Below are 57671 nucleotides of genomic sequence, written 5' to 3' on the forward strand. Positions count from 1 at the left end.
GGTCGAGGCCACCGAATCGGGGTTGCGCCGGGCGGGAGCCCGCTTCAAGGGGGGGGGGGGCCGCGAGCAGCGAGCCGGCAGCCCCGATCACCCGCCACAAGCCACCGCCAAACACAGCAAAAACCCCAAACACCAAAACCCCGCCGTCGCCCCCGCTAAGGGGGGGGCCGCTATCGGTTTACTCTGTGACGCGGGGATAGGCCGCTTGCGGTCGCCGCCTTCGCGGGGGCGAAGGTAAGGCGAACGGCACCTTACCACCCCAAAGCACGTCGGCTCGTGGACTGGTCACCTAAACAGTCAGAAAATTCTCAGCTACCAAAACCGACCGACAGGAAATCCGGCATTGGGCCGTTCCAGCCATCATCGGGACCGTCCTGATCGTCGCGGCGCGGCGCGGGCGTCGGTTTCGGCGTAGCAGCTGCTTTGCGATCAGCGCGCGGTTTGGGTGTCTTTGCGGAGGCTGCTTTGGGCTCGTCGACCGGTTTCGCTACAGCCTTGTCCGCCTTCGCCGCGCCCCGGCCGCGTCCGCCACGTTCCGAACGCGCGCGACGGGGCTTTTCTTCGGCTTCGCTGGGCGCTGCGGGGGCAGGTTCAGCCGCCGCCGCTTCGACGCCATGAACCGGAATCTTGTATCCGGTCAGCTTCTGAATGCTGTCGATCGCTTCGTCATCCGACGGTGTCACCAGCGTGAAGGCGCGCCCCTGTGCGCCCGCGCGACCGGTGCGCCCGATGCGGTGGACATAGTCGTCGGGGTGCCAAGGTGCGTCGAAGTTGAACACATGGCTGACACCTTTGACGTCGAGCCCGCGCGCCGCGACGTCCGATGCGACCAGGATATTGATCGTGCCGTTCTTGAACCGGTCGAGTTCTGCGGTGCGGCTCGACTGGTCCATGTCGCCCTGGATCTCCCCCGCGCTATAGCCCGAACGCTGGAGCACCTTCGCGAGTTCGCGCACCGTCGTCTTACGGTTGCAAAAGATGATGGCGGTGTGAACCTTCTCGGATTCGATCAGGCTGCGCAGCGTGTCGCGCTTGCCGCGTTCGGACGTCTTGACCAGAAACTGCTCGATATTCTCGTTGCGGCTCGCGGGGCGTGCGACTTCGACCGTCTTCGGGTTCGACAGGAACTTGTCGGCCAGCCGCTTGATCGGCGCCGGCATGGTTGCGGAAAACAGCAAGGTCTGACGGTTCGCGGGCAGCTTGGTGCAGATATTCTCGATATCGGGAATGAACCCCATATCGAGCATGCGGTCGGCTTCGTCGATTACCAGCAAATTGCACCCGGTGAGCAAAATCTTGCCACGCTCGAACAGATCCATCAGGCGGCCCGGCGTAGCGATCAGAACGTCTACGCCCTTTTCGAGCGCCTTGACCTGATCACCCATCTGGACCCCGCCGATCAGCAGGGCCATCGACAACTTGTGATACTTGCCATATTTTTCGAAATTCTCAGCCACCTGCGCCGCGAGCTCGCGCGTCGGCGCGAGGATCAGCGAGCGCGGCATCCGCGCACGGGCGCGGCCGTGGGCAAGGATATCGATCATCGGCAGCACGAACGACGCGGTCTTTCCGGTGCCGGTCTGGGCAATGCCAATGATGTCGCGCATCATCAGAACCGAGGGGATGACTCCCGCCTGGATCGGGGTCGCTTCGTCATAGCCCGACTCGTCGATGGCGCGTAAAAGTTCGTCGGAAAGGCCGATCTCGGCAAATTTCATAAGATTATCATGTCCGGAAAAAGAGGTGACGCTCAGCCTTCCACGCAGGCGGCGCTCCGCGGGCCTTGGGCAAATAGCGATGAAAAGTCAAGAAATGGCGACGAAAAGCGCGATTAGTCGCCTAATCCTCGTCGGGCACCGGAACCATCAGCCGAAACTTATCGATCTCGCACTTGGCGCCGGTCCGCGCGTGGATCTGGTCGCGATCCTCGCAAAGCTTCCCGTCCTTGCTGCCCTGCATGTAAAAGCCCGCGTAAAAGTCGAGCGCGCGGCACCCGCGATTAAGCTGCGCGCGCAGCCGCTGCTTCTGCCGCGTGATGATGTCGATGCTGTCGCGCTGGGCCGCCTGCATCCCCATGATATTGCGCATCGCCACGCATTTGGGCGCCTTTTTCTCTTTCCACACGATCGGGATTTCGGTCGCCCGCCGCGACGGCATCGGTCCCGCGGCAAAATTATTGAGCTGCGAACGCTGCGCTGGAACGCGGATGATCAGCTGCTGCTCGATCACCACTTGCCAGAAGGACGTAATCTGCTCGGGCGTCGGCGCGGTCAGCGCAACCAGCGGTTCAGGTGCCGCGACAGTCGGCAGGGCGTCGGCGGCAGGCGCCGCCGCGGCAAACCACAGGACAAAGGCGTTCAGCACAGCCGCGCGATCGCTCCTGTGGTATCCTGAAAATAAATGCTGCCCACCCGTCGCTCCCGCGTCCATAGTCGCTGGACGAAAACCTGATATTCATCCAACGCTCGCTTTAACAGCCATGATTGAACATCAAATGAACTATAATTGTTTTCCTGCCCACAGGCGGTCGAACGCATTCGCGGGTGACCCGGCATGACGCGAGCGCCATCGCCTGCGCTGCTCGGCGCACTTGCGCAGCTTCTGGGGCCAAAGGGATACACCACCGACGCTGACATCATGGCGCCCTGGCTGACCGACTGGCGCGGTAAATATACCGGACGCGCCGCGGCGATGCTGTCGCCAGGCTCAACCGAACAGGTCGCTGCCATCGTGCGCCTGTGCGCGGAGGCAGAGGTGGCGCTGGTGCCGCAGGGCGGCAACAGCGGCATGGTCGGCGGCGCCACCCCCGACGTCGGCGGCAACCAGCTGTTACTAAGTCTGCGCCGAATGAACCGGGTACGCAGCATCGACACTGCAGCGCGGAGTGCGGTAGCGGAGGCTGGGGTGATCCTCGAAACCTTCCATCACGAAGCGCTCACCCACGGCCTGCGTTTCCCCCTGACCCTCGGCGGCAAGGGTTCGGCGACGATCGGCGGCCTTGTGTCGACCAACGCGGGCGGCACCCAGGTTCTGCGTCACGGCACGATGCGCGCGCTGGTCGCGGGGATCGAGGCGGTACTGCCCGATGGCAGCACCTTCGACGGCCTCGCGCCGCTCAAGAAGGACAACCGGGGTTACGACCTGCGGCACCTTCTCTGCGGCGCCGAGGGAACGCTGGGCATCGTCACTGCCGCGACCCTCCATCTCGTCCCCGCCGCAGCCGCGCGGCGTACCGCGTGGATCGCGATCGATACGCCCCACCGCGCGCTCCTTCTGCTCCGCCAGCTCGACGCCAGCATCGGGCGCGAACTCGAAGGGTTCGAGATTATTCCGCACGGCTGCCTCGATGCCGTGCTGCGCCACATCCCGCAGACCCGCGCGCCGATCGCCGCCGAGCATCCCTGGTATGTGCTCGCCGAACTGGCAGGCGTGAACGATCAGGAGCTTGGGGATGCCTTGGAGCGCGAACTCGCCGCGGCGCTCGACGCCGGGCTGATCCGCGACGTCGTGCTCGCCAAGAACGACCGCGAGAGCGACGATTTCTGGCGCCTGCGCGATTCCATCTCTGAAGCCGAGCGTGCCGAGGGACCGGCACTGCAGCATGACGTCAGCGTCCCCGTCGACCTGATGCCGACCTTCATCGCCGACAATCCGGCACGGCTGACTGCGGCGTTCCCTGGCGCCCGCGCTCTATCGTTCGGGCATCTGGGCGACGGAAATGACCATCACCACGCCCCGCCGCCCGGCGGCGCCGACGGTCCGGCGTGGCTCGCAAAGCATGGCACTGCGGTCAGTCGGCTGGTCTATGCGCACGTCATCGAACTTGGCGGCTCGATCTCGGCCGAACATGGCATCGGGCAGATGAAGCGCGATGTCCTCGCCGAACTCGACAGCCCGGCGCGGCTGGCAGCGCTGCGCGGGATCAAGGCCGGTCTCGACCCGGCAGGCCTCTTCAATCCGGGCAAGCTGATCGCCTGACCCTCTCCCGCCTCTTACCATCGCCCCCTTGCGCCGCGCGGCGCAGGTCAATAAGGCGCGCTGTTATCTTATGCGTCCCGGCTGGTCGGGACACCCTACCGGAGTTTTATCATGGCCACTGTGCCCGCCCCTGCCAACCTGCCGCTTTTCTACAAGGATCTGTTGCCGCTTTCGAGCGTGGATCACGCCGATTTCCACGCCCGTTCGCTGGACAACGCCGATTTCCTCGTCAACCAGCATGCGGTTCCGCTGACGTCGGACGAATTTGTGTCGGCTTGCCGCCATTATCCGATCGTCTTTTCGGCGGGTGATAATCCGGTGCCGCTGGCGCTGATGGGCCTGAACGAAGGCGTCAACACGTTCGTCGATGATCAAGGGAAGCTGGTCAATCCCGTTTATGTTCCGGCCTATATCCGTCGCTATCCGTTCCTGCTCGCGCGCCTGCAGCCGGATTCGGATGAGCTGTCGCTGTGCTTCGACCCGACCTCGGGCGCCGTCGGAAAGTTCGACGAAGGCGACGCGATGTTCGAAAATGGCCAGCCGACCGCACCCGTTCAGGCGATCCTCGAATTCTGCAAAATGTTCGAAGAAGCCGGGCAGCGCACGGGTGCCTTCATGGATGAGCTGAAAAAGGCGGACCTGCTGATGGAAGGCGAAGTCAGCATTCAGCAGGAAGGCAATGACAAGCCCTACGTGTATCGCGGCTTCCAGATGGTGGACGAAAACAAGCTGCGTGAGCTGCGCGGCGATGTCCTGCGCAAAATGATGCAAAACGGCATCCTGGCGTTGATCTTCGCCCATCTTTTCTCGCTTCAGCTGATGCGCGAGGTTTTCGCCGAGCAGGTAAAAGCCGGCAAGGTGCCCGAGTATCAGGAAATTCCGACAGTCTGAGAGGCATGACCGCGATGGCCACCTTGGCAGAAACCACCGGCACCGCCGGACCGCGTTACACCAGGGTGGCCATCTGGCTTCACTGGCTGATCGGCCTGGCGGTCATCGCCAATATCGGCCTGGCCATGTTGACCGAGGGTTTGCCGCGCGAAACGCAGCGCGCTGCGATGGATGCGCACAAGGCGTTGGGCATCACCGTGCTGGCGTTGACCGTCATTCGCATCGCGTGGCGGCTTGGCCACCGTCCCCCACCCCTGCCTGCCACGATTGGGACGTGGCAGCGGTTGCTGGGCAAGGTCACTCATTTCCTCTTCTATGCGCTACTGATCCTGCTGCCGCTATCAGGCTGGGTGTGGATGTCCGCGGCAGGGCGACCAATCGATTTCTTTGGCCTTTTCGCCGTCCCGGTGATTGTCGCGCCGAACGAAGGTCTGGCCGACGTAATGCACGACCGCCACGAGGTGTTGGGGTTGACCATGCTGGCACTCGCCGCAGTTCATATTCTCGCCGCGCTGAAACATCAGTTTATTGACCGGACCGGACTGCTCGGGCGGCTGAATCCCTTTTGACGCACGCCTCTGCCGCGACGTCAAAAATCGACGGCGACGCCCTTGAGTTCCCAGTCACCATAGCGCACCGGGTTGCGGCCGCCGGGTTGATCCTCGGCCTTTTCTTCGCGGATCGGCGCCGGGAGTGGTACCGGGTCGTTGGTCCAGTCGGCAGGCGCCCTGACATGCGCCGGGCGCTTTGCTGCGCGCGGCGTGCCGCCAATGGTTTCTGTTTCGCTTCGTTCAGTCATAACGCAGATCATATAGGACATTGCATGCATCCTGCCAGCCTCGCCGAGCATAATCATGGTTGATCGCCCGCGCCGCCCCAAACAGCGCGGGCAGCATGAACCTGACCCCACAGGCACCGCACCGCGCCGCGCTGCATTGCGCCTGGTCGACGCGGTCCTGCGCCGGGGCGACCCGCTCGACATCGCGATGCACGCCGCGGCGCAGGGACTGACCGGTGCCGACCGCGCCTTTGCCGTAGCGATCGCGTCCGAAACCTTGCGCTGGATGGTCGACATCGACGCGCTGATCGACAGCGCGACGGCGCAGATCCTGCCCGACGACGTCAAATCACGCACCGTGCTGCGGATTGCGCTCGCACAGCTGCTCGTCCTTAAAAGTCCTGCCCATGCCGTCGTGGCGACCGCGCTGCCGCTGGTTGCGGGCGGACCGCGGCGGCTGGTTCACGCGATCCTCTCGCGCGCGCAGCAGGACGAATGGCAACTCCCCGAACGCGCCACCCTACCGCTGCCCACCGCCGAGCGATGGGCCGAGCAATGGAGTCTGGCGATGGTCGAAGTCGCTGAGGCGGGCTGGAGCACGCCGCCGCCGATCGACCTCAGCTTCGCCGCCGAACCGGGTGCGGACGAGTGGCCCGACGCCATCTCACTTGCGCCCCGCCATCGCCGCCTGCCGCGCGGACAGGCGGTCGAGGCGATGCCGGGTTATAGCGAAGGCGGTTGGTGGATTCAGGATCTGGCGGCGAGCCTTCCCGCGCGGCTGCTGGGTTCGGGCGGAGGGCGCACCGTGCTCGATCTGTGCGCCGCGCCTGGTGGCAAGACGATGCAGCTGGCAGCCGCCGGTTGGCGTGTCGTGGCGGTCGATTCCAGCGCCAAGCGCCTCGAACGGCTCAGCGCCAACATGGCGCGCACGGGGCTGGCCGCCGACATCGTGCAGGCCGACATCCGGTCATGGGCGCCCGCCGCACTTGCCGATGCGGTGCTGCTCGACGCCCCCTGTTCGGCCACCGGTATCTTCCGCCGCCATCCCGACGTCCTCCACCGGATCGAGCAACGCCAGATCGAGGAGATGGCGGTGCTGCAAACCGAACTTCTCGCCCGCGCCGCGCGCTGGGTCAAACCCGGCGGAACGTTGATTTATGCCACCTGCTCGCTGGAGCGGGCCGAGGGTGAGGATCAGGTCGCAACCTTCCTCGATCATCATCCATCCTGGCGCATCGACCCTGTGTGCGCAGACGAACTGCCCGACGCCATCGCGCCCAACGCGAACGGTTTTGTTCGCACGCTGCCCGGCGTTCTAAGCGACGCAGGCGGCCTCGACGGCTTCTTCGTCGCGCGGCTGCGGGCGCCAGCGCAATAGATCCCGCCAGCGCCCGCACTCGCACCCGTCAAAACACCGCCTTCGGCGCCTCTTCCTTCATCATCGCCGCGCGCACCATCGGGATCGGCGGCCCGCCATAGGACAGGAACTCGTCGTGGAACGCCTTCCACTTCGTGCGATCGCCTTTCGTCCAGTCCTCGCGCAGCTTGCGGATCATCAGCTTGCCCATCGTGTAATTGAGGTAGAGCGGATCGTAGGTTCCGCGCGCCGCCTGTTGCCGTGCATTGCCTTCGTCCTGAAAACATTGTTCCTTGAACAGCTTTTCTGAATCGGCGACGGTCATCCCCTTGGTGTGCAGCCCGATCGCCGACAGATAGCGGCAGTTGCGCAGTAGCGCGTTCGACAGCTGCCCGACATGCGTCTCGGGATCGCCCTCACCCAGCCCCGCGTCCCACATCATCTCTTCGGTATAATGCGCCCAACCCTCGGCAAAGGCATAGCCAACGAACAGCTTGCCAAAGATGCTCTCCGCCCGGTTCGAATGGAGGAAATTCAGGAAATGCCCCGGCCACACTTCGTGGACCGAGGTGAACATCAGGTCCTTGCGCCCCGGCACGAAATCGGCCTGCGTCTGCTTGTCCCACGCCGGGTCGGGCGGCGAGATGTAATAGACCGACGGGAGGCCCTTTTCATACGGGCCGGGGATGTCGATATAGGCGCTGTTCTGCCGGTTGTATGGCGGTGATTCCTCGACCTGCGCCTGCTCGGTGCCGGGGATTGTCACCAGATCCTTTTCGATCAGGAAGGCACGCAGCGTCGGCAACTGGCGCCGCGCCTCGGCGACCGGGCCGTCGGCGGGCTTGTCGGCGCCCATTTTTTTCATGCAGTCGCCGATCGTCATCCCCGCGGCATAGGTCGCGCATGCGGCCTTCAGCGCGTCCTGATTGCGCTTGAGGTCGGCCTGCCCGATGCGCTCCAACTCGTCGAGCGGCGTGTCGACTCCCTCGTTGGTCAGGATCATCTTGGCAAATTTGTCGGCGCCCAGCGCATAGCCGTCGGCGGTTCCCGGCTGCGACCCGACATATTTCGCCAGATCGGTCATCGCGGCCCCGGCCTTGGCCGCCGCTTCGTCGAACTGCTTTTGCAGCGCCTCGTCCTTCACCTCTGCGAACGCCGCCTTGGCGTCGCCGGTGTAATAATCGGCAAAGCCGCCGAACCCGGCGGTGCCATATTTGACGAAGGTCGCGGGCAGCGGCAGCTTCAGATTGGCCTTGATCTGCGCGGCGGCGGCAGGGACTTGCTCGGCATAAGCGATAAACGCCTTCATCCGCGTCGTGGCATCGGCATAGGGCCGCGCGATATAGACATTGGGGTCGAGCGCGCCGGTGTAATAGGACGGGTTGCTCGCCGCGAAATCGGTGTCGCGCAGGAAGAACAGCTGCCCCTGCGCCACATGCACCAGATAGTCGCGCTCAAACTTTTCGGCTGCGGTCATCTCGCCATCAAAGGCCTTCGCATCGGCGATCGCCTTTTCGAGGTACGCCGCCTGCTTCTCGATCCCGTCGGGCGACCAGTCGGGCAACTGCCCGTCGAATTCATGCTTGCCCTGATAGACCGCAAAGGTCGGGTTGAGCGGGAAATAGCCGGCAAGAAACTGGTCGCGAAATTCGGTCCAGCTTGCCGAGCTCGGCGCGGTGGTGGCGGACTTATTGTCTGACGCGTTGCAGGCGGTCAGCACCAGCAGCGTCGCGGCCATGGCGGCGCCGCCAAAGCGGGCAAATTTGCGTGTCATTCGGCTATCTCCCTGGATTTCCCTGACCCGCTTCTGCCACCCGTGCCGACCGATGGCATCCGTTAATCGACGAACGGCGCCAGCAACGCCACTGGACAGCGGCAAAAAGCGGTTTAGGGCGGAGCGCGATGGCGACGATCCCTCCCCCCGAAGGCGTAGAACCGGTCATGCCGGACGCGACGCCCAAAGCCCCCTCGCCGCTCAGCTTTCCCGATTACCGCTATTTCTGGTTCGCACGTTTCACCGCGGTGATGGCGACGATGGCGATGGTCGTGGTCATCGGATATCAGCTCTACGACACCGCACGCACCGACTATGGCATGTCGATCCGCGAGGCGTCGTTCCAGCTCGGCCTGCTCGGCCTGGTCCAGTTCGTCCCTCTCGCGATCCTGACCCCGGTGGCGGGCTGGGTCGCCGATCGCTTCGAACGTCGCAGGGTCGCCATCTTTGCCAATATGATCGACCTTGTCATCGCGGTGCTGCTCGGCTGGTTCACCTGGACCGACGGCCTGACCTTGCCCCTGCTGTTCGCCCTCGCCGCGCTGCACGGCGTCGCGCGCGTTTTTGTCGGTCCGGCAATGAGCGCGATCGCACCCAATATCGTTCCGCCCGCCGTTCTGCCCCGCGCGATCGCAATGAGTAGCATCGCGTGGCAGTCGGCGTCGGTGGTCGGTCCCGCCGCGGGGGGTCTGATCTATGCAGCGCACCCCGCGTCGGTCTATGTCTTCGCGGCCATTCTACTCGCGGTCTCAGCCTTCACGATCAGCCGCGTCCGTCCGGTGCTGCCACCACCGACCGAGGTACGCCGCCACCCCCTCCGCGAAATGGCCGACGGCCTGCAATTCACCTGGCGCGAACGCTTTCTGTTTGGAACGATTACGCTCGACCTGTTTGCGGTGATCCTGTCGGGCGCGACGGCGCTGCTGCCCGTGTTCGCGCGCGATATTTTGCAGACCGGTTCGGAAGGACTGGGTTTCCTGCGCGCCGCCCCTGCGCTCGGCGCCGCAGTCGTCGCCCTCGGCCTCGCCTTCCGCCCGATCGAACGCAATGTCGGGGTCAAGATGCTATGGGCGGTCGCGGTCTTCGGCGCCGGTACCGTCGCGTTCGGCTTCTCGACGAATTTCTTCCTTTCGCTCGGCCTGCTCGTCCTGATGGGCGCCGCCGATATGTTCTCGGTGTTCGTGCGTGGCACGCTGATTCAGCTCAACACCCCCGATCATATGCGCGGGCGCGTCAGCGCGGTGTCGGGGCTGGCGATTTCGGCCTCGAACGAGCTTGGCGAAATGCGCGCCGGCACGATGGCCGCGTTTATGGGACCGGTGGGCGCGGTCGTGGTCGGAGGTGCTGGCGCCATCGTCGTGACGGCGCTATGGGCTTGGCTGTTCCCCGAACTGCGCCGCGCGCGCACCTTTGCACCGCAATTCAAGGCAGGATCGACATGAAAGCCAATTCCATCCTCGATACCATCGGCGACACGCCGCACATCCGCATGGGCAAGCTGTTCCCGGACGCCGAAGTCTGGGTGAAGTCGGAACGCAGCAATCCCGGCGGATCGATCAAGGATCGTATCGGCCTCGCGATGATCGAGGCGGCCGAGCGCGACGGCAGCCTCCAGCCCGGCGGTACCATCGTCGAACCGACGTCGGGAAACACCGGCATCGGCCTGGCGATGGCCGCCGCGGTCAAGGGGTACAAGCTCGTGCTCGTCATGCCCGAAAGCATGTCGATCGAGCGCCGCCGCCTGATGCTGGCTTACGGCGCGACCTTCGACCTCACCCCGCGCGATAAAGGCATGAAGGGCGCGATCGAGCGCGCGATCGAGCTGGTCGAAACCACCTCCGGCGCGTGGATGCCGCAGCAGTTCGAAAATGAAGCCAATATCGACGTCCATGTCCGCACCACTGGCCCCGAAATCCTCGCCGATTTCAAGGACAACCCGATCGACGCGCTGATCACCGGGGTCGGCACCGGCGGTCACATCACCGGCACGGCGCAGTTCCTCAAACAGCATTGGCCGAACCTCAAGGTGTTCGCGGTCGAGCCGCTGGCGTCGCCGGTGATCTCGGGCGGCCAGCCCGCGCCGCACCCGATCCAGGGCATCGGCGCAGGCTTCATTCCGCGCAACCTGCACACCGACCTGCTCGACGGGGTGATCAAGGTCGATGCCGCCGATGCGAAAACCTACGCACGCCGCGCCGCGACCGAGGAAGGCATGCTGGTCGGCATCTCGTCGGGCGCCACTCTTGCCGCGATCGCGCAAAAGCTCGCTGAACTGCCGCCAGGCAGCCGCGTTCTCGGTTTCAATTACGACACCGGCGAACGCTATCTGTCGGTCCCCGATTTCCTCCCGGAGATCTGAGGCCAGACCATGCCCCCCGACGGCGATCACGCGGCGTTGCCCCCGGGGCGCGACTGGACCGGTTGGCTGTTCGCGCTGCTGGCCGCGGTCACCATCGGGATCGTGCTCTATGCCAGCGACCGCAGTGCCGATCGCACGCTGGCTGCGCGCCCGCACCCGATTGCGCCGCCCGCCGACGTCGTCCCCGAAGTGCTGCCAATGGAATTTGCCCCGGTCGCGCAGGACGACGCCCGCGCCGCCAACGCGCGCATCGCGCTGATCACCAAGGGCTTCATCGCCGCGCGGCCCTTCATCTATGTCGGCAGCGGCGACGCCAAGGCGCGCGCGCGCGATTGCCTTGCTGCCGCAATGATTTACGAAGCGGGCGACGACGCCAAGGGCCAGCAGGCTGTCGGCCAGGTCGTCATCAACCGCGCCCGCCACCCGGCCTTTCCCAAATCGATATGCGGCGTGGTATTTCAGGGGTCCGAACGCGTCACCGGTTGCCAGTTCACCTTCACCTGCGACGGTGCCTTGAACCGCCGCTATTCGGACGCGGCATGGCAGCGCGCTCGCAACAACGCCGATTTGATGCTGTCGGGCGGCACCTACCCGCCCGTCGGCCTAGCCACCCACTATCACACCAACTGGGTCCGCCCCTATTGGAGCGACAGCCTCGAAAAGATTGCGATCGTCGACACCCACCTGTTCTTCCGCTGGCCGGGCTATTGGGGCACCCCCGGCGCGTTCCGCGGCGCAGTGTCGGCCGGCGACGGGCCGGTCGCGAAACTCGCCGCCATCTCACCGCTCCACGCCATGGCGCTGGGCCTGCCGAGTGAACTGGCGACCGGCGTCGACGCCAATGCCTCAGTAGGTGAAGCGCGCGTCGTTGTCGGCGCGGGAGAAGCGACAGGCCGCGACACCATCTACACCCAGCTCGACCGCCGCGCCGCACCCGAAAGCTTCGTGACCACCGCGCTGCGGCTGTGCGGCGACAAGTCCTATTGCAAGTTCATGGGGTGGACGAACCCGGTATTGAAACCCGACAGCGACACAATGAGCGACACCCAGCGCGCCGCGATGACCTTTTCGTACCTGCGCGACGACAAGGCGGGGTTCGAAAAGGCGCTGTGGAACTGCAGCGAGTATAAGCGCGACGATGTGCGGCAGTGCATGAGGCGTTAGGTACCAACGATTGGTTTGAAGTGGCGTTGACGTTTCGCCAACGTCGACCCCGCGAAAGCGGGGGCCGCTAACGACCTATTCCTACGGCGCCGTGTAAACCGTTAGCGGACCCCGCCTGCAGGGGGGTGACGACCGGGTTCGGTCAGGATAGCGATTCGAAAAAATCTTCCCCATCGCTGCGCCACAGGGAGGATCAAGTCGAAAGCTAACGCTATGCCCCAAACTACGGTCGGATCAGATATTTCTCGCCCGTGCGCTTGGCGTTGTAGGCATGCGCGACGTCGAGCGAGAGCGCCTCGGTCAACGAGATCTCATGACTGTAATGGCTCTTGAACGTCGTCGTCAGCTCGTCGACCACGCGCTTACGCAGCCGCATATTGGTTTCCATGCCCGCCTTCTGCAGGAAGGGCGTCAGCAGGAAGCCCGACAGCGACCAGGTCAGGCCGAACGAGCGGTTTAGGATCGTCGGCCCCAGGTCGAGCGCGCCATAGATATAGACCTGCTTGAACGTGTCCGATCCATAGCGGCTGTACGTCGCCATCCGCTTCACCGCGGCAACTTCCATCGCCGACAGGATCTGCCCCGCCAGCTTGCCGCCGCCGATCGCATCGAAGCCGATCGTCGCGCCGGTCGCGACGACCGCGGCCACCAGCTGTTCGATGAAATCATCGGCGCTGCTGTTGACGATATGCGTGGCGCCGATGCCTTTCAGGATTTCGACCTGCGCGTCGCTGCGCACGATGTTCACCAGCGGGATGCCATCCTTGGCGCAGATCTTGACGAGCATCTGGCCCAGGTTCGACGCCGCGGCGGTATGGACGATTGCGCTATGCCCTTCGTTCTTCATCGTTTCGGTGAAGGCCAGGCTGGTCAGTGGGTTGACGAAGCAGGAAGCGCCGTCCTTCGGATCGGTGCCGTCGGGCAGTACCATGCACATCTGCGCGGGCAGACAGCGATATTCGGCATAGATTTCGCCGCCGATCAGCGCGACGGTCTTGCCCAGCAGCGCCTGCGCCTCGGGTGAATCCCCCGCCGCGACGACTGTGCCGCACCCCTCATTGCCGATCGCCAGCGATTCGCCAATCCGTCCGCCCATGGCGCGCATCCCGGCGGGCGGAATATCGGCGGTGATCATCGGCAGGCCGTCGCGGGTCGAGGCGCGTGCGGTCGACATGTCGGCGCCGCCGAACAGCAGGCCCAGGTCCGACGGATTGATCGGGGTGGCGAGAATCTTGACCAGCACCTCATGCGACTTGGGCGTCGGCATCGGTCGCCGTTCGAGCGACACCTCCAGCTCGCCCTCGGGCTTGACCAGGGTCAGCATGGTCAGGTTGGTGTCAGGTAGGTCGGTCATTGCGGGTCTCCCGTCGCTTTTCGGTTTCTCGATGCAACGGATTAGGGGGTGGCGACGCGGCTGGCAACCTCTCGATCAGCCGTTATCAAGCCAGCGAATGCTCCTCCCTGTCGCGAAGCGATGGGGAGGTGACAGCGCGAAGCGCTGACGGAAGGGCTTTGGCGCCAACGTCGTCGCCCCTCCCCATGGCCTCGCCACAGGGCGAATCTTTCAGCTCTGCGAATATTCGGCCGCTAAACTGAGCACCTCACCAGCCAATTCCATCCGGCAGATCAGCAAGTCAGGCAAATAGGTATCCACCGCATTGTACCGGATCGCCGACCCGTCGACGCGGCTGACATGCAGCCCCGCTGCCTGCGCCACCGCAACGGGCGCGCAATTGTCCCATTCATATTGCCCGCCGGTGTGCAGATAGATGTCGGCCTCGCCGCGCACCACTGCCATCGCCTTGGCGCCAGCCGATCCCATCGCGAGCAGTTCGGCGCCGATCCGTTCGGCCACATAAACGGCCTCGGCCGCCGGACGGGTGCGGCTGACCAGCATCTTCAGCGGCTCATTCGCGGGCCGAAGCGGCAACGGCGTAGCCGACGTCAGCGTAATCCCCCGTCCCGGCAACGCCACCGCGCCGACGCTCGCGACGCCATCGACCGCGAGCGCAACATGCACCGCCCAGTCGTCGCGCCCTTCGCCATATTCGCGCGTGCCGTCGAGCGGATCGACGATCCACACGCGGCGGTGCGCTAGCCGCGCCGCGCTGTCCTTTTCCTCTTCGGATAGGATCGCATCATCGGGGCGCGCCACGCGCAATTCGCGGCACAGCATGGCATTGGCGGCTTCGTCGCCCGCCTGCCCCAGCGCCTTGCCCTCCAGCCCATCTGCCCGCAACGCCAGCAGGATCGCGCCTGCCGCGGTGGCGAGCCGTTCGGCCAGTTGCTCGTCGCTTTCGGTCATGTCAGCCAAGCAGCCGATCGATGATTAGGTCAGCCGCTTCCTCGGGCGACATCACGGTGGTGTCGATGCGAATCTCGGGAGTCTCGGGCGCTTCATACGGGCTGTCGATGCCGGTGAAATTCTTGAGCTGCCCGGCGCGCGCCTTTTTATACAGGCCTTTCACATCGCGGCGCTCGGCTTCGGCCAGCGGGGTGTCGATAAATATCTCGATAAACTCGCCCTCGGGTAGCATCGACCGCACCATGTCGCGCTCCACCCGGAACGGCGAGATGAACGCGGTGATCACGATCAACCCGGCGTCGGTCATCAGCTTGGCCACCTCGCCGACGCGTCGAATATTCTCGATCCGGTCGGCCTCGGTAAAGCCCAGGTCGCGGTTCAGCCCGTGGCGGACATTGTCGCCGTCAAGCAGGAAGCTGTGCCGATTCATCCGGTACAGCTTCTTTTCGACCAGATTGGCGATCGTCGACTTGCCCGATCCGGACAGACCCGTGAACCACAGCAGCGCGGGGCGCTGGTTCTTCAGGTTCGCGCGCATGTCGCGATCGACGTCGCTCGCCTGCCAATGAACATTCTGCGCGCGGCGCAGGCTGAAATGCAGCATCCCCGCGGCGACGGTCGCGTTGGTCAGCTTGTCAATCAGGATGAAACCGCCCAGCGTGCGGTTGTCGGCATAGGCCTCGAACACGATCGGTTTATCGGTCGACAGCTCGACGACACCGATGCCGTTGAGTTCGAGCGTCTTCGCCGCCAGATGATCGAGCGTATTGACGTTGATCTCGTACTTCGGCTGCTGGATCGTCGCCGACACCGTCTGCGTCGCCAGCTTGAGCCAATAGGCGCGCCCCGCGATCATCGCCTCGTCCGCCATCCACACCAGAGTTGCCTCGAACTGGTCGGCCGCCTCGGGAGGCGCGTCGGCGGCGGCGATGACATCGCCGCGCGAGCAGTCGATCTCTTCGGAAAGTGTCAGCGTCACCGACTGTCCGGCGACAGCCTCATCGAGGCCGCCATCGAGCGTGACTATGCGCTCAATCGTCGTTGTTTTGCCGCTGGGCAGCACGCGCACCGCGTCCCCCGGCCTGACCGACCCGCTCGCGATCTGGCCCGAGAAGCCGCGGAAATCGAGATTGGGGCGATTGACCCACTGTACCGGCAGACGGAAAGATTTCGCCTCATCGGCGGCGGCGGCGATCTCGACATTCTCAAGATGCTCGATCAGCGCCGGTCCCTTGAACCAGGGCATATTATCGGACAGCGCGGTGATATTGTCGCCCTTGAACCCCGAGATCGGGATCGCGGTGAAGTTGGTGATCCCGATCTCGCTCGCAAAGGCGCGATAGCTCAGCAAAATACGCTCAAACACGGTCTTGTCGTAAGCGACAAGGTCCATCTTGTTCACCGCAAGCACGATATGTTTAATGCCGATCAGATGCGCGAGGAAACTGTGCCGCCGCGTCTGCGTTAGCACCCCCTTGCGCGCGTCGATCAGGATGACGGCGAGATCAGCAGTCGATGCGCCGGTGACCATGTTGCGCGTATATTGCTCATGCCCCGGCGTATCGGCGACGATGAACTTGCGCTTTTCGGTGGTGAAAAAACGGTAGGCGACGTCGATCGTGATTCCCTGCTCACGCTCGGCGGCAAGGCCGTCGACGAGCAACGCAAAGTCGATCGCCTGCCCCTGCGTACCGACGCGCTTGCTGTCGGCCTCAAGCGCCGCGAGCTGATCCTCGAAGATCATCTTGCTGTCGTAAAGCAGCCGCCCGATCAGCGTCGACTTACCGTCATCGACCGATCCGCAGGTGATGAAGCGGAGCAATGATTTTTGCTGATGCTGTTCGAGATAGGCGTGGATATCCTCGGCGATCAGCGCGTCGGTGACATAAACAGGATCGGTCATCAGAAATACCCCTCCTGCTTTTTCTTCTCCATCGACGCATCGCCGCCATCCTTGTCGATGATCCGCCCTTGCCGTTCGCTGGTCGTCGTCAGCAACATTTCCTGAATGACTTCTGATAGCGACTTGGCGTCGCTCTCGACCGCCCCGGTCAGCGGGTAACAGCCCAATGTGCGGAAGCGCACCGAACGCTCGACCGGCGTCTCGCCGGGCAGCAGCGGGAAACGGTCGTCATCGACCATCAGCAGCAAGCCGTCACGCTCCACCGTCGGCCGCGGCGCGGCGAAATAGAGCGGGACGATCGGGATATTCTCGCGCGCGATATACTGCCAGATGTCGAGCTCGGTCCAGTTCGAGATCGGGAATGCGCGGATGCTCTCGCCCTTCCCTTTGCGGGCGTTGTAGAGGTTCCACAGTTCGGGGCGCTGCTTCTTCGGATCCCAGCCGTGGGTGCCAGTACGGAACGAAAAGATGCGTTCCTTCGCCCGGCTCTTTTCCTCGTCACGCCGCGCGCCGCCGAACGCGACGTCGAAACCATGGAGGTCGAGCGCCTGCTTCAGCCCCTCGGTCTTCCACATGTCGGTGTGCAAAGGGCCATGGTCAAACGGGTTGATCCCGCGCTCCTTGGCCTCAGGGTTCTGATAGACGATCAGCTCCATGCCGCTCTCGGCGGCCATGCGGTCGCGCAGCTCGTACATCGCCCGGAACTTCCATGTCGTGTCGACATGCAGCAGCGGGAACGGCGGCGGCGAGGGATAGAAGGCCTTGCGCGCCAGATGCAGCATCACCGCGCTGTCCTTGCCGACGCTATACAGCATCACGGGCTTGACCGCGTCGGCCATCACTTCGCGCATGATATGGATGCTCTCGGCCTCAAGCCGGTCGAGATGGGTCAGCGTATCGGTCATGCCCCGCCCTTGCCGCCGCGGCGTGCGGCGATCAAGCTGTATGGCCTTTTGGCCACGCAAGCCAGACTTGTAAGGCGCCGGGTCATGCTGCGGTATCGACCCGTGTCCGCCGCCATTCGGCGGCGATGGCGGTCACCGTGTCGCGGGCATGAGCCAGCCGCGGATCGACGTCGGGCAATGCCGCCCAGGCCGGATCGACGATCAAACCCAGCTCGCGGCGGAAATCATAGCCCGCGACCTTGAGCGGAATGGTCCCCTCAATCGCCAGTGACACTGGCGCGGTGGTGATGCCGATTCCCGCTGCGACCATGCGCAGGCACCGTTCATCACTCTCGCTGCGCAGGGCAAAGCGCGGGCGCACGCCGTGCCGCGTGAAGAAGCGGCTGGTGGCATCCAGAAATTCGCACGAGCGGCGCGCAATCATCGTTTCGGCGGCGAGTTCCTCAGGGCCAACTTCGATCCGACCCGCGAGCGGATGATCGGCGGCGATGAACATCGCCAACGGCTCTTCGTACAGCGGTATAATCTGATCGCCGCGCTCGCCCGAGCGTAGCGGGACCAGCGCCAGGTTGATGCGCCCGCTGCCCAGCGCCGCGCGGAGTTCGGATTCGCTGTTCTCGATCAGTTCGATGGCGAAGCTGGGCCGCAGCGCCGTCACGATCGCCTGCAAAAACTCCCCTGAAATCGATCGGATCACGCCAAGCTTGAGTTCGGTCGCCTGCCGGTCATCCTCGCGGCCGAAATCGTCGGCGGCGCGAAATCCGCGTTCCAGATCGCGCGCGATCGGCAGGAAACGCCCGCCCGCTTCGGTGAGACGGATCTGGCGGCGGTTACGGATGAACAGCGGCGTGCCGACCAGTTTTTCCAGCTCGGCAATGCCGCTCGACAATGCCGGCTGGGTCACCCGGATCCGCGCGGCAGCTTGGGTAAAACTGCCCGCATCGACGACGGCGAGAAACTGTCGAACATGAGCGCGCTTAATCATAGATTTTACTTATGCTAAACCCCGCATCGTTTCAATTTCCATATGATCAATTTTTGGGGCAGTATCGCGCCCTGTCCTGCCCTCGATCGATAGGCTCCTCCATGCGCGCAACCCCCGACTTCGATTTCGCGCTCGGCGAAACCGCCGACATGATCCGCGACACCACCGCCCGCTTCGCCGACGAACAGATCGCGCCGCTCGCTGCAAAAGCGGACGCCGAAGACTGGTTCCCGCGCGATGAACTATGGACGCAGATGGGCGATCTGGGCCTCCACGGCATCACGGTCGAAGAGGAATTTGGCGGGCTTGGCCTTGGCTATCTTGAGCATGTGATCGCGGTCGAGGAAGTGTCGCGCGCCAGCGCCGCGATCGGCCTCTCTTATGGCGCGCACTCGAACCTGTGCGTCAACCAGATCCGCCGCTGGGGCAATGCCGAGCAGAAGGCGAAATATCTGCCCAAGCTCATCAGCGGCGAGCATGTCGGCAGCCTCGCCATGTCCGAAGCGGGCGCGGGCAGCGACGTGGTGTCGATGAAGCTGAAGGCCGACCGTGTTCAGGGCGGCTATGTCCTCAACGGCACCAAATTCTGGATCACCAACGCGACGCACGCCGACACCCTGGTCGTCTATGCGAAGACCAGCCCCGACGCCGGATCGCGCGGTATCACCGCTTTCCTGATCGAAAAGGATATGCCGGGATTCAGCATCGGGCAAAAGATCGACAAGGTCGGGATGCGCGGCTCGCCGACCGCCGAGCTCGTCTTCAACGATTGCGAGGTCTCCGAAGAGCAGGTCATGGGGCCGGAAAATGGCGGTGTCGGCGTACTGATGTCAGGGCTCGATTATGAGCGCGTCGTCCTCGCCGGGCTCCAGCTCGGGATCATGCAGGCCTGCCTCGATACCGTCATCCCCTATGTCCGCGACCGCAAGCAGTTCGGCAAGCCGATCGGATCTTTCCAGCTGATGCAGGCGAAAGTCGCTGACATGTATGTCGCGCTCCAGTCGGCGCGATCTTATGTCTATAACGTCGCCAAGGCGTGCGACGCCGGGCAGACGACGCGCTTCGACGCCGCAGGCTGCATCCTGCTCGCGAGCGAAAGCGCGGTGAAGGTTGCGGGCGAGGCCATTCAAGCGCTCGGCGGCGCGGGCTATACCAAGGACTGGCCGGTCGAGCGTTACTGGCGCGATGCCAAGCTGCTCGACATCGGCGCAGGGACGAACGAGATTCGCCGGATGCTGATCGGCCGCGAACTGATCGGTGCCGGCGCGTGATCTGGCTCTGGCTGTCGGCCGCCTTTATGGCGACGACGGCCCTGGTGCATGGCGCGCTGGGCGAAAAGCGGCTGATCCAGCCGCTGCTCGGGCTCGATCAGGGGGTGATGGGCGTTGAGTTGGCGCGCCGCGTCTTCCGCCTCGCATGGCACGCGCTGTCGCTGCTGATGCTGGTATCGGCAGCTTCGGTCGTCTGGCCCGGTACCCCGCGCGGCCTAATCCTGTTGATCGGCGCGTCATGGACCGCGACCGGGCTGTTCGACGCCGTCTATACCCGCGGACGTCACATTGGCTGGCCGGTCCTGACGGCGTCGGGCGTCTTCGCGATCCTGGGCGCGACGGCGTGAACGACACGCTGCTCACCGCCCTGCAATATTATGGCGCGGGCGCCGCGACGCTCGCGGCGTTGATCGTTTCGCTCAACCTCGGCCGCCGCCGCACCGGCTGGGCCTTTGTCATCTTTGTCACCAGCAGCATCGCACTGATCGCATGGGGCTTTTTGCAACCCGACAGCGAAGGCATCGGTTGGCAGAATGTCGCGCTGCTGATCATCAATGCCATTGGCGTCTATCGTTACCTGATCCTGAAAGATAAACCGGGCGATCTGGACAAAACGCAGGGAGAGACTGAAAAGTGAGCGCACCGGTCCTTGGCACCAATGTCGATCCCGACAGCGACGAGTTTCGCACCCGCGCCGCGCACAACCGCGCGCTGAAGGACGAGCTGTGGGCGCGCGTCGCCGAGGCGGCGCTCGGCGGCAATGAGAAGTCGCGCGAGCGGCACACCAGCCGCGGCAAACTACTGCCACGCGAGCGGGTCGAACGGCTGCTGGATCCGGGCTCGCCATTTCTCGAAATCGGCCAGCTCGCCGCGAACGACCTCTACGATGGCGAAGTCCCGGGTGCGGGGCTTATCTGCGGCATCGGCCGCGTGTCGGGGCGCCAGTGCATGATCGTGTGCAACGACGCGACGGTCAAGGGCGGCACCTACTATCCGTTGACGGTGAAAAAGCATTTGCGCGCGCAGGAGATTGCGCTCGAGAACCGCCTGCCCTGCATCTACCTGGTCGACAGTGGCGGCGCCAACCTGCCACATCAGGACCAGGTGTTTCCCGACCGCGACCATTTCGGGCGTATCTTTTTCAACCAGGCCAATATGTCGGCGCGGCGCATTCCGCAGATTGCATGCGTGATGGGTAGCTGTACCGCCGGCGGCGCCTATGTCCCCGCGATGAGCGATGAGACGGTCATCGTCCGCAATCAGGGCACGATCTTTCTCGCCGGCCCGCCGCTGGTCAAAGCGGCGACGGGCGAAGAAATCAGCGCCGAGAATCTGGGCGGTGGCGACCTGCATGCGCGCAAGTCGGGGGTCGTCGATCATCTGGCCGAGAATGACGAGCATGCGCTGACGATCGTGCGCGACATCATCAGCCACCTAGGTGCTGACACCGGGTTCGACGTCGCGCTGAAAGACCCGCGCCCGCCCAAATATGATCCCGAGCAGCTTTACGGCGTCGTCCCCGACGACGTCCGCGCGCCCTATGACGTCCACGAAGCCATCGCGCGCATCGTCGACGCCAGCGAGTTTCACGAGTTCAAGGCGAATTACGGCAGCACGTTGGTGTGCGGCTTTGCGCACATCTGGGGCATCCCCGTCGCGATCCTCGCCAACAATGGCGTGCTGTTCAGCGAGAGCGCGGTCAAGGGCGCGCATTTCATCCAGCTGGCGCAGCAACGCCGCATTCCTCTGCTCTTCTTGCAGAACATCAGCGGCTTCATGGTCGGCGGCAAATATGAAGCCGAGGGCATCGCCAAACATGGCGCGAAGCTGGTGACAGCTGTCGCGACCGCGACGGTGCCCAAGGTCACCGTACTGATCGGTGGCAGTTTTGGTGCAGGCAATTACGGCATGTGCGGCCGCGCCTATAGCCCACGCTTCCTGTTCACCTGGCCGAATGCGCGGATCAGCGTGATGGGCGGCGAGCAGGCGGCAAGCGTGCTCGCGACGGTCCACCGCGACGCCGACAAATGGACGCCCGACGAGGCCGAAGCCTTCAAGGCGCCGATCCGCCAGAAATATGAGGATGAGGGCAATCCCTATCACGCGACCGCGCGATTGTGGGACGATGGCATCATCGACCCGGCCCAGACGCGCGACGTGCTCGGGTTGGCCTTTGCTGCGACGCTGAACGCCCCGGTCGAGGACCGCGGGTTCGGCGTGTTCAGGATGTGATGACAATGATCCAATCCCTCCTCATCGCCAATCGCGGCGAGATCGCCTGCCGCATCATCCGCACTGCGCGCGAGATGGGTATTCACACCGTCGCGGTTTATTCGGACGCCGACGCCAAGGCGCTGCATGTGCGACAGGCCGACGAGGCGGTGCATATCGGGCCGTCGCCGGCGCGCGAATCCTATCTGGTTGGCGAGAAGATCATTGCCGCCGCCAAAGCCACCGGCGCCGAGGCGATCCATCCGGGTTATGGTTTCCTGTCCGAGAACGCCGCGTTCGCGCAGGCCGTCATCGACGCCGGATTGATCTGGGTCGGTCCCAACCCCTCATCGATCACCGCGATGGGGCTGAAAGATGCTGCCAAGAAGCTGATGGCCGAAGCCGGAGTGCCAGTGACCCCCGGCTATATGGGCGAAAATCAGGGGCCCGCCTTCCTCGCCGAGCGCGCCGTCGAGATCGGCTATCCCGTCCTCATCAAGGCAGTAGCCGGCGGTGGCGGCAAGGGCATGCGCAAGGTAGATGGCCCCGCCGACTTCATTGACGCGCTCGCTTCATGCCAGCGCGAGGCCGCAGCCTCGTTCGGCAACGACCATGTCCTGATCGAGAAATATATCCTGACCCCGCGCCATATCGAGGTGCAGGTGTTCGGCGACACCCACGGCAATGTCGTCCACCTGTTCGAACGCGACTGCTCGCTGCAACGCCGCCACCAGAAGGTGATCGAGGAAGCCCCCGCCCCTGGCATGGACGAGGTCACCCGCGAGGCGCTCTGCGCCGCCGCGGTGCGCGCGGCGCAGGCGGTCGAATATGTTGGCGCCGGAACGATCGAATTCATCGCCGACGCCAGCGAAGGTCTGCGCGCCGATCGCATCTGGTTCATGGAAATGAACACGCGGCTTCAGGTCGAGCATCCGGTGACCGAGGAGATCACCGGGGTTGATCTGGTCGAATGGCAGTTGCGGGTAGCGAGCGGTGAGCCGATCCCGCTGCGGCAGGAAGAGCTGTCGATCAACGGCTGGGCGATGGAAGCGCGGCTTTATGCGGAAGACCCCACCAAGGGCTTCCTGCCCTCGATCGGCACGCTCGAACTGTTCCAGCTTCCCGATCACCTCGGCCGCGTCGATACCGGCGTCTATGAGGGCACCGAAGTCTCACCCTTCTATGATCCGATGATCGCCAAGGTCATCGCTTATGGTGAGGATCGCGAGGAAGCGCGCGCCATGCTGTCGGAGATGCTGGAGGACAGCGCGATCTGGCCGGTCAAGACCAATTCGGCGTTCCTGATCAACGCGCTCGCTCATCCCGATTTCGTAGCAGGCACCGTCGATACCGGACTTATCGGCCGCGATGGCGATGCCATGACCGACGACCCCGCTCCCACGATCGAAGCTCTCACCAACGCCGCGATGGCGATCGTCCCGCGCTCGCTGCAGGCGGGCTTCCGTCTTAATGCATCCGACGTGCGCTCGGCGGCCTTTCTGCTCGATGGAAAGCGTGTCGAGGTCGAACTACACGGGCCCGGCACCGACGAGCCAGCGCCTGCGATGCTCGTCGCCGAGGGCGGTTCCGTATGGCAACTTACCCCCTGGCGCGCCGAGGGCGGCCCGGGCGGGGCAGCTGGCGACGGCGCCATCCTTTCCCCCATGCCGGGCAAAGTCATTGCGGTAGAGGTCGCTGCGGGTGACATGGTGACCAAAGGCCAGAAACTGCTCACCCTTGAAGCGATGAAGATGGAGCATAGCCTGACCGCGCCGTTCGACGGCGTGGTGGCCGAACTCAATGCGACGCCGGGCGCGCAGGTGCAGGTCGAGGCATTGCTCGTGCGGATCGAAAAGGACGAAGCATAATGGCCGGCAAATATTTCGACGAATGGGCGATCGGCGACACGCTTACCCACGACATTCGCCGCACGGTGACGGAGACCGACAATCTGCTGTTTACGGTGATGACGCACAATCCGCAGCCGCTGCACCTCGACGTCGAGGCGGCGAAGGCGTCCGAGTTCGGCCAGATCCTCGTCAACGGCACCTTCACCTTCAGCCTGATGGTCGGGCTGTCGGTCGGCGACACGACGCTCGGCACGCTCGTCGCCAATCTCGGCTACGACAAGCTGGTGATGCCCAAGCCGGTGTTTATCGGCGACACGCTGCGCGCAGAGAGCGAAGTGATCGGGTTGAAGGAGTCGAAATCGCGACCCAACGCAGGGATCGTGACCTTCCTCCACCGCTGCATCAACCAGCGCGATGAACTTGTCTGCCAGTGCGAGCGTTCGACGCTGGTCCAGCGGAAGGCCAGCACATGAGACTACGTTCCCTCCTCTTCGTCCCCGGTGACCGCCCCGAACGCTTTGCCAAGGCGGCGGCATCAGGCGCCGACGCCATCATACTCGATCTCGAGGATTCGGTGTCGCTCGCGAACAAGGATGCCGCGCGCCATGCGATCGCCGACTATCTGGCGGGCGCGCGCGAAGTCTTCACGCTGGTGCGCGTCAATCCACTCGACGGCCATCTGACCGCCGCCGATGTCGCCGCGATCATCGCCGCCCGGCCCGACGCGATCATGCTGCCGAAGGCCGAAGGCGCGCCGAGCATCGCGCAGCTCGATACGATCATGCGCAGCGAATCGCCGCGCGACGCTTCGCTGCCGCCGATCCTGCCGATTGCGACCGAGACCGCCGCGGCCATCTTTACCCTTGGCAGCTACCGCGAGACAAAGGACCGCCTGCTTGGACTGACCTGGGGCGCCGAAGACTTGCCCGCCGCGATCGGCGCGACAGCTAATCGCGAGGCCGATGGCAGCTACACTGCGCCCTATGACGTCGCGCGCGCACTGACACTGTTTGCTGCCCACGCCGCGGGCGTCGCCGCGATCGATACGGTGTTCCCGGCGATCAAGGACGAGGCCGGACTCGCCGCCTATGCCGCCCGCGCCCGGCGCGATGGCTTCACCGGCATGATGGCGATCCATCCAGCACAGGTGGAGGCGATCAACGCCGCCTTCACCCCGAGTGCCGACGAGGTGTTGCGCGCGCAGGCTATCGTCGATGCCTTTGCCGCCAATCCCGGCGTCGGGGTACTGCAGGTCGATGGCAAAATGGTCGACGCCCCACACCTCAAACAGGCGAAGCATATTCTGTCGCTCGCAGACTAAGCGTTCGTCAGCCTTTTTTGCGCCGAAAAGGCCGATGCCGCTTCATCCAGCTGCGCCCGCGGTGCCAGCTCTTTTTGAGCCCGCGCTCGGTAAAGCTTTCGAACATCGCATCAGGGCTGGTCGGGTCGAGCATTTCATTGTCGGCAATGAATTCGTCGAGTGGTCCGGGCGCGACCAGGTCGAGCAGTTCGAGCGACCGCCCGTCACCGCGCATGGATTCGATCGTATCGATCAAGGATCCGGTACGCTCGAACGTCGCCGCGATGTCTTTCTCCATCACGCCCAGATGCTCAGCCATCAGCGACTCGCGCAGGCGCGCGATGATCGGCTCGACGCCCTTGTTCGCTGCCAGTGCCGCATCGATCGTCACATCGCATTCGCTGTCGAGCCCCATCGATCGGTTGTTCAGGTTCGACGATCCAATCCGGAGCAGGCGGTCGTCGACGATCGCGGTCTTGGCATGGACATAGATGGGGTCGCCGCCCTTGGTATGCGGAACATAGACTTTCAGCCGGTCACCATGCCGCGACTTCGCAATTGAGCGCACCAGTTGCACCCGCGCCGCGTCCATCGCCATCTGTTCGAGCCACCCGTCGGCGGTCTTGGGCATCACCATCACAAATTCGGGTGGATCGTCTTCGTCGAGACGCTCGGCAATCGCCGCGGCGATCGCGCCGCTGGTGAAATATTGATTCTCGAAATAGATAAAGCGCTGCGCGGCGGCGATCATGTCGAGATAGAGTTGCTCATTCTCGCGCACCTCTTCGCGGCCGTCATATTCGGCGCTGGTGCGTGAAATCGCGACATCGACATCCTTGAAATCGGCATCGAGATCGTCGGGCCAGTTCTCGCCGGTGCCGCTCAGGTCACGAAGTGGTTTGTTCGTCGCGCGCTGCCAGCGTTCATTGCCGAGTTCCGCCAGCGCGGTTCCGATCGGTCCCGACAGGATCATCGTCGAATCGTGCCAGGGCATATAGCGTTTGCCGTTGGGGCCGGTGCGCCGGGGATCATCGTCGACGTGGTCGCGGGTATCCCAGCGCGTCGAGCTGACATCGATGCCGCCGCAGACCGCCAAATGATCGTCGAACACCGCGACCTTTTGATGATGGCTGCACCCCACGGGATGCGCGCTGTCGAGCCGGAAACTGATCGATCTGGTGATTTTCCAGCGCAGGATCATCGCGACGATCGATGGCACAAAGAAGTGCTTCAAGCCGCCAAAATTCCAGCGCAAAATGTCGATGTCGCGTTTCGGTTTATCCTTGGCGAGGCGGAGAAGATAATGGCCGAGCGATTCGCCATTTCCCTGCTCATCGGGGATCAGCGGAATGCGCGGATCGAAGTCCCAGCCGATCAGCAGGATACGTTCCTTGGCGCCCGCCATCAACCGTTCGAGCAGCGCGTAATAATCGGCGGCATCGACGATCATCCGTGCTTTGTTAGCGCGTTCAATGCGCCAGCAATTGCGCCCTTCGACGACGATGGGGGCCAAGGTCTGCGGGCGTTCGGGGTCGCTCATCGCCGACGCCACGCATGGCGTCGGCAAAAGTTCCTTCGGGCGCGATCAGGCGGCGTAAAATTGTTCCGGGGTCAGCGCCATCATCGCTTCGCTGCCCGCTTCGATCTTGCGGCGCAGCGAACCGGCGTCGGGCAGGAACCGTTCGCCAAAGTGGCGCGCGGTGACCAGCTTGGCTTCAAGGAACGCCTTGTTGCCGCGCCCTTCGGCGAGCGCCTTCTGCGCCGCTTCGGCCATCATCAGCCACATCGACCCCAGCGCGACGATCCCCATGATGTGCATATAATGATGCGCGCCGGCGCCGATATTGTTGGGGTTCGCCATGCCATTCTGCATGAACCACATCGTCGCGGCCTTCAGTTCGCCATTGGCCTTTTCCAGCCGCCCGGCAAAATCGGCGAGCGCTTCATTGTCCTTGGCGCGCGCGCATTCGGTGTCGATGATCGCAAAAAAGGCCTGGATCGCACGGCCGCCATTCTGCGCCAGCTTGCGTCCGACCAGATCCATCGCCTGAACGCCGTTGGCGCCTTCATAGATCATCGTGATGCGGGCATCGCGGACATACTGGCTCATGCCCCATTCCTCGATGTAGCCGTGGCCGCCGAACACTTGCTGCGCGTTGGTCGCGACGTCATAGCCCTTATCGGTGCCATAGCCCTTGATCACCGGGGTGAGCAGGCTGACGAGGTCGTCCGCTTGCTGGCGTTCTTCCTCGGTCTCGGCAACATGCGCCAGATCGACCTGCAAGGCGCCCCACAGGCACAAGGCGCGCAGCCCTTCGACGGTGGCCTTGGCGTCCATCAACATGCGGCGCACGTCGGGATGGACGAACAGCGGATCCGCCTTTTCCCGCGGGTCTTGCGGCCCGGTGAGCGCGCGACCTTGACGGCGGTCCTGCGCGTAGCGGACGGCGTTCTGGAACGCGATATCGGCCTGCCCCAGCCCCTGAATGCCAACGCCAAGCCGCGCGGCGTTCATCATCACGAACATCGCGGCGAGGCCCTTGTTTTCCTCACCGACCATCCAGCCCTTGGCGCCGTCATAGTTCATGACGCAGGTCGAATTGGCGTGGATGCCCATCTTGTGCTCGATCGACCCGCATTGCAGCGCGTTATGCTCACCCAGTGAGCCATCGTCGCCCACGAGAAACTTCGGCACGATGAACAGCGAGATGCCCTTGACGCTGTCGGGCGCGTCGGGGGTTTTGGCGAGCACCAGATGAATGATGTTCTCGGTCAGGTCATGCTCGCCCGACGAAATGAAAATCTTGGTGCCGGTGACGTCATAGCTGCCATCGCCGTTCGGGACCGCGCGGGTGCGGATCAGGCCGAGGTCGGTGCCGCAATGCGGCTCGGTCAGGTTCATCGTCCCGCCCCACTCGCCCGAGATCATTTTGGGTGCGTACAGCGCCTTCTGTTCATCCGACCCCTTGACCAGGATCGCCGCGACCGCGGCCTGCGTCAGTCCAGGGTACATGGCAAAGGCCTGGTTCGCGGCCATGCGATATTCCTCGACCGGGAAACCGACGACGTGCGGTAGCCCTTGCCCGCCAAATTCTTCCGGCTGGGTCAGCAATGTCCAGCCAGCCTCACAATAGGCGTCGTAGGCTTCCTTGAAGCCCTTCGGCGTCGTCACCGATCCGTCGTCGTGGCGCGTGCAGCCCTCCAGATCGCCCGACTGGTTGATCGGGAACAGCACTTCCTCGCAAAATTTTCCGGCTTCGGTCAGCACCGCCTCGATCATGTCGGGGGTCGCATTGGCGAAACCCGGCAGATTGGCGTAGCGCTCGACCCCGAGCACGTCGGTGAGGAGAAAGAGGCTGTCTTGCACGGGGGCGCGATAGACGGGCATGGGAAATCCTTCTGAAAATCAGCTTCGCAATGTCACTTGCCTGGGGAGAGGCTCAACCGACCTTCTGGCCGGCGTCGACTTTTTTCACCATATCGATGAACCGCGACAATTCTTCGACAGCGCTATCGATATCGTCGCGCTGCCGCTGCAACAAGCCGATGCGCTGTTCGCATTTTTCGATCGTCACCTGACGTTGCAGCTTGCGGCCGTCGCCGACGTCGTAAAGGTCGATCATCTCGCGGATATCGGCCAGGCTGAACCCTGTGCGCTTGGCACGCAGAATCCACGCCAGGCGCGCCCGGTCGCGCTTCGAATAGATGCGCGACAATCCCTTGCGCGACGGGCTGATCAGCCCCTCATCTTCATAGAAACGCAGCGCACGCGCGGTGACTCCGAACTCGGTCGACAAGTCGGTGATGCTGAATTGTTCGCGGCCCAAATGATCGGGCGTGTCGATATGGGCGTGGCCATATGGTTCGGTCATGCCGATGAAACTAGTTTCCGTTGACGTGAACGTCAAGACCGGCAAATCGGCCTGCTTTAGGGTCAGTCAAACCCCGCAAGGTTGCTGCATATTGCCCTGTCGATCGCGGATCTGCAAGCCCCGCGCATCATCGGCCGACCAGCTGGCGCGCGGCAGTCGCAAGCCCGACAGCGAGGCGCGGGCGGGGCAGATTTTGGCGCATTGTGGCGGCAAGCTTCCGGGCAGGCGCAGTTCATCTTCTTCTTCGGCGACCAGCGCATCGCAGCCCTCCGCTCCAGCAAAGCGCATGCGCCAGCCTTCACCTTCACGCACCATCGTTCCGCTCGCCGAACAGGATAAGGTGGTTCCAAAAGCGGCGGTCACTGCAAAGCGCCATTGCCCAGCGCCGTCGGGAACCACGCACATCGCGTCGCGGCCCAGGTCGTGCGCGCGTTCGAACACGCCGACCGGCGTCGCGGCCTCGGGGCTCACAACGCCGCGTTCGCGCGCGGCGATTTCCAGCGGGTTGTCGGCATCGATCCCCTGCCCGCTCCGATCGGGCGCATGCCGATCGCACCCGCCGACGAGCAAGATGCCCAGCACCAACGCGAACTTAACTTTGTGCATCATCGTCCAGAAACGTCAGCGCCCCGTCCGCCTCGACCCGGCGATAGAAGCAGGAACGGCGCCCGGTGTGGCAAGCGGGGCCGGCGGGCGTCACACGCAGCAACAGCGCATCCTGATCACAGTCGACGCGCATCTCGACCATCCCCAGCCCGTTGCCCGACGTCTCGCCCTTGCGCCACAACGCCGAGCGCGATCGCGACCAGAAATGCGCCTGCCCGGTCGCCTGCGTCCGCTCGATCGCCTCGGCATTCATATGCGCTACCATCAGCAGCACCCCGGTTTCGGCGTCGGTGACGATCGCGGTCACCAGGCCTGCCGCATCGAAACGCGGGAGAAATCGGTCGGCGGTGTCGCGCTGCTGGTCCATAATCCGCGCTTTAGAGCAGGAGCCAAGCCCCTGTCACCCTGTCGTTCGCGCGGCTGATGACAATATCGTGAATATGGGGGGCGACATTTGTGATTGCCGTCCCTATATGCGCGCCAGTCACTGCCCTCGTTGCTGGACCATCATGCTCACCACACACCCTTTCGACGACGACAAACTCCGCGAGGAGTGCGGCGTCTTTGGTATTCATGGCGCCGACAGCGCCGCTGCGGTCGTTGCACTGGGCCTGCATGCGCTGCAGCACCGCGGCCAGGAAGCCGCAGGCATCACCGCCTTCGACGGCAAGGAATTCCATACCCACCGTGCCATGGGCCATGTCGCCGGCAATTTCGACCGCGACGAGATCATGCGCCAGTTGCAGGGCGGATCATCGGTCGGCCATGTCCGCTATTCGACGACCGGCGAAACCGCGCTGCGCAACGTCCAGCCGCTGTTCGCCGATCTGTCGACGGGCGGCTTTGCGGTGGCGCATAATGGCAATATTTCCAACGCGACCGCACTGAAGAAGGTGCTCGTGCGCCGCGGTTCGATCTTTCAGTCGACCAGCGATACCGAGGTAATCATCCACCTCGTCGCAACGTCGAGCTATCGCTCGCTGATCGACCGGTTCATCGATGCGCTGAAACAGGTCGAGGGCGCCTATTCACTGATCTGCCTGACCGCCGAGGGGATGATCGGCTGCCGCGATCCGCTCGGCATCCGTCCGCTCGTCATCGGAAAACTCGGCGATGCGCATATTCTGGCATCGGAAACCGTCGCGCTCGACGTCGTCGGCGCCGAATTCGTGCGTTCGGTTGAACCTGGCGAACTGGTAATCATCCGCGATGGCCAACTGACCTCGCACCGGCCTTTCGCTACGCAGTCGGCGCGCCCGTGCATCTTCGAATATGTCTATTTCTCGCGCCCTGACTCGATCGTCGATGGCACCAGCGTTTATTCGGTGCGCAAGGCGATCGGTGCCGAACTGGCGCGCGAAAACCCGGTCGATGCCGACCTGATCATCCCGGTCCCCGATTCGGGTACCCCTGCCGCGATCGGTTACGCGCAGGAATCGGGTATCCCGTTCGAACTCGGGATCATCCGCTCGCACTATGTCGGACGCACCTTCATCCAGCCGGGCGACAAGGTTCGCCATTTGGGCGTCAAGCTCAAGCACAACGCCAACCGGGCGCTGATCGCGGGCAAGCGCATCGTGCTGATCGATGATTCGATCGTGCGTGGCACGACCAGCCTGAAAATCGTCCAGATGATGCGTGACGCGGGCGCCGCCGAGGTCCATATGCGCATCGCCAGCCCGCCGACCCAGCACAGCTGCTTTTATGGCGTCGATACCCCCGAGCGCGCCAAGCTGCTCGCGGCGCAGATGACGGTCGGGCAGATGGCGAATTTCATCAACGCCGACAGCCTGTCCTTCGTTACCATCGATGGCCTCTATCGGGCGCTGGGCGAGGCCAAGCGGACCGACGACGCGCCTCAATATTGCGATGCCTGCTTTACCGGCGACTATCCGACCACGCTCACCGATTTCGATGAGCATGGGCTGGAAGATCAATTTTCGCTGTTGGCCGAACGGGTTGTCTGACATCATGACTATCAAGACTGAAGAATTGGCGGGGCAGGTTGCGCTCGTCACCGGGGCGAGCCGTGGCATCGGCGAAGCGATTGCCGAAGCGCTGGCGGCGCGCGGCGCGCATGTCGTGATCACCGCACGCACCGCAGGCGGGCTCGAAGCGCTCGAAGACCGGATCCACGAGGCGGGCGGCGCCGCGACGATCGCGCCGCTCGACCTGACCGACGGCGACAGCATCGCGCGGCTGGCGAGCGCGATGGCCGAACGCTGGCAACATCTCGACATGCTGGTACTCAACGCCGCGATGCTCGGCACGCTGACCCCGGTAGCCGCGATCGACGGCAAGGAATTCAACAAGCTGCTGACGCTGAACCTGATCGCCCAGCAGGCACTGATCGCCAATTTCGATCCGCTGCTGCGCCGCGCCGCGAACGGCCGCCTGCTCGCCCTGTCGAGCGGCGTCGCGCGCGAACCGCGCGCCTATTGGGGCGCCTATGCCGCATCGAAAGCGGCGTTCGAAACGCTGGTGACCAGCTACGGTGCCGAGATGCGCAACATCTCGACGGTCCGCACCGCGATCCTTGACCCGGGGGGCACCCGCACCCAGATGCGCGCCCGCGCCTATCCCGGCGAAGACGCCAAGAGCATCAAGGACCCTGCCGCGGTCGGCGAATTTGTCGCCAGGCTGATGGTTGACGGCTTCGACAGCACCGCGTTCCACGCTTTGCCCAAGGTCATGGAAAAGGCTTAACGCCATCTTTGTTTTCCGGCACTAAGGCAGCCCGACAAGACGGGTTGGCAAGGGTGCTGGAATGACCAAGGATATTCTGCGATCGGCGATCGCCACGGTAATCGGTATCGTCGTCGCATTTGGGCTGATCGGGCTGGCGCAATATGCCGGCAGCGAAATTTCACCGTCCGAATATGACCTTGAGACCGGCGAGATACTGATCCCGATCGGGTCGACGATCGCGCTGATCGTCGGTTGGTTCATCGGCAGCTTCGCCGGGGGGTGGCTATCGATGCGGATATCGGCAGGAACCGGTGCTGGCTGGATCGTAGCCGGGTCGGTGATCGGCGCCGCGCTCTATCGCGCCGCCACACTTGCCGACACTTGGTGGATCATGGCGCTCGGCGTCGCAGTGCCGCTTGTGGCCGTGTGGTTGGCCCAGCGCGCAACGGCCAACGTCGCCGACCAATAGCCCGTCGCCCCCCCGCAGGGGGGGGCGCCCGGATTTTTTTTCTGCGTAGCTGCGCAAACGCCCGAGCGGCCCCCGCTAAGGCGGGGGCGACGGGTTTACTTCGCCGCTTCCTTGTCCACCGCCGCCTGCACGCTCTTGTAAAAGGCCTCGCGCGCCGCGCCGACACCCTCGGGATCGGTCGCGGTCGGCCAGTTTCCATTCGACGCAATCACCAGCTTTCGTTTGGGATCGATGAAGATGCCCTGACCAAAAATGCCTTGTGCGGCAAAGCTGCCGTCATCGTTGGTCCACCATTGATAGCCATAGCCACGCCCCGGAATGTCGATCCCCGCCTGTTTGGTCGTTGCCGCGGCCATCCAGTCGTCGGGGACGACCTTCTGCCCGCCTGCGACGCCGCCGTTGAGCATGAACTGCCCGAACCGTGCATAGTCCTTGAGGCTCGCCGACATGCAGCAACCGCTGATCTCATGCCCCGTCGCGCCCAGCATCCACATCCCATCCTGTTCCATGCCGAACGGCTTCCAGACCTTTTCGGACAGATATTGCGACAGCGTCTTGCCCGTCGCACTCGACACGAGCACGCCGATCAGATTGGTTTCGCCGGTCTTGTACACCCACTTCGACCCCGCCGGCGCTTCGCGCGGCAAGGTCTTCATATAGCTGACCGTTATGTCCTCGCCTGCGACAGGCTTTTGCATATTGAACTGCGCGACATCGGACTTGGGATCGGTATAATCCTCGTTCCATTTGACCCCCGAGGTCATCGTCAGCAACTGGCGCACCGACACGTCGTCATAGGCCGAACCCTTGAGTCCCGGGATATAGACCGTAACCTTGTCGTCGAGGCTCTTGATATAACCGTCCTTCACCGCCGCCCCGACGAGGGTCGAGGTGAAGCTTTTCGCGACCGAAAAGCTGGTCCAGCGTCCTGCGGCGCCATAGCCAAGCGCATATTTTTCCAGCCGGATCTTGCCGTCCTGCACGATGATCAGCCCCGCGTTGCGCTGTTTCGCCATATAGGCATCGACGTCGGCGCCAAGGTCGAGCGGCTGGCCCTCAGACAGCGGATAGACCGATCCGCCCGCCTCGACCGTGTTTACGACGACTTTGGGGACCGTTTCCATCGTCCGAAAAGCAGCGTCGCGTTGATCCTGGGTCCAGAACAGCACATTCATATCCTTTGGCAGCGTGTCGGTCGTTTGGGTGGATGCGGGCGCGTTGCACCCCGCCGCCGCGGCGCACAAAAGCGCCGCTGCCAAATATTGTCGCATAATATGCCTCTCCCCCGTTTTCAGGCTGTTTTTTCAAGCGTCACTTGCGCGACGTCGATACCGCCGCCGCGAAATCCGCCCTCGCAATATTGCAGATAATAGCGCCAGAGCCGCACGAAACGGTCGTCGAAGCCCGACGGCAACTGGTCGGCCGCAACCGCCGCATCAAAACGCTCACGCCACTGCCGAAGCGTTTCGGCATAATCCTCGCCAAAGCGGTGAACCTCGCGCCACGCCAGCCCGCGCGCTTCGGCAAGCGCCCGAAACCGGCTTTCGGAAATCAGGCAGCCGCCCGGAAAGATATAGGCCTGGATGAAGTCGCTGTTCGCCGCATAGCGTTCGAACAGCGCATCGTTGATCAGGATATACTGGATCGCCGCTTTGCCACCGGGGCGCAGCAGCCGCGCGACCGCATCGAGATAGGCGGGCCAATAGGCCTGCCCGACCGCTTCGACCATCTCGACGCTGGCAATCGCATCATATGGTCCGCGGGCGTCGCGATAGTCGCACAGCTCGATACGCGACCGCGCTGACAGGTCGACCGCAGCAAGCCGCGCATCGGCGATCTCGGCCTGTGACGGCGAGAGCGTGATGCCTGTGTAGATGACATCGTGCCGCTCGACCGCGCGCTCGGCGAGCGCGCCCCAGCCACAGCCGATCTCGAGCAAGCGACTGCCCGATCGCAGGTCGAGCCGGTCGAGGATGGCATCGACCTTGCCCGTCTGCGCCTCCTCCAGGGATTGCCCCGGATCGGCGAACAATGCGCTCGAATAATTCATCGCATGATCGAGCCACAAGCGATAGAAATCATTGCCCAAATCATAATGGGCATGGATGTTGCGCCTCGCCCCGCGACGGTTGTTGTGGTTGAGCAGGTGCGCGATCTTGTTGAGCCAGCGCAATGGCCCGCGCGCCCGCGCCACATCACCGAGTGATTCGCCATTGCGCATGAACAGGTCGAACAGCGGCACCGGGTCGGGCGAGGTCCACTCGCCCGCGTCCCACGCGCGGTACCAGCCCACCGATCCCGACATCGCCAGCCGCGCCAGCGCCGCCCAGCTGTGCAGGTGAACGACCGCCGCTGGCCCGTTCCCGCGCCCGCCCAGCAGGCGGACGCTGCCGTCGGGCGTGTGCACCTCGATCGTGCCCAGCGCGAGACCCGCGTCAATCCGGTCGAGCAGCCGATGAAACAGCCCCGCGGGCGCCAGCGCCAGCAGCCGCGCGAGCGCCCCGCCGCTGCGGTAGGCGCGGTCGGCGCGGAGCAATTTCTTGCCGCGGCGCGGGCTGACATGCGTGTTCATAGCGCCTTCCTGCCCCAAAGTCCGGCGCCTGACAATCAGTTGCCGCGCGCCTTCATGACGTCATAGGCGGCCAGCGCGCGTTCGCGCGCTTCGCGGTGGCCGATGATCTTGGCAGGATAGGATCGCGGCCGCTGTCCGAAGCTTTCGGGATCGTGGATCGCAGGTTCACTCAACACGGCAAGTTCAGGCACCCACTGGCGAATATAGGCTGCGGCATCGAACTTCTCCGATTGCGTCAGCGGCGCCATGATGCGCGGGAACATGTTGCTGTCGACTCCGCTGCCCGCCACCCACTGCCAGTTGACGGCATTGGAGGCGTAATCGGCATCGACCAGCGTGTCCCAGAACCATTGCTCACCTTGGCGCCAGTCGATCAGAAGATGCTTGATAAGGAAGCTCGCGGCGATCATCCGCACCCGGTTATGCATCCAGCCCGTTACCCATAGCTGGCGCATCCCGGCGTCAACGATCGGATAGCCGGTGCGCCCCTGTTGCCAGGCGGCGAGATCGGCATCGGCCGCCGCCGCGCTGCGCCATGGCAAAGCGTCGTCGAAGGCTGCGCGCGCGCTGCGCGCGCCATAATCGGGAAATTGCAGGATGATGTTCTGCGCATAATCGCGCCACCCTATCTCGCCGAGGAACACATCGACCGAGCCCCCGGCGTCGGCGGTGCGATGCCAGATGGTGGCGGGCGAGACTTCGCCGAAATGCAGATGCGGCGACAAGCGCGAACTGCCCTCCTGCGACGGCAGGTTGCGGCCGCGATCATAATCCGCCGCCTCGTCAGCAAACGCCGCGATCCGCTTACGCGCCCCCGCCTCGCCGGGCTCCCATTCCGCGGCAAATCCGGTGGCCCAATCGGGCTTGGTTGGTAGCAAATGCCAGTCGGCGAGCGTGTCTGAAGCAGGCCATTTGTCGGGCGCCGCAATCTCGCGCGGCCGGTTCGACGGGCTCGGCGGTGGCATATGCTCCTTCAATGCCCGCCAGAAGGGCGTGTAGATTTTGTACGGCGTGCCGCTCCCGGTCGTCAGCGATCCCGGCGGCAACAGGTAATTGCCATCATGGCATTGCAAATCGAGCCGCTTCGCCACCGCTTTTTCGGCGTTGCGCCACCATGGTTCGTAGTGGCGGAGGCAATGCACCGTGCTCGCTCCGCTTTCTTGCACAATCAGAGCGAGTTGCTCTTCACACTTCCCGCGCCGCAGGATCAGTCGCGACCCCATTTCGCGCAGGCTGGCGTCGAGGCTGGCGAGACTGTGGTGCAGCCACCAGCGCGACGCCGCGCCCATCCGGCGATGCTTCGGCGTATCATCGTCCAGAATGAACACCGGGATCACCGGCCCAGCCGCGGCCGCCCCCCCCGGCCCCCCCGCGCCCGCCGCCACTTGCGCCGCCGTACCCCACCGGCGATGGGCGGGGCGGAGCCACAGGATGCTCGGCGCCGTCATTGGTCGTGGGTAGCAGTGTCGGGTGCGGTCAGCCGGACCTGGAAACGATCCTGCGCCAACGGATGCATGAAGCGCTGGTCGCGCAGCAAGATTGCGTCACCCTCCTTCTGCGCCACCGGCATCCGCGCCCAGAACAGGAACGCGCGCGCATCAGGATCACCCATCAGCCACCGCTCGATCCGCGGGTCATCCATGCCGGTTGGCCGGCCGCTGATGTCCAGATTACCGCCAATGCCGGGGGTATAATTGCCGCTCCCGTACCGCTCGGCGGTGCGCCAGAAGATATCGCGTTGCCAAAAGGCCAGCGGCGGCGGACTGGCCACCACCAGCGCGTCCCGATATCCGCTCGCTGCCAGCGCGCTCGCCGTGGTCCGTTCGGCAGCGCCGGTGATCAGGCCATTGGCGAAAATATAGGCGCAAATCGCGGTGAAGCCGACCCACGCGGGCCACTGCCAGTTTGTCGCCCCGCCCCGCTCGCGGCGCAGCGACAGCCACACCGACAGGCCCAGCGCGATCCATATCCACAGGTCGATGATGAAGATCGTATCGCCGTAAAACCATGGCGATGAAAAAGGCTCGAGCAGGCGGATGCCGTAATTGTTGAGCCAGTCGAGCGCCGGGTGGCTGAGGCAACCGATATAGGCGAGCGCCAGCAGCCAGCCCTTGTCGATCGGCGGCCGTCCGGCGGGGCGTTTGCCGCGCTTCGTCTGCCAGCGATCGAATGCCAGCATCGCCGCCCACAGCAATATCGGCAAGACCAGCATCGCGATCGGACCGTGCGTGATCCCACGCCGAAAGCCCAGATGCTGGACCCCGTCGAGCCACGCCAGGCAAGCGGCATCGATGTCGGGCAGGTTCGCCGCCAGAATCAGCGTCGGGATCGCCAACCCGGTCTTTTTCTTGAGCCCCATCTGGCCGAGAAGCGCGCCGACGAGGCTGTGGGTCAGATTATCCATCGCCGCTTGGTGGCGTGGATCGATCCGCTTTGCAATCCGCTATCCGGACCGGATCACGATCGTCTAACGAACGCCAAGCGCGCGGCAACTAGAGCTCGGGTCCGCCCTCGGTCACCGTCCACGTCTGGCCCTTTTTGAGCAGGCTCTGCAGGTCGGCGGTCTTGCCTTCGGCTGCCGCCGCATTCTGGCGCCAGACGTCGGCCTCGAAGGTCGGGCGCGGATCGTCGTACAGCACCCCGAGCGCCATCGGGAACTCGCCAAAGCGCATTTCAACCAGCATATGCGCCACGCTGCGGTTGGTGACGTCATGGACGATCACCCCCGCGGCCTGCCAGTCGCCATCGACGACGTCGACGGTCTTGAGATGCAGCGCCTCGGCATCGAGCGCGATGCCCTTCGTGCCTTTGGCATAAAGCATCGGTTCGCCATTCTCGAGCCAGAGCTGGCGATCCTCGGCGCCTTTGGGCGCCGCGAAATCCTCGAACACGTCTTTGTTATAGACGATACAGTTCTGAAAAATCTCGATAAACGCGGCGCCCTTGTGGGCGTGCGCTGCTTTCAGCACTTCGGGCAGCTTCTTCGACACGTCGAAGCCGCGCGCGACGAAGCGCGACCCGGCGCCGAGCGCAAAGGCCGCGGGCTGCGCCGGGCGGTCGACCGATCCATAGGGGGTCGACGGGCTGGTCGTGCCGACGCGGCTGGTCGGCGAATATTGGCCCTTGGTCAGCCCGTAGATCTCGTTGTTGAACAGCATGATCTGGCAATCGAGATTGCGGCGGATCAGGTGCATCGTGTGGTTGCCGCCGATCGACAGCCCGTCGCCGTCGCCGGTGACGATCCACACATCAAGGTTCGGGTTGGCGAGCTTCAGCCCCGTGGCAAACGCCGGTGCACGGCCGTGGATCGTGTGAAAACCATAGGTCTCCATATAATAGGGGAAGCGCGACGAGCAGCCGATGCCGCTGATGAACACGGTGTTCTCGGGCGCGGTGCCGATTTCGGGCATTGTGCGCTGCACCGCCTTCAAAATCGCATAGTCGCCGCAGCCAGGGCACCAGCGGACTTCCTGATCGGTTTCCCAATCCTTGAGCGTCGTCGTGCGCGCGATGGTGGTCATCTCGTTCATGCTAGTGCCTCCTCGATGGCGGCTTCGATTTCGGCAATTGTGAAGGGTTGGCCCGACACCTTGTTCACCGGCTTGGCGTCGACCAGATACTGGTCGCGCAGCACCGTCTTGAGCTGCCCGGTGTTCATTTCGGGAATGATCACCTTGTCATAGCTTTTGAGCAGTTCGCCCAGATTGGCGGGCAGCGGCCAGATATGGCGGATATGGATGTGGCTGACGTCGGCGCCCTCGGCGCGCTTGCGGCGCACCGCCTGATGGATCGGGCCAAAAGTGGAGCCCCAGCCGACGACCGCGAGCTTGCCGCTTTCCGCACCGAGTTCGACAATCTGGTCAGGCACCTTGATGCCGTCGATCTTGGCCTTGCGGATGTCGGTCATCGCCTGGTGGTTCGATGCCTCATAATTGATGTGGCCGGTGTCGATTTCCTTCTCGATCCCGCCGATGCGGTGGAGCAGGCCGGGGGTGCCGGGCTTGACCCACGGACGCTTGAGCTTTTCGTCGCGGCCATAGGGCTTGAAACCGCCTTCCGGCACTTCGGTCAGGAATTCGACCGGGAAGGCTTCGTAGGTTGTAAGATCAGGCACCGCCCACGGCTCGGCGGCGTTGGCGATATAGCCGTCGGTCAACAGGATCACCGGGGTCATATATTGCACCGCGATCCGCACCGCCTCGATCGCGCATTCAAACGCATCGCCGGGCGAGCGCGCCGAAATCACCGGCATCGGCGCATCGCCGTTGCGGCCATAGACCGCCTGATACAGATCCGACTGCTCGGTCTTGGTCGGCAGGCCGGTCGAGGGACCACCGCGCTGCGAATTGACGATGACGAGCGGCAATTCGGTCATGATCGCGAGGCCCATCGCCTCGCCCTTCAGCGCGATGCCGGGGCCCGACGAGCTGGTGACGCCGAGCGAGCCCCCATAGCTGGCGCCGATCGCCGAACAGATCGCCGCGATTTCATCCTCAGCCTGAAAGGTCGTGACGTCATATTCTTTCAGCCGCGACAGATGATGCAGGATCGCCGACGCGGGCGTGATCGGATAGCCGCCAAAGAACATCGGCAGCTTGGCTAGCTGCGCGCCCGCAACGAGGCCGAGGGCAATACCCTCGGCGCCGGTCAGCGTGCGATAGAGCCCCGGCGCGGCGGGCGCGGGATCGACATGATGCTGCTTGAGCGGCCCCGCCAGTTCGGCGGTCTCGCCGTAAGCATGCCCCGCGTTCAGCGCCGCAATATTTGCCGCTGCCAGATCGGGCGCCTTGGCGAATTTCGCATTGAGCCAATCGACCAGTGGTGCGCGGTCGCGGTCGAACATCCACAGCGCCAGCCCCAGCGTCCACATATTCTTGCAGCGCAGCGCTTCCTTGTTGCCAAGGCCGAACGGCTTCACGGCATCCATCGTCAACTGGCTGATGTTGAGCTTGAGCAATTGCCACTTCGCCAGACTGCCATCGTCAAGCGGGTTGGCGTCATATTTCGCCTTCGCGAGGTTGCGATCGTTGAACTCGCCTTCGTCGGCGATGATCAGTCCGCCTTGCTTGAGCGAAGGCACGTTCGTCTTGAGCGCCGCCGGGTTCATCGCAACGAGCACGTCGGGCGCATCGCCCGCCGTGTCGATCGCCGACGACCCGAAATTGATCTGGAACGCCGACACGCCGAACAACGTGCCTTGCGGCGCGCGGATTTCGGCGGGGAAGTCGGGGAAGGTCGCAAAGTCGTTGCCCGCGAGCGCCGAAGACAGGGTGAATTGACCGCCGGTCAACTGCATCCCGTCGCCGCTGTCACCTGCAAACCTGACCACGACTGCATCCGAAAGGGGGGACGTCCGTTTGTCGGTTTCGCCCGCTACCGCTGTCGCCATTTTATTTTCTGCCTTGAATCTTGCGAACCTGTGACGCTGGCCTAGGCCTGTGGGCGCGATGCCGCAATTCAGAAAAAATTGTGCGCTGCAAACTTCAAACGCCCGAATGGGTTTCTAATTGCCATTGAATTATCCCGCGCGATGCCGAATAGCTGCGCCGATAACAAAGACGCAACGGCGAAGAGGGACCAGCAGGATGACCGACGGCACCACCCATTACACCCGCCCCGACGTGGCGATGTTCCTAGCTTTCCTCAATGCGCAGGAAGGCCCCAAGATGGAAGAGTTGCCGCCCGCCGAGGCGCGCGAGATGTTTCGTATGATGGCCAAGATGGCCGATGCCCCGCGCGGCGAGATTGCCAAGGTCGAGGATCGAACAATTCCCGGCCCCGCGGGCGAGATTTCGATCCGCATCTATGACAATCGTCCTGACCGCGAACCTGGCCCGGTGATGGTCTTTTATCACGGCGGCGGCTGGGTCATCGGCGACCTCGACACCCACGATGCCTATTGCGCCGAAGCCGCACGCCTGCTCGACATGCCCGTCATCGCGATCGACTATCGCCTCGCGCCCGAACACCCCTTCCCCGCCGCGCCCGACGATTGCGAAGCGGCGACGCGCTGGGTTGCCGATAATTTCCCCTGCACCGGGCTCGTCCTGTCGGGCGAAAGCGCCGGCGGCAACCTGACCATCGCGACCGCGCTCACCCTTCGCGACAAACCCGCGTCGAAGCCGGTGATTGCTATGCACCCCATCTACCCGGCAGTGACGACGCACGACGACTGGCAAAGCTACCGCGATTTCGGCGAAGGCCATCTACTGACAACCGGCAGCATGACGTGGTTCGGCAATCATTATGCCGCCGATCCCGCCGATTATCGCGCGTCGCCGCTCGATTTCCCGGCTGCGGGCCTGCCGCCAACATTGCTCATCACCGCTGGACTCGACCCGCTGCGCGATCAGGGCCGCGCTTACGCCGCCAAGCTGATCGAAGCGGGTGTGCCGACGACCTATCGCGAAGCGGCGGGCAGCATTCACGGCTACATCAATCTGGCGCAAGGTATCCCGAGCGCCAAGGACGACATCCGCGGTGCGCTGACGGTCTTGAAAGCGATCGTCGCCGACGCTAGCGGGACGGCATGATCGATCCCAGCACGCTTCCTTACCGGCCCTGTGCCGGCGTCATGCTCGCCAACCGCGACGGCCTGGTCTTCGTCGGCCAGCGACTCGATACCTCCAGCGAGGCGTGGCAGATGCCGCAGGGCGGAATCGACGATGGCGAAGATGCCGAAGAGGCAGCCATCCGCGAACTCGGCGAAGAAACCGGCATTCATGGCGGGCTGGTCGAAATCATTGCGCGCAGCCGCGAGGAATATTTCTACGACCTGCCCGACCATCTGATCGGCAAGATGTGGGGCGGCAAATATCGCGGCCAGCGCCAGCATTGGTTCCTGATGCGCTTCATGGGCGAGGACGGCGACGTCAACATCGCGACCAAGCATCAGGAATTTCGCGCCTGGAAATGGGCCCAGCTGAACGAGGTCGAGAAGCTGATCGTGCCGTTCAAGCGCGTGCTTTACCGCGGACTGATCGAGGAATTCGGTCCGCTGGTCTGATCGCGCAGCGCCAGCGCAGTACGAAACACATCGGCGAACATCTCGGGGGTCAGACGGCCGGTGTTCGTATTGTAACGCGAACAATGATAGCTATCGACCAGGTGGCGCCCATCAGCCAGCCCATGAACGGCGCCATGACCGAAAGGATGCGCCGCTGGCCGCACTCCAGCCGCTCTCAGCACCGCATCATGCGCGATCCGCCCCAGCGCGATAATCACGCGCACACCGGGCAAGGCGGCCAGTTGCTTCTCGAAAAATGGCCGGCAATTCATGATCTCCGCGGGGGTCGGCTTATTCTGCGGCGGCAGGCATTTGACGCTGTTGACGATAATGGCACCGTCGAGCGTCAGCCCGTCGTCGACCCGCGCATCATATCGGCCTTGGCTCAGCCCGAACTCGGCGAGCGTGGCGAACAGCAGGTCGCCCGCATAGTCGCCGGTGAATGGCCGCCCCGTCCGGTTGGCGCCATGCTTGCCCGGCGCCAGCCCCGCAAAGGCGAGCCAGCCGTCGGGATCGCCGAAGGCATATACCGGCGCGTTCCACCAATCGGGATGTTCGGCCTGGCATTCTCGCCGAAAGGCGACGAGCCGAGGGCAGCGCGGACAATCGCGCGGCGGCTCGGTTTCGGGCAACGGGCTGTCAATCTTCACCCATCTGCGATAGGCGCGGGGCCATGAGCAACGCAATGCCGCTTCCTCTTTATGCCATCGGGCTCGGGTCGAACCGGCGCCACGCCCGCTTTGGCGATCCGCGTGCGGTATTGCTCGCTGCACTCGCCGCGCTCGAAAGCGACGACATCGAGGCCGTCGACGCCAGCCCGATCATTGCCAGCGACGCGCTCGGCCCCTCGCGCCGCCGCTATGCCAATGCGGTTGCGCTCGTTGCAACGACGCTGAGCCCACCCGAAATGCTCGCAAGGCTGCACGCGATCGAAGCGGCGTTCGGCCGCCGCACCGGACAGCGCTGGAGCGCGCGAACGCTCGACCTCGACATTCTCCTCTGGTCGGGCGGCATCTGGTCCGACAATATGCTCACCATCCCCCACCCCGCCATCGAAAAGCGCGCCTTTGTTCTTGGCCCACTGCGCGCGATCGTTCCCGAATGGCAGCATCCGCTCCACCGCCGCAGCGTCCGCCAACTCGCCGCACGGCTCGCACGTCCAAAGCCGGTTGACCGGGGCGCAGCGGCGCACTAGGGCGACGGCTCACTTCGCAAGCCGCCTTTGCGGTGCCGCGATGGGCCCTTAGCTCAGTCGGTAGAGCAACTGACTTTTAATCAGTAGGTCGCTGGTTCGAACCCAGCAGGGCTCACCATTTTTTCCCGGTTTGTCGAAAGTGGACGGCGCGGCACGGCGCTTTTGACAGCCGCGGATATCAACTGCAGCCGCCGCGCGATTGCCCCCGCCATATTGTTGCGTTCGTTACCGGTGAATTTACCGATTGGCTTGATAAGGGCCGCGTTGGCGGCGCATGTACGCCCATGTACTGATGCGGCGGCCACGACGGGGACGGAATTTGACGACACTCATCACCGGTGCGGCAGGCTTTATCGGCATGCATGTTGCGGCGGCGCTGCTCGCGCGCGGCGGGCGTGTGATCGGCATCGACAACTTCACGCCCTATTATTCTCTCGAGCTCAAACGCGCCCGCGTCGCACATCTTGCGGCACATTATGGCGACCAGTTTGTGTTCAAGGATGTCGATTTCGGTGACGCGAATGCGCTCGCTCAGACGCTGGCCGATGCGAAGATCGATCGGATCGTGCATCTCGGCGCGCAGCCGGGTGTGCGGTATTCGCTCGAAAATCCGGGGGCCTATATCCACTCGAACATCTCCGGGCATGTGAATATTCTCGAACTGGCGCGTCACCGGACAGTTTCGCACCTCGTCTATGCGTCTTCGTCGTCGGTCTATGGGATGCGGAGCGATACGCCATTTCGGGTCGCCGACAGGGCCGATACGCCCATCTCGCTCTACGCCGCGACGAAACGCGCCGATGAGTTAATGAGCGAAACCTATGCCCATCTCTTCCGCATCCCGCAGACCGGACTGCGCTTTTTTACCGTTTATGGCCCGTGGGGTCGCCCTGACATGGCGGTCTGGAAGTTCACCGAGGCGGTGCTGCAAGGCCGTCCAATCGATGTTTACAATCACGGCGACATGCTGCGCGATTTCACCTTTATCGATGATATCGTCAATGGCGTGGTGCTGGCGCTCGACCGCCCCCCTGACGACGACAATCGTGAAAAGCCGGGCGGCTTCATCACGCCCCACCGCCTGTATAACATCGGCAACAACCGCCCCGAACGGCTGACCGACCTGATCCAGGCCATCGAAGTCGCCTGCGACCGTAAAGCGCAAATCAATCTGCTGCCGATGCAGGATGGCGACGTCTATCAGACCTTCGCCGACATCGACGATATCAGCCGCGACCTCGGCTTCGCGCCGACGACCCCGATGGCCGTCGGGATTCCCGCCTTTGTCGATTGGTATCGCAAGGACTGGTCGCAGCGGACGCCAGTCACCGGATGATCAGCGAATTGACCGCCTCAAATGGTGGGACGGAATGGCTTCGTCAGGGCCGCTTGGCGAACCAGATCAGGTGATATCCGCCCTTGCCATTGGCGCGGGCGCGAACCTTGACTTCCTCGACAACAAAACCCGCGGCGATCAACCGGCGCGTAAAATTGGTGTCGGGTGCCGCCGACCATATCGCGAGCACGCCGCCAGGCTTCAGCGCCGCTTTGGCCGATGCAAGACCGGTCACGCCGTAAATCTGATCGTTGGCGGGGCGCGTCAACCCATCTGGGCCATTGTCGACGTCGAGCAAGATCGCGTCGAAAGCTTCTCTTGCAGCGCTCATGGCAGCAGAGACATCGGCGACAACGACGTCGACCCGCGGATCATCAAGACAGGCTGCCGCAAGCTCGGCCATCGGTCCGCGCGCCCACTCGATGATTTCCGGGACCAATTCGGCCACGGTGATCCTGGCCTGTGGTCCGAGCATGGACAAGGCTGCGCGCAAGGTGAACCCCATGCCAAAGCCGCCGATCAGCAGCTGGGCCGTGCCCCTGTCGCGCAGCCGATCGCAGCTCATCGTCGCGAGTGCCTCTTCGGAGCCGCTCATCCGGCTGCTCATCAGTTCGTTGCCGCCCAGCGCGATGATAAACTCGTCGCCACGCCGAAACAGGCGAAGTTCGCCGCCGCCCGGCACCGCGGCGGTGCCGATCAGTTCGCGGATCTTCACTTCGCGTCGCCCGTCATGTCGTCGTTCCTTTGACCGTTCGCTCCCCCTTACCCGCTTCTTGCTTTTTGCCAACGCAGTGCGCGCGGCGGATGGCGAATGGACAATATCTTGGTAGGGGGTTCGATGTAGAGTGCTGCGTCAAGAGGCGGCACCGATACCCGCGTGGAGGCAGAACATCCGATGAAGACCCTATTGACCGGCGGCGCGGGTTATATCGGCAGCCATGTCGCGGCGGCTTTGGTCGCGGCGGGTCATGACGTGGTGTGTTTCGACAATCTCGCCAATAGCGACGCCGGCGTAATCGACCGGCTCGAGGCGATCACCGGTAGGGCGATCCCCTTGATAGTCGGCGACATCCGCGACGGCGATGCGTTGCGCCGCGTCATGACGGATCAGGACCTCGAAGCCGTCATCCATTTTGCTGGACTGAAGGCAGTCGGCGAATCGGTCGCCGAACCGATCAAATATTATGACAATAATGTTCGCGGCACGCTGTCGCTGGTGCAGGCGATGACCGATTGCGGCGTCAAGACGCTCGTCTTTTCATCGAGCGCAACCGTCTATGGCCAGCCGCGCTATCTGCCGCTCGACGAAAATCACCCGACGTCGGCAACGAATCCCTATGGCCGCACCAAGCTGATGATCGAGGAGATGTTGAGCGACATCGCGGCGTCCGACCCCGAATGGCGGATCGCGACCCTGCGCTATTTCAACCCGGTCGGCGCGCATGACAGCGGCCTGATCGGCGAGAACCCGAATGGCATTCCGAACAATCTGATGCCTTTCATCAGCCGCGTGGCGGCCGGTAGGCTTGATGAGCTGTCGGTGTTCGGCAACGATTATGACACGCCCGATGGCACCGGCGTGCGCGATTACATCCATGTCGTCGACCTCGCCGACGGCCATGTTGCGGCGCTCGGCACGATCTCGAAGGCCGAACCTGCGCTGTCGACTTGGAACCTTGGCACGGGACAGGGCTATTCGGTGCTCGATATGGTACAGGCGTTCGAGCGGGTGAACGGCGTCCGTATCCCCTATCGCATCGCGCCGCGCCGCGCCGGCGATGTCGCCAGCTGCTACGCGAGCCCCGAACGCGCCGCGCGCGACCTTGGCTGGACCGCGCAGCGCGATCTCGAAGCCATGTGCGCGTCGAGCTGGAGCTTTGAGCGCACGTTGGCGATGCGCAATTCGGGCTAGCCGAACCAGCCCGCCGTCTGGGCGAGCACCCACAGGCCGATCAACAGGAATAGCCCCGCCGCGATCATCCGCACCTTTGCGAGATCGACGCGCTTGAGCAGTTCATGGCCCAAGAAGATCGCCGGGACGTTGGCAATCATCATGCCTAGAGTCGTACCGGCAGTTACCGCCACGACGTCATGATATTGCGCGCCGAGCGCAATCGTCGCGATTTGCGTCTTGTCGCCCATTTCAACGAGAAAGAAGGCGACGAGTGTCGTGAGGAATGCGCCGAAGCGCGGCTTGGGGGCATCCTCGTCTTCGAATTTGTCCGGGATCAGTGTCCACGCCGCCATCGCGATAAACGACAGGCCGACCGCATAGCGGAAGATAGCGCTATCGAGGAAGCTGGCCGCTGACGCGCCCAGCAGCGCCGCGAGGGCATGATTGGCCAGCGTCGCGACCAAGATGCCGAGGATGATCGGCAGCGGCCGGTTAAACCGCGTTGCGAGCAGCATCGCGAGCAGCTGCGTCTTGTCGCCGATTTCGGCGAGCGCGACGACGGCGGTCGAGGTGAGCATGGCTTCCATCAAAAAACTCCGGGGCCGGGCGGCTTACGATTCCAACGGACATCGAACCCACCGCCCGGCCCGGACGAAGGTCGATGCCATTGGTCTCGCCCAAGCGGTCTCCCGCTTCCACCGCACCACGACCTCTCGGCCGAGTATGTTGACACGGTGGCCCGTCCGGTCGGACGGCTGGCTACTCCCCAGATGACGGGGGCGGGTTAGACTGCTTGTCGGCGCGAGGCAAGTCTCCCGATGCGGTCGCGGCGGCTTCTTCCGATTCGGCGATATCGGCATCCATCGCCTTGGCGCGCGCCTCGATTTCTTCGGCCGCCTTGTCGTAGCGCGCCTCGAAATCGGGCTCGTCCTTGCACCCCGCGAGCATCAGCAACGGCAGCAGGACCATCGCGCCACGCATCAATAATCCTTGCGGTAGCGGATGCTGAGGTTCGACTGGCCCGAGCCGCCGGCCTGACTGAGTAGTGACAGCGCCCGGGTCAGGCTGATCTCGAGCTGCGTTGCGGTGTAGCCACGCGCGTCGGTGATGACCTCCAGATAGATATCCTTGGTGATATATTGCCCCGCAGCGAGCGCGGTGCCGCGCCCGACGGTGTCGTCGGGACCGAGCACGCGCAGCCGGTCTATCCCGGTCGCAGACTGGAGCGCGCCAAGCGGGCTCAGTCCCCCACCGCCGCTGCTTAGCGTATTGAGCGACGAGGCTAGCTGCACCGCCTGGAGCGGCGAGAGCGTCGTGATCGAATCGCCGAACAGGATGCGCGAGACGATCTCGTCCTGCGGCAGGCCGGGGACGCTGGAGAATGCAATCTGCGGGTTGCTGGCGCGGCCGGACACGGCGACGTTCACCGTCACGGTCTCGATCGTGTCGCTCGCCAGCAGGCGGATCGCCGGATCATAGGCATCGCCGGTCGGGAAGGTCACGCGGCCCTCCTGCAATTCGAACGACCGTCCTGCAAATCCCAGCGTCCCGCGAACCAGCTCGATTTCACCCGTCACGCGCGGCGCCAGCGTTGTCCCGCGCAGGACGATGTCGGCCATCCATTCCGATTCGAGCCCCATGCCGCTGACATAGATTTCATCCGACGCCTTGAGCGCGATATCGAGGCGGATCAGGTCAAACAGGCTGCCGCCGACCGCAGCCAGTCCGTCGCCGCTGATCCGTTGCCGCCCCGCCGCAGGCTTGCGCCTGATACCGGTCAGCACCGGCACCTGCGCCGCGCCCTCGCGCACGATGCGATAACGGGTTTCGGGCAGGCGCAGGCTGCCCGACAGCAGCGCCGCCTGTCCCGCGACCTTTTCGAGCAGCAGATTGCCCGTCGCGCGCGCCGCAATATTCTCGCTGCGCGCGAGCCGCGCATTGTCGAGCGTCATCGCGATGTTCATCGGATAGCCGTCGGCCTGCGCCAGGCTGATATAGCCCTTCGCTTCGACCTTGCCCTCGCCCGCGGTCGCGGTCAGCTGTTCGATCTCCAGCCGGTTGCCCGTAAAGCGACCCGCCACGACCATGTTGGTCAGCCGCGTGCCATAGGTCTGGTTTTCATAGACCATGTCCTTGCCGCGCACGACGCCTGACAGGCACGGATCGGCAACGCTGCAGCTGAAGTCGGCAGCAACCGCGATCGGTCCCGACACGCCTTGTTCGGCGGGACCGGCAAAGGAATAGAGCGTGTCGGCAGGGCCGTTATAGCGAATGCCCCCGCCGAGCGGCGCGGCGCGCAAACGCGTTATCCAGTCACCGGCTCCCGGCCCCAGCGGGCGTAGCGACGCCTGCATCCGCCCGATCACGCTGCCACGCTTGCGCATCACCGCGCGCGCCTCGCCGCCGTCGCTGAGCAGCTTGCCCGCAAAATTGACATCGACCGGCTGGCTGACCGACGCCGCGGTTGTGCGGGTAAAGCCGGTGATCGTCAGCCGCGCATCGGCGCGCGGGAAACTTTCCGAGCTTGCCTGCTCGAAATCGAGGCTGCCGGTTGCGCGCCCACCCAGCCCCATGTCGGGATAGACGGCGTTGAGGATCGCCATGTTGACGCGTTCCAGCCGGCTCTGGACCATGATGCCCTCACCGAACCGCCCGGCCACACGCACGCTGCTGCCGCGGCCCAGATTGACCGTCGTCGGCAGCAGTTGATAGCCATCCGCGCCGGGGATAATCCGCGCGGGCGAGGTCGTGCGGAAGTTGACCCCAGTCGCGCGGCCCTGCACCGACGCGCGCCACAGCTCGGGAGTCAGATCAGCATTGGCGGCGATACGGAACGGGACGCCGCTGGTGCCTTCAACCAGCGCCTGCGCCTTGCCGCGCCCGTCGCGATAATCGATCTTCACCCGCCCGACGGCGATGTCATATTCGCGGATGCGCGTCTGGGCGATCTGGATGTCGGCGACGACATGCGGTGTATCGTACAGCGTGACGTCGGCATCGACGATCGCCGATCCCACAGCGAGTTTGGCCGGCCCGGGCAGCACGACATCATTGGCGCGAACATTGATCGCCGCTGCCTGATATTGGCCCGCGGCGCTCAACCGGACGAGGCCGCCCAGCCCCTGCCCCGATGCATTGAGCTGGCCGACGAACGGCCCCGCGCTGCTTTGCACCAATCGCCCGTCAAACCCGATACCCGAAAGATCGCCGCGCGCGATGTCGATCGTCAGCGGACCGGTTGCGGTGAGCAGCACGACATCGGCGGACAGCGGTCCGTAGTCGGTGTCGCCCTTCGCCGCGAGGCGATAGCCATTCGGCGCGCCATTGATTTCCGCGACCAGATTGGCAAGGCCGATACCAAGCCCGGGACGTTCGGCGGTCAGTGTCGCGCGCGGATCGCTGATCGTCCCCGCCAGCTGGACACCAAGCGGGCCGTAGTCGGTGGAACTGGCGCGCGCGGTCAGTCGCACCTGTCCGGTCGGGGCATAGCTTCCCTGCCCGCTGACGATCCGCAGCAACGGTGAGGTCATCCGCAGATTGGCGAAGCGGACGATCCCGTCGGTGCCATAGCGGACGTCACTGGTGGCGACCGCATTGCCGCCGAGCAGGTCGCGGACCCCCGAATTGAACAATTGTGTCGAACGCGCGCGAATGCTTCCGGCGATCGCAAAGCCGCCGTTTGGCGCAGTTTCCAGATCGGCATCGGTGTCGATGTCGAAAATGCCAACGCTCTCGATGCGATAATCGTTGATCCGTCCGTCAATCGCCCCGGTATAAAAACCCCGGTTCAGGTCGGCGATAACGATCGCCTTCGCATCGATGCGCGGCGAGCGCAGGCGCAGATTGTCGCTGAGGATACGACCATTGCTGTAGGCGAGATCGCCGTCGAGCCGCACCTGCACCAGCGTTCCGCCCGCGACCGCGTCGAGGCCGCGTATCCGCGCCGCGCGGCCCGCAATCGGGATGATGACCTGATCGGTATCGACCCGCGCCTTGCCTGACAGGGTCAATGTGTCGACGACGATGTCGTTGACTGCGAGCGCATTCGCATTCGCCTGATAGGCGATAGTTGGCTGGTCGAATGCCCCGTCCAGCGTCGCTGTCGCCCGCACGCCATCGGCACGAACCGACGGCGCAATGGCACCGGGGCGGAGCAGAACGAATGCCAGCTGCAAGGCTTCATACCGGCTATTGCCCAGATCGAGCCCGCCGCTCACCCCCAGGCGGAAGGCGTCGGACGAGAAGCGACCATCGAGATCCGCTTTGCGTTCGTCCAGTCGCGCGGTCAGGTCGATCGCGGTTTGCGGCCCCAGCAGCGCCGCCGTCGCCCCCGTGAACAGCCGCGACGCCTGCGCGCTCCCTTTGACCGCAAAGGTACCATTACGGCCCGTCAGCGCCAGCCGTGCCAGCGGCGCGGCACCAAGATCGGCAGTCAGATTACCGTTCCACACTTTCCAGTCACCACGTCCCGCCAGCTTGGCGGTCAACGGCTCTTTGAAGCCGCCCATTGCCGCGATCACACCGCCCTGCGGCGCCGTCACGTTCATGGTGACGTCAAACCGGTTCGCTTCGGGTACGGCGTCGAGTTGCAGCGCCAGCGTATCGCCCTTGGCATTGGCGCCGATCGTCGCGGCATTGGCGGTGATCTGGGCGCGCCGATCGGCAATGGCGATCTTTGCCGCCAGCCGTGCTTCCTGCCGCTCACCGGCGACGGCGGGGTCAAAGATGAAACGATCGACCCGCAGCGCGCCAATGTCGATATCAAGATCGGGCAGCAGCGGCTCGCCCGTATCGGGCACGACCTTGAATGCGGGGATTTTCCGCATCGTCATCGTCGCGGCGGTCGCTGAGCGGACATCGACATGGTTGGCGAAATAGCGGAGCGGACGCCAGTCGACCCTGACCTCGGGCGACTCTAGGAACACACCCTTGGGATCGGACAAAGTAAAGTTGCGGATGACCATTTGGCCATAAAGCGACCCATCGAGCCGCCCGATCCCAATCTTCATGCCGTTTTCGAATTCATATTTCTCAACCTGGGTGACGACGAAGCGCCGCCCGGCATCGCTGTTGAGCCCGATCAGGAACAGCGCGAACAGCAGGATCAGCCCCAGCAACGTCAGGCCGATCCAGCGGAGGATCGTCATGGGCCAATTGCGCGCCTTTGCACGCACCGCGGCATCTACCGCCACGGGCGCGTCATCGGCCATCAGAACGCCTGCCCGATCGAGACATAGACACTTACCAGCGCTTCACCCGGCTTGCGGCCAATCGGCGTCGCGACGTCCAGCCGCATGGGGCCAAAGTTGGTGTAGTAGCGCGCCCCGATGCCAGCGCCAAAGCGCAAGTCCGAGAAGGTCGGCGTCGAACCACGATAGACCTGGCCCGCATCGACAAAGCCGACGACGCCGAAATTGCCGAAACGATAGCGCCCCTCGAACGCCGCTTCGGCGACGCTGCGACCGCCGATCGGGTCGATGTCGGGATCCTTTGGACCAAGCTCCTGATAGCCGAAACCTCGCACCGACCCGCCGCCACCCGCATAGAAGCGCCGCGACGGCGCCAACCGCTCGCGCGCCGCGCCGAGGATCGAGCCAACCCGCACGCGCCCGGCCAGCACGATGTTATCGGTGACCGGATAATATCCGCTGACGTCAAGGCGGGCGCGGGCGTAGGGCGAAAATTGCCCCGCGAGCGACCCTTCTGGCTGGATGAGCGCGGTTACGCGAAAGCCCTTGGTCGGATCGAGCAGGCTGTCGGTGCGGTCCATCCCGACCTGCCCCGTCAGCCCGAAGATCGTATAAAAATCGCGGTTCCGCTCTGCGCGCGCGAAGTCATAATCATCCTCGCTCGTCGCAATCAGTTCGGCACCGAAGGCGTATGTGAACCTCTTTTGCCAGATCGGAGTCGAATCATAGCTGACGCGCGCTGCGATGCGCCCCGTGATCGCGTTGAACGCGTTGTAATCACTCCGCGTCGCTTCGGCGACCAGTTCAAAAGTCCGATCGCGGCGTCCGGCGTTCGAACGGCGCAGCGTCGCGCCGATCCCCTGCTCCTGCGTCCCCACCACGCCGCGAAAGATCAGCGCGCCTTCAGGCGGCAACAGGTTGCGGTGCGTCCAGCTGCCCTCGACGCGCAGTCCTTCGCCGGTGCCGTAACCGGCGCTGGCGGCCAGGGTGCGCGGCGGCCCCGCTTGCTGCGTCACCAGCATCGTCACATATTCGGTATCGTCGCCTGCGCTTTCGCCGGTAGGCTGTGGCTCGGCCGCGACGGTGGCGAACAGGCCCGTGGCAACCAGTGCCTGCCGCAGATCATCGACCTTGCGGCTGTCGTAAAGATCGCCGCGCTTGAAGCGCGCGAGCACTTCGACATGCTCGGCGTCGAACGCCAGATCACCGGTCGTTTCGATGCCGCCGAAGCGCGATCTTTTGCCGATGTCGACGGGCAGCGTGTACACGCCGTCGCCAGTCGCCCCATCGAGCAGGATGTCGCGCTGTCCTATCTCGGCAAAGGGATAACCCTCTTCGGGCAATTTGAGCGCGATGGCTGCCTCGGCGCCCTGGACGCGCTGCGCGACGATCGGTTCACCGACGCTGAGCGGAAAATTGTCGGCGATCAGGTTCGGCGGTACGGTGGGATCGGCCTTAAGAATGATCTCGGCCAGCTTATATTGCGTCCCCGGTTTCACATCGATGAGCGCCGTGATCGGGCGGCGCTGACGCGGTTGGCCAGCCTGGACTTCTTCGCGTTCGCCGCGCTCGATCCGGGTATCGACCACCGCATCATAATAGCCTTCGGATGCCAGAATGCGCTGCATCAGCTCACCGTCGGCGCTCAAACGCGCGCGCAACATCGCCGCATTGTCGGCCTTGCCATCGCCGTCATACAGCGCCGACAGGTCGCCAAACAGGTCGGCCAGATCGACATCCGTGCTTTCGTCTGCTGCTGCCAGGCCGTTGACCTGCACGTTATAGGCAACGCCCACATTCTCACGGTCGTCCTCGGCCTCGGCAAATTCGACCGGTTCTACATCGAAATTTTCGAGCGGCGGCAGCGGCGCCGCGAGTTCGCTGTCGGTGATCGGTGCATCGCCGATGACCTCCCACGCATCGCCGTCGGCCAGCGCCGGGACCGGCACGCCCTCAACCGTGGGCGTTGGAGCATCCCCTGCCGCATCGGATGTCCTCGCCGCATCGGCGGCCTGGCGCTTTTCAAAGTCGGCGATCGATTCGAGCGGCCTGTTGAGCTCAGGATCATCCTCCGCGAATATCTGCGGGATCGCCTTCTCGAACTCCTCGTCGCTGATGATCGGCGCTACTTCGGGGAACGGAACATCGGGCGGCGGCGGGGTCGGTGCAGCAATTGCCGCTTCGGAAGTCGGTTCGACCGTCGGCACAACCTGCGGCGGTTCGACCGGCTGGCCAATCGCCGCGGTCGACCAGGCCAGGCAGCAAGCCGACGCCGACGCGATCAACAAGGGTCGCGCCCGCCCCAGTCGCATCAGGTGATAATCACGGGAAGTTTCAGGGTTTTGCATCTGTCGGCCGTCGATACGGCATCTCTGGCTGCCCCACAGCGGCGGCGCAACCCGTTTCTATGCTGCCAAAGTCCCGAATCCGGCTCATTTCGTCGCAAATCCCCTGTCAGCCGGATCGGCTGCACGCGATCAACGAGTCTAGGGTGATCGGGTTCCGCGCATCAGCTATCGACGCCAAACAGATCGCGGCTGTAAACCTTGTCTTCGACATCGGCCAGTTCGTCGGTTACGCGGTTGGCGATGATGACATCGGCCTCGGACTTGAACGCGGCAAGATCGCGCACCACCCGCGAGTTGAACAGCCGTTCGTCGTCGATCAACGGTTCATAGACGATCACCTCGACCCCCTTCGCCTTGATCCGCTTCATCACCCCCAGGATGCTGCTGGCGCGAAAATTGTCCGACCCCGCCTTCATCGCCAACCGGTGGATGCCCACGACGCGGGGGCCGCGTTTGAGCACCTCCGACGCGACGAAATCCTTGCGCGTCGTGTTCGACGACACGATCGCCTGGATCAGATTCTGCGGCACCTCGCTGTAATTGGCCAGCATCTGCTTGGTGTCCTTGGGTAGGCAATAACCGCCATAACCAAAGGAGGGGTTGTTATAAAAACTGCCGATCCGCGGGTCGAGGCACACGCCCTCGATGATCTGGCGCGAATCGGCGCCGTGCATCGCAGCGTAAGTATCGAGCTCGTTGAAGAACGCGACACGCATCGCAAGATAGGTGTTGGCGAACAGCTTGATCGCCTCCGCCTCGGTATTGCCCGTGTGCAACACGGCCGTTTCGGGTTTCAGCGATGCTGCGAGCAACAACTGCGCAAAGTGCGCCGCGCGCGGGTGCGTGTTGCCGACAATGATCCGCGACGGATGGAGATTGTCGAACAGCGCGCGCCCTTCGCGGAGGAATTCCGGAGAAAAGACGATCGCGTCGGTGTCGTGCTTGGCGCGCATCCGGTCGGTGAAGCCGACCGGTACCGTCGATTTGACCACGATCACCGCATTTGGCGCCATCGTCAACGCATCGCCAATCACCGATTCAACCGAGCCGGTGTTGAAATAATTGGTGTCGGGATCATAATCGGTCGGCGTCGCGACGACGACAAAATCGGCGCCCTCATAGGCAGCTTGCTTGTCGATGGTTGCCGTCAGATCGAGTTTGCGGTTCGCCAGATAATCCTCAATCTCGGGATCGGCGATCGGGGAACGGCGCGCATTGATCTCATCCACTTTATGGCTGTCGATATCGAGCGCCACAACTCGATTATGCTGTGCCAGCAGCACCGCGTTCGAGATACCGACATAGCCGGTGCCGACGATTGTGATTTTGACCGGATCGTTCGGCACTGGTACTGTTCTCCTGTGATGGTTGCCGCCCCCTAACAGCCGGTGCGAGATCGCTCAACCGCGACGCTGTCTGTGCTGCGACGACTAAGCCGCGATCAGGTACCGCAAAAGGTTTTGTAAGGGTCGGCGTCAATTGGCGCCGGCTGCGCGAAAGCAGCCCACTCGGCGCGCTCGACATATGGGTTCTGCACGACCTCCAGAAGTTCGGTCCATGGCGCCATGTCCCCTGCCTCCGCCGCAACCAGCGCGGCCTCAACGAGATGATTGCGCGGAATATAGAGCGGATTCACCGCGTCCATGGCATCGGCGCGTTCGAGCGGCGCGATCGCTTCGCGTTCCAGCTGCGCCCACCAGTCGGCTATCCACGGCGCCATTGCCTCAGCATCGGGCAGCAGCGCCCGCAGCAAATCGCCATCGCCGCGCAGCAGCTGCGCCAGCGCGCGGAAAAACGAGGTGAAATCGACGGCATGCTGTTCCAGCTCGCCGAACAGCGTATCAATCAGCTGCTCATCGGCCTTTTTCGCCTGCCCCAGCCCGAGTTTCTCGCGCATTTCATCGAGCCATTGCGCGCGAAAACGGGCCGGTATCGCATCGACCAACGCTTTGGCGGCGTCCACGTCAGCAGGATCGACGGCATGAATCGCGGGTAGCATGGCCTCGGCAAAGCGCGCCATGTTCCAGTGCGTGATCTGCGGCTGACGGCCATAGGCATAGCGGCCGTTCGCGTCGATCGAACTAAAGACCGTGTTCACCGCAAAACGATCCATGAAGGCGCAGGGACCGTAATCGAGCGTCTCGCCGCTGACAGCGACGTTGTCGGTGTTCATCACGCCATGGATGAAGCCCACGCCCATCCAGCGCGCAACAAGCTCGCATTGCAGACCGAACACGCGATCGAGCAGCGCGAGGTGCGGGTTGGCAGCCTCAGCCAGCTCGGGGAAATGGCGGTTGATCGTGTATTCGGACAGCTGGATCACATGGTCGGCGCCAAAATGCGCTGCGAAAAATTGAAAAGTCCCAACTCGGATATGGCTGCTCGCCGCCCGCGTTAGCACCGCACCCGGATGCGACCGTTCCCGCTGCACTCGATCCCCGGTTGCCACCGCTGCGAGCGACCGCGTCGTCGGCACGCCCATCGCGGCCATCGCCTCGGACACGAGATACTCGCGTAGCACCGGTCCGATGGCAGCCTTGCCATCGCCGTTACGCGAGAAAGCCGTTGGGCCGGATCCTTTGAGTTGAAGATCGAACCGCGCCCCGTCAGGAGCCACAATCTCCCCCAAGAGAAGAGCACGACCATCGCCGAGCTGCGGGGAGAAATGACCGAACTGATGTCCGGCGTAAGCAAATGCGAGGGGATTTGCACCTTCGGGTGTCTCTTTGCCCGAAAAGATGGCGGCAAGCTGGCTTTCGGTCATTCCCTCGGCCGCGATCCCGAGCCGAACCGCCAACGCATGATTGAAGATCAGGGGGTCGGGGGCAGAAGGCTTCGCCGCATCAGCGGGCGAGAAAAACCCGTCCATGGAATCGTGGAAGCTATTTTGGAACGCGAAATTCATGCCCCCTATGTCGAGAGTTGACGTCATGAATGCAAGTCGCCTCGAGGCGCCTCGTTATGCAACGAAAACGCGCCGTAGCTGGCGCTCGGGCTCACCGGGCCGCAACGCTGATGTTGTGATTAATCCCTTCGAGGAGGCTTCCCTTCGGAACCGTCATCGGAATGGTTGAGTGGCAGTTGCGAAAGACGAGCCGTGTTGGCTCGTCGACGTCCCACTTGTAAGGAACTCCAGGTCGGAAATGCGTAAAATGAACCGATTCAAACGCGATGAGACCGGCCGTGTTGCGCGCTTTCAAAATATATTCGTGGCAACCCTCGAAATAGCCACCAACAAGGGTAATCAAGTGAGCATTTGATAAATCGAGAATTGCCCTACCCAACGAACCTGCACCTTCGAAACGCCCTCCAATTACCAGAACGTCCTCAGCACCAGCCAGTTTCATTGCAGAATTACGAATATTTTTGAATTCGGGTTCACGAAACGTGTTTCGGTTAACGACAGCATTTTCGCATACGATGCCATAAGTCGATGTGTCGAAGAGTATCCGGTCAAACAAGGAT

Annotated in this window: 51 protein-coding genes, 1 tRNA gene and 1 riboswitch (1 of these 53 running past the window's edge); of the genes, 23 read left to right on the forward strand and 29 right to left on the reverse strand. The window is 63.7% G+C overall.

Going from position 1 to position 57671, the window contains the following annotated elements; genetic code table 11:
- Nucleotides 1–308 precede the first annotated feature (308 nt).
- Entirely contained in the window at nucleotides 309–1718 is a 1410-nt protein-coding gene (locus K0M74_RS06835; protein WP_293969579.1) for a DEAD/DEAH box helicase, read from the reverse strand.
- 121 nt (nucleotides 1719–1839) lie between these two features.
- The gene (locus K0M74_RS06840; RefSeq protein WP_293969582.1) at nucleotides 1840–2364 is read right to left on the reverse strand and encodes a hypothetical protein; all 525 of its coding nucleotides are present in this window, start codon (nucleotides 2362–2364) and stop codon (nucleotides 1840–1842) included.
- Between the two features lie 189 nt (nucleotides 2365–2553).
- Here K0M74_RS06840 and K0M74_RS06845 point away from each other — a divergent pair, with 189 nt between their 5' ends.
- From K0M74_RS06845 to K0M74_RS06855, 3 genes are all read left to right on the forward strand, one after another.
- Nucleotides 2554–3978, forward strand: coding sequence for an FAD-binding oxidoreductase (locus K0M74_RS06845; RefSeq protein ID WP_293969585.1), 1425 nt, complete (start codon nucleotides 2554–2556; stop codon nucleotides 3976–3978).
- Between the two features lie 111 nt (nucleotides 3979–4089).
- Complete coding sequence (locus K0M74_RS06850) at nucleotides 4090–4869, forward strand: SapC family protein (RefSeq protein ID WP_293969588.1); 780 nt, start codon at nucleotides 4090–4092, stop codon at nucleotides 4867–4869.
- A gap of 5 nt (nucleotides 4870–4874) precedes the next feature.
- Nucleotides 4875–5438 (forward strand): cytochrome b, encoded by a 564-nt coding sequence (locus K0M74_RS06855; RefSeq protein WP_293969591.1) that lies wholly within the window; start codon nucleotides 4875–4877, stop codon nucleotides 5436–5438.
- A gap of 20 nt (nucleotides 5439–5458) precedes the next feature.
- Here the strand turns inward: K0M74_RS06855 and K0M74_RS06860 are convergent, their stop codons facing one another.
- Entirely contained in the window at nucleotides 5459–5668 is a 210-nt protein-coding gene (locus K0M74_RS06860; RefSeq protein ID WP_293969594.1) for a DUF1674 domain-containing protein, read from the reverse strand.
- 55 nt (nucleotides 5669–5723) lie between these two features.
- Here K0M74_RS06860 and K0M74_RS06865 point away from each other — a divergent pair, with 55 nt between their 5' ends.
- The gene (locus K0M74_RS06865; RefSeq protein ID WP_293969597.1) at nucleotides 5724–7025 is read left to right on the forward strand and encodes a transcription antitermination factor NusB; all 1302 of its coding nucleotides are present in this window, start codon (nucleotides 5724–5726) and stop codon (nucleotides 7023–7025) included.
- Nucleotides 7026–7053: 28 nt separating this feature from the next.
- Here K0M74_RS06865 and K0M74_RS06870 read toward each other — a convergent pair whose 3' ends face one another.
- Nucleotides 7054–8778 carry a DUF885 domain-containing protein gene (locus K0M74_RS06870; RefSeq protein ID WP_293969600.1) on the reverse strand — a complete coding sequence of 575 codons (1725 nt, stop codon included), beginning with the start codon at nucleotides 8776–8778 and terminating at the stop codon, nucleotides 7054–7056.
- A gap of 128 nt (nucleotides 8779–8906) precedes the next feature.
- On the opposite strand from K0M74_RS06870, the gene K0M74_RS06875 reads away from it, so the two are divergent.
- The 3 genes from K0M74_RS06875 to K0M74_RS06885 are packed head-to-tail and all read left to right on the forward strand — an operon-like array spanning nucleotide 8907 to nucleotide 12301.
- A complete protein-coding gene (locus K0M74_RS06875) occupies nucleotides 8907–10220 on the forward strand; it encodes an MFS transporter (protein WP_293969603.1) in 1314 nt (437 codons plus the stop codon).
- Nucleotides 10217–11137 (forward strand): cysteine synthase A, encoded by a 921-nt coding sequence (gene cysK, locus K0M74_RS06880; RefSeq protein ID WP_293969606.1) that lies wholly within the window; start codon nucleotides 10217–10219, stop codon nucleotides 11135–11137. Before K0M74_RS06875 ends, cysK begins: the two co-directional genes overlap by 4 nt.
- 9 nt (nucleotides 11138–11146) lie before the next feature.
- Nucleotides 11147–12301: a cell wall hydrolase gene (locus K0M74_RS06885; RefSeq protein WP_293969609.1), complete on the forward strand. Its 1155-nt coding sequence runs from the start codon at nucleotides 11147–11149 to the stop codon at nucleotides 12299–12301.
- A 223-nt stretch (nucleotides 12302–12524) separates the two neighbouring features.
- Here the strand turns inward: K0M74_RS06885 and K0M74_RS06890 are convergent, their stop codons facing one another.
- From K0M74_RS06890 to K0M74_RS06910, 5 genes are all read right to left on the reverse strand, one after another.
- A complete protein-coding gene (locus K0M74_RS06890; protein WP_293969612.1) occupies nucleotides 12525–13655 on the reverse strand; it encodes a zinc-binding dehydrogenase in 1131 nt (376 codons plus the stop codon).
- A gap of 210 nt (nucleotides 13656–13865) precedes the next feature.
- Nucleotides 13866–14606, reverse strand: coding sequence for a 3'(2'),5'-bisphosphate nucleotidase CysQ (locus K0M74_RS06895; RefSeq protein ID WP_293969615.1), 741 nt, complete (start codon nucleotides 14604–14606; stop codon nucleotides 13866–13868).
- A gap of 1 nt (nucleotide 14607) precedes the next feature.
- Nucleotides 14608–16509 carry a sulfate adenylyltransferase subunit CysN gene (cysN, locus tag K0M74_RS06900; RefSeq protein WP_293969618.1) on the reverse strand — a complete coding sequence of 634 codons (1902 nt, stop codon included), beginning with the start codon at nucleotides 16507–16509 and terminating at the stop codon, nucleotides 14608–14610.
- The gene (gene cysD, locus K0M74_RS06905) at nucleotides 16509–17456 is read right to left on the reverse strand and encodes a sulfate adenylyltransferase subunit CysD (RefSeq protein ID WP_293969828.1); all 948 of its coding nucleotides are present in this window, start codon (nucleotides 17454–17456) and stop codon (nucleotides 16509–16511) included. The genes cysN and cysD overlap by 1 nt, the downstream gene beginning before the upstream one ends.
- A gap of 40 nt (nucleotides 17457–17496) precedes the next feature.
- Nucleotides 17497–18399, reverse strand: coding sequence for a LysR family transcriptional regulator (locus K0M74_RS06910; RefSeq protein ID WP_293969621.1), 903 nt, complete (start codon nucleotides 18397–18399; stop codon nucleotides 17497–17499).
- Between the two features lie 101 nt (nucleotides 18400–18500).
- On the opposite strand from K0M74_RS06910, the gene K0M74_RS06915 reads away from it, so the two are divergent.
- The 7 genes from K0M74_RS06915 to K0M74_RS06945 are packed head-to-tail and all read left to right on the forward strand — an operon-like array spanning nucleotide 18501 to nucleotide 25052.
- Entirely contained in the window at nucleotides 18501–19670 is a 1170-nt protein-coding gene (locus tag K0M74_RS06915) for an isovaleryl-CoA dehydrogenase (protein WP_293969624.1), read from the forward strand.
- Nucleotides 19667–20017: a hypothetical protein gene (locus K0M74_RS06920; RefSeq protein WP_293969627.1), complete on the forward strand. Its 351-nt coding sequence runs from the start codon at nucleotides 19667–19669 to the stop codon at nucleotides 20015–20017. Before K0M74_RS06915 ends, K0M74_RS06920 begins: the two co-directional genes overlap by 4 nt.
- A complete protein-coding gene (locus K0M74_RS06925; protein WP_293969630.1) occupies nucleotides 20014–20307 on the forward strand; it encodes a hypothetical protein in 294 nt (97 codons plus the stop codon). The genes K0M74_RS06920 and K0M74_RS06925 overlap by 4 nt, the downstream gene beginning before the upstream one ends.
- The gene (locus K0M74_RS06930; protein WP_293969633.1) at nucleotides 20304–21902 is read left to right on the forward strand and encodes a carboxyl transferase domain-containing protein; all 1599 of its coding nucleotides are present in this window, start codon (nucleotides 20304–20306) and stop codon (nucleotides 21900–21902) included. The genes K0M74_RS06925 and K0M74_RS06930 overlap by 4 nt, the downstream gene beginning before the upstream one ends.
- A gap of 5 nt (nucleotides 21903–21907) precedes the next feature.
- On the forward strand, nucleotides 21908–23749 hold the full coding sequence (locus K0M74_RS06935; protein ID WP_293969636.1) for an acetyl/propionyl/methylcrotonyl-CoA carboxylase subunit alpha: 1842 nt from the start codon (nucleotides 21908–21910) through the stop codon (nucleotides 23747–23749).
- Nucleotides 23749–24204, forward strand: coding sequence for a MaoC family dehydratase (locus tag K0M74_RS06940; RefSeq protein ID WP_293969640.1), 456 nt, complete (start codon nucleotides 23749–23751; stop codon nucleotides 24202–24204). The genes K0M74_RS06935 and K0M74_RS06940 overlap by 1 nt, the downstream gene beginning before the upstream one ends.
- Nucleotides 24201–25052 carry a CoA ester lyase gene (locus K0M74_RS06945; RefSeq protein WP_293969643.1) on the forward strand — a complete coding sequence of 284 codons (852 nt, stop codon included), beginning with the start codon at nucleotides 24201–24203 and terminating at the stop codon, nucleotides 25050–25052. Before K0M74_RS06940 ends, K0M74_RS06945 begins: the two co-directional genes overlap by 4 nt.
- 7 nt (nucleotides 25053–25059) lie before the next feature.
- Here the strand turns inward: K0M74_RS06945 and K0M74_RS06950 are convergent, their stop codons facing one another.
- The 5 genes from K0M74_RS06950 to hisI form a co-directional block, all read right to left on the reverse strand.
- On the reverse strand, nucleotides 25060–26571 hold the full coding sequence (locus tag K0M74_RS06950; protein ID WP_293969646.1) for a phospholipase D-like domain-containing protein: 1512 nt from the start codon (nucleotides 26569–26571) through the stop codon (nucleotides 25060–25062).
- Between the two features lie 45 nt (nucleotides 26572–26616).
- Nucleotides 26617–28419 (reverse strand): acyl-CoA dehydrogenase C-terminal domain-containing protein, encoded by a 1803-nt coding sequence (locus K0M74_RS06955; RefSeq protein ID WP_293969649.1) that lies wholly within the window; start codon nucleotides 28417–28419, stop codon nucleotides 26617–26619.
- Nucleotides 28420–28471: 52 nt separating this feature from the next.
- Entirely contained in the window at nucleotides 28472–28903 is a 432-nt protein-coding gene (locus K0M74_RS06960; protein WP_088439096.1) for a MerR family DNA-binding transcriptional regulator, read from the reverse strand.
- Between the two features lie 66 nt (nucleotides 28904–28969).
- Nucleotides 28970–29509 carry a hypothetical protein gene (locus K0M74_RS06965; protein ID WP_293969652.1) on the reverse strand — a complete coding sequence of 180 codons (540 nt, stop codon included), beginning with the start codon at nucleotides 29507–29509 and terminating at the stop codon, nucleotides 28970–28972.
- The gene (hisI, locus tag K0M74_RS06970) at nucleotides 29496–29876 is read right to left on the reverse strand and encodes a phosphoribosyl-AMP cyclohydrolase (RefSeq protein ID WP_293969655.1); all 381 of its coding nucleotides are present in this window, start codon (nucleotides 29874–29876) and stop codon (nucleotides 29496–29498) included. Before hisI ends, K0M74_RS06965 begins: the two co-directional genes overlap by 14 nt.
- Before the next feature lie 142 nt (nucleotides 29877–30018).
- Here hisI and purF point away from each other — a divergent pair, with 142 nt between their 5' ends.
- The 3 genes from purF (at nucleotide 30019) to K0M74_RS06985 (ending at nucleotide 32666) form a co-directional block, all read left to right on the forward strand.
- Nucleotides 30019–31476 carry an amidophosphoribosyltransferase gene (gene purF, locus K0M74_RS06975; RefSeq protein WP_293969658.1) on the forward strand — a complete coding sequence of 486 codons (1458 nt, stop codon included), beginning with the start codon at nucleotides 30019–30021 and terminating at the stop codon, nucleotides 31474–31476.
- A gap of 4 nt (nucleotides 31477–31480) precedes the next feature.
- Entirely contained in the window at nucleotides 31481–32215 is a 735-nt protein-coding gene (locus K0M74_RS06980; RefSeq protein WP_293969661.1) for an SDR family NAD(P)-dependent oxidoreductase, read from the forward strand.
- A 61-nt stretch (nucleotides 32216–32276) separates the two neighbouring features.
- Nucleotides 32277–32666 (forward strand): hypothetical protein, encoded by a 390-nt coding sequence (locus K0M74_RS06985; protein WP_293969664.1) that lies wholly within the window; start codon nucleotides 32277–32279, stop codon nucleotides 32664–32666.
- A 95-nt stretch (nucleotides 32667–32761) separates the two neighbouring features.
- Here K0M74_RS06985 and K0M74_RS06990 read toward each other — a convergent pair whose 3' ends face one another.
- The 6 genes from K0M74_RS06990 to K0M74_RS07015 form a co-directional block, all read right to left on the reverse strand.
- Nucleotides 32762–33937 (reverse strand): serine hydrolase, encoded by a 1176-nt coding sequence (locus K0M74_RS06990; protein WP_293969666.1) that lies wholly within the window; start codon nucleotides 33935–33937, stop codon nucleotides 32762–32764.
- A 20-nt stretch (nucleotides 33938–33957) separates the two neighbouring features.
- A complete protein-coding gene (locus tag K0M74_RS06995; RefSeq protein WP_293969669.1) occupies nucleotides 33958–35238 on the reverse strand; it encodes a cyclopropane-fatty-acyl-phospholipid synthase family protein in 1281 nt (426 codons plus the stop codon).
- 35 nt (nucleotides 35239–35273) lie between these two features.
- A complete protein-coding gene (locus K0M74_RS07000) occupies nucleotides 35274–36686 on the reverse strand; it encodes a deoxyribodipyrimidine photo-lyase (protein ID WP_293969672.1) in 1413 nt (470 codons plus the stop codon).
- Nucleotides 36683–37642: a metal-dependent hydrolase gene (locus K0M74_RS07005; protein WP_293969675.1), complete on the reverse strand. Its 960-nt coding sequence runs from the start codon at nucleotides 37640–37642 to the stop codon at nucleotides 36683–36685. The genes K0M74_RS07000 and K0M74_RS07005 overlap by 4 nt, the downstream gene beginning before the upstream one ends.
- A gap of 88 nt (nucleotides 37643–37730) precedes the next feature.
- Nucleotides 37731–38768: a 2-oxoacid:ferredoxin oxidoreductase subunit beta gene (locus K0M74_RS07010; RefSeq protein WP_293969678.1), complete on the reverse strand. Its 1038-nt coding sequence runs from the start codon at nucleotides 38766–38768 to the stop codon at nucleotides 37731–37733.
- Entirely contained in the window at nucleotides 38765–40627 is a 1863-nt protein-coding gene (locus K0M74_RS07015) for a 2-oxoacid:acceptor oxidoreductase subunit alpha (RefSeq protein WP_293969681.1), read from the reverse strand. The genes K0M74_RS07010 and K0M74_RS07015 overlap by 4 nt, the downstream gene beginning before the upstream one ends.
- Before the next feature lie 196 nt (nucleotides 40628–40823).
- On the opposite strand from K0M74_RS07015, the gene K0M74_RS07020 reads away from it, so the two are divergent.
- On the forward strand, nucleotides 40824–41771 hold the full coding sequence (locus K0M74_RS07020; RefSeq protein WP_293969684.1) for an alpha/beta hydrolase: 948 nt from the start codon (nucleotides 40824–40826) through the stop codon (nucleotides 41769–41771).
- Entirely contained in the window at nucleotides 41768–42244 is a 477-nt protein-coding gene (locus tag K0M74_RS07025) for an RNA pyrophosphohydrolase (protein WP_293969687.1), read from the forward strand. The genes K0M74_RS07020 and K0M74_RS07025 overlap by 4 nt, the downstream gene beginning before the upstream one ends.
- On the opposite strand, the gene K0M74_RS07030 is transcribed toward K0M74_RS07025, so the two are convergent.
- Entirely contained in the window at nucleotides 42205–42894 is a 690-nt protein-coding gene (locus tag K0M74_RS07030; RefSeq protein ID WP_293969690.1) for a uracil-DNA glycosylase, read from the reverse strand. The two genes, K0M74_RS07025 and K0M74_RS07030, sit on opposite strands and share 40 nt — an antisense overlap.
- Nucleotides 42895–42917: 23 nt before the next feature.
- On the opposite strand from K0M74_RS07030, the gene folK reads away from it, so the two are divergent.
- The 3 genes from folK to K0M74_RS07045 all read left to right on the forward strand — a co-directional run bounded on the left by folK (nucleotide 42918) and on the right by K0M74_RS07045 (nucleotide 44775).
- Nucleotides 42918–43439: a 2-amino-4-hydroxy-6-hydroxymethyldihydropteridine diphosphokinase gene (folK, locus tag K0M74_RS07035; RefSeq protein WP_293969693.1), complete on the forward strand. Its 522-nt coding sequence runs from the start codon at nucleotides 42918–42920 to the stop codon at nucleotides 43437–43439.
- 42 nt (nucleotides 43440–43481) lie between these two features.
- Nucleotides 43482–43557, forward strand: a tRNA-Lys gene (locus tag K0M74_RS07040).
- Nucleotides 43558–43758: 201 nt separating this feature from the next.
- On the forward strand, nucleotides 43759–44775 hold the full coding sequence (locus K0M74_RS07045) for an NAD-dependent epimerase/dehydratase family protein (protein ID WP_293969696.1): 1017 nt from the start codon (nucleotides 43759–43761) through the stop codon (nucleotides 44773–44775).
- Nucleotides 44776–44818: 43 nt separating this feature from the next.
- On the opposite strand, the gene K0M74_RS07050 is transcribed toward K0M74_RS07045, so the two are convergent.
- The gene (locus K0M74_RS07050) at nucleotides 44819–45490 is read right to left on the reverse strand and encodes an MnmC family methyltransferase (RefSeq protein ID WP_293969699.1); all 672 of its coding nucleotides are present in this window, start codon (nucleotides 45488–45490) and stop codon (nucleotides 44819–44821) included.
- A gap of 180 nt (nucleotides 45491–45670) precedes the next feature.
- On the opposite strand from K0M74_RS07050, the gene galE reads away from it, so the two are divergent.
- Nucleotides 45671–46687: a UDP-glucose 4-epimerase GalE gene (galE, locus tag K0M74_RS07055; RefSeq protein WP_293969702.1), complete on the forward strand. Its 1017-nt coding sequence runs from the start codon at nucleotides 45671–45673 to the stop codon at nucleotides 46685–46687.
- Here galE and K0M74_RS07060 read toward each other — a convergent pair.
- The 7 genes from K0M74_RS07060 to K0M74_RS07090 all read right to left on the reverse strand — a co-directional run.
- Entirely contained in the window at nucleotides 46684–47256 is a 573-nt protein-coding gene (locus K0M74_RS07060) for a TMEM165/GDT1 family protein (RefSeq protein ID WP_293969705.1), read from the reverse strand. The two genes, galE and K0M74_RS07060, sit on opposite strands and share 4 nt — an antisense overlap.
- A gap of 18 nt (nucleotides 47257–47274) precedes the next feature.
- A riboswitch (yybP-ykoY riboswitch) is annotated at nucleotides 47275–47450 on the reverse strand.
- Nucleotides 47429–47650 (reverse strand): hypothetical protein, encoded by a 222-nt coding sequence (locus K0M74_RS07065; protein ID WP_293969708.1) that lies wholly within the window; start codon nucleotides 47648–47650, stop codon nucleotides 47429–47431. Its footprint overlaps the riboswitch before it by 22 nt.
- The gene (locus K0M74_RS07070; RefSeq protein ID WP_293969711.1) at nucleotides 47650–51879 is read right to left on the reverse strand and encodes a translocation/assembly module TamB domain-containing protein; all 4230 of its coding nucleotides are present in this window, start codon (nucleotides 51877–51879) and stop codon (nucleotides 47650–47652) included. Before K0M74_RS07070 ends, K0M74_RS07065 begins: the two co-directional genes overlap by 1 nt.
- Nucleotides 51879–54170: a BamA/TamA family outer membrane protein gene (locus tag K0M74_RS07075; protein WP_293969714.1), complete on the reverse strand. Its 2292-nt coding sequence runs from the start codon at nucleotides 54168–54170 to the stop codon at nucleotides 51879–51881. Before K0M74_RS07075 ends, K0M74_RS07070 begins: the two co-directional genes overlap by 1 nt.
- Nucleotides 54171–54367: 197 nt before the next feature.
- Complete coding sequence (locus K0M74_RS07080; protein WP_293969717.1) at nucleotides 54368–55552, reverse strand: nucleotide sugar dehydrogenase; 1185 nt, start codon at nucleotides 55550–55552, stop codon at nucleotides 54368–54370.
- Between the two features lie 95 nt (nucleotides 55553–55647).
- Nucleotides 55648–57138: a protein adenylyltransferase SelO gene (locus K0M74_RS07085; protein ID WP_366932639.1), complete on the reverse strand. Its 1491-nt coding sequence runs from the start codon at nucleotides 57136–57138 to the stop codon at nucleotides 55648–55650.
- Nucleotides 57139–57202: 64 nt separating this feature from the next.
- On the reverse strand, nucleotides 57203–57671 hold the 3' portion of the coding sequence (locus K0M74_RS07090) for a glycosyl hydrolase family 28-related protein (RefSeq protein ID WP_293969723.1). It continues 797 nt past the right edge of the window; only the last 469 of its 1266 coding nucleotides appear in the window; the start codon falls outside the window, past its right edge — the gene reads right to left on this strand; it ends in the stop codon at nucleotides 57203–57205.

Source organism: Sphingopyxis sp., from assembly GCF_019459305.1.
Classification (GTDB): Bacteria; Pseudomonadota; Alphaproteobacteria; order Sphingomonadales; family Sphingomonadaceae; genus Sphingopyxis.

Coding starts and splice junctions, on each gene's coding strand:
- K0M74_RS06835 (WP_293969579.1), bottom strand. CDS start 1,718: ATGAAATTTGCCGAGATCGGCCTTTCCGACGAACTTTTACGCGCCATC.
- K0M74_RS06845 (WP_293969585.1), top strand. CDS start 2,554: ATGACGCGAGCGCCATCGCCTGCGCTGCTCGGCGCACTTGCGCAGCTT.
- K0M74_RS06850 (WP_293969588.1), top strand. CDS start 4,090: ATGGCCACTGTGCCCGCCCCTGCCAACCTGCCGCTTTTCTACAAGGAT.
- K0M74_RS06855 (WP_293969591.1), top strand. CDS start 4,875: ATGACCGCGATGGCCACCTTGGCAGAAACCACCGGCACCGCCGGACCG.
- K0M74_RS06860 (WP_293969594.1), bottom strand. CDS start 5,668: ATGACTGAACGAAGCGAAACAGAAACCATTGGCGGCACGCCGCGCGCA.
- K0M74_RS06865 (WP_293969597.1), top strand. CDS start 5,724: ATGGTTGATCGCCCGCGCCGCCCCAAACAGCGCGGGCAGCATGAACCT.
- K0M74_RS06870 (WP_293969600.1), bottom strand. CDS start 8,778: ATGACACGCAAATTTGCCCGCTTTGGCGGCGCCGCCATGGCCGCGACG.
- K0M74_RS06875 (WP_293969603.1), top strand. CDS start 8,907: ATGGCGACGATCCCTCCCCCCGAAGGCGTAGAACCGGTCATGCCGGAC.
- cysK (WP_293969606.1), top strand. CDS start 10,217: ATGAAAGCCAATTCCATCCTCGATACCATCGGCGACACGCCGCACATC.
- K0M74_RS06885 (WP_293969609.1), top strand. CDS start 11,147: ATGCCCCCCGACGGCGATCACGCGGCGTTGCCCCCGGGGCGCGACTGG.
- K0M74_RS06890 (WP_293969612.1), bottom strand. CDS start 13,655: ATGACCGACCTACCTGACACCAACCTGACCATGCTGACCCTGGTCAAG.
- K0M74_RS06895 (WP_293969615.1), bottom strand. CDS start 14,606: ATGACCGAAAGCGACGAGCAACTGGCCGAACGGCTCGCCACCGCGGCA.
- cysN (WP_293969618.1), bottom strand. CDS start 16,509: ATGACCGATCCTGTTTATGTCACCGACGCGCTGATCGCCGAGGATATC.
- K0M74_RS06910 (WP_293969621.1), bottom strand. CDS start 18,399: ATGATTAAGCGCGCTCATGTTCGACAGTTTCTCGCCGTCGTCGATGCG.
- K0M74_RS06915 (WP_293969624.1), top strand. CDS start 18,501: ATGCGCGCAACCCCCGACTTCGATTTCGCGCTCGGCGAAACCGCCGAC.
- K0M74_RS06935 (WP_293969636.1), top strand. CDS start 21,908: ATGATCCAATCCCTCCTCATCGCCAATCGCGGCGAGATCGCCTGCCGC.
- K0M74_RS06940 (WP_293969640.1), top strand. CDS start 23,749: ATGGCCGGCAAATATTTCGACGAATGGGCGATCGGCGACACGCTTACC.
- K0M74_RS06945 (WP_293969643.1), top strand. CDS start 24,201: ATGAGACTACGTTCCCTCCTCTTCGTCCCCGGTGACCGCCCCGAACGC.
- K0M74_RS06950 (WP_293969646.1), bottom strand. CDS start 26,571: ATGAGCGACCCCGAACGCCCGCAGACCTTGGCCCCCATCGTCGTCGAA.
- K0M74_RS06955 (WP_293969649.1), bottom strand. CDS start 28,419: ATGCCCGTCTATCGCGCCCCCGTGCAAGACAGCCTCTTTCTCCTCACC.
- K0M74_RS06960 (WP_088439096.1), bottom strand. CDS start 28,903: ATGACCGAACCATATGGCCACGCCCATATCGACACGCCCGATCATTTG.
- K0M74_RS06965 (WP_293969652.1), bottom strand. CDS start 29,509: ATGCACAAAGTTAAGTTCGCGTTGGTGCTGGGCATCTTGCTCGTCGGC.
- hisI (WP_293969655.1), bottom strand. CDS start 29,876: ATGGACCAGCAGCGCGACACCGCCGACCGATTTCTCCCGCGTTTCGAT.
- purF (WP_293969658.1), top strand. CDS start 30,019: ATGCTCACCACACACCCTTTCGACGACGACAAACTCCGCGAGGAGTGC.
- K0M74_RS06980 (WP_293969661.1), top strand. CDS start 31,481: ATGACTATCAAGACTGAAGAATTGGCGGGGCAGGTTGCGCTCGTCACC.
- K0M74_RS06985 (WP_293969664.1), top strand. CDS start 32,277: ATGACCAAGGATATTCTGCGATCGGCGATCGCCACGGTAATCGGTATC.
- K0M74_RS06990 (WP_293969666.1), bottom strand. CDS start 33,937: ATGCGACAATATTTGGCAGCGGCGCTTTTGTGCGCCGCGGCGGCGGGG.
- K0M74_RS06995 (WP_293969669.1), bottom strand. CDS start 35,238: ATGAACACGCATGTCAGCCCGCGCCGCGGCAAGAAATTGCTCCGCGCC.
- K0M74_RS07000 (WP_293969672.1), bottom strand. CDS start 36,686: ATGACGGCGCCGAGCATCCTGTGGCTCCGCCCCGCCCATCGCCGGTGG.
- K0M74_RS07005 (WP_293969675.1), bottom strand. CDS start 37,642: ATGGATAATCTGACCCACAGCCTCGTCGGCGCGCTTCTCGGCCAGATG.
- K0M74_RS07010 (WP_293969678.1), bottom strand. CDS start 38,768: ATGAACGAGATGACCACCATCGCGCGCACGACGACGCTCAAGGATTGG.
- K0M74_RS07015 (WP_293969681.1), bottom strand. CDS start 40,627: ATGGCGACAGCGGTAGCGGGCGAAACCGACAAACGGACGTCCCCCCTT.
- K0M74_RS07020 (WP_293969684.1), top strand. CDS start 40,824: ATGACCGACGGCACCACCCATTACACCCGCCCCGACGTGGCGATGTTC.
- K0M74_RS07025 (WP_293969687.1), top strand. CDS start 41,768: ATGATCGATCCCAGCACGCTTCCTTACCGGCCCTGTGCCGGCGTCATG.
- folK (WP_293969693.1), top strand. CDS start 42,918: ATGAGCAACGCAATGCCGCTTCCTCTTTATGCCATCGGGCTCGGGTCG.
- galE (WP_293969702.1), top strand. CDS start 45,671: ATGAAGACCCTATTGACCGGCGGCGCGGGTTATATCGGCAGCCATGTC.
- K0M74_RS07060 (WP_293969705.1), bottom strand. CDS start 47,256: ATGGAAGCCATGCTCACCTCGACCGCCGTCGTCGCGCTCGCCGAAATC.
- K0M74_RS07065 (WP_293969708.1), bottom strand. CDS start 47,650: ATGCGTGGCGCGATGGTCCTGCTGCCGTTGCTGATGCTCGCGGGGTGC.
- K0M74_RS07070 (WP_293969711.1), bottom strand. CDS start 51,879: ATGGCCGATGACGCGCCCGTGGCGGTAGATGCCGCGGTGCGTGCAAAG.
- K0M74_RS07075 (WP_293969714.1), bottom strand. CDS start 54,170: ATGCGACTGGGGCGGGCGCGACCCTTGTTGATCGCGTCGGCGTCGGCT.
- K0M74_RS07085 (WP_366932639.1), bottom strand. CDS start 57,138: ATGACGTCAACTCTCGACATAGGGGGCATGAATTTCGCGTTCCAAAAT.